The 57,671-nt window shown below is 73.0% G+C and carries 46 protein-coding genes, 3 tRNA genes and 1 riboswitch (2 of these 50 only partly in view); of the genes, 43 read left to right on the top strand and 6 right to left on the bottom strand.

Annotation, left to right across the window (positions count from 1 at the left end; all coding sequences use genetic code 11):
• The 9 genes from UQW22_RS01335 to UQW22_RS01295 all read left to right on the top strand — a co-directional run.
• Positions 1-540 carry the 3' portion of an NADH-quinone oxidoreductase subunit G gene (locus UQW22_RS01335; protein WP_407319039.1) on the top strand. The gene continues 2,055 nt to the left of window position 1, outside the view, so the window shows 540 of its 2,595 coding nt (coding positions 2,056-2,595); the start codon falls outside the window, past its left edge; the stop codon is at positions 538-540.
• A complete protein-coding gene (nuoH, locus tag UQW22_RS01330; protein WP_407319038.1) occupies positions 537-1,865 on the top strand; it encodes an NADH-quinone oxidoreductase subunit NuoH in 1,329 nt (442 codons plus the stop codon). The genes UQW22_RS01335 and nuoH overlap by 4 nt, the downstream gene beginning before the upstream one ends.
• Positions 1,862-2,653, top strand: coding sequence for an NADH-quinone oxidoreductase subunit NuoI (gene nuoI, locus UQW22_RS01325; protein WP_407319037.1), 792 nt, complete (start codon positions 1,862-1,864; stop codon positions 2,651-2,653). Before nuoH ends, nuoI begins: the two co-directional genes overlap by 4 nt.
• A 41-nt stretch (positions 2,654-2,694) precedes the next feature.
• The gene (locus UQW22_RS01320; RefSeq protein ID WP_407320694.1) at positions 2,695-3,444 is read left to right on the top strand and encodes an NADH-quinone oxidoreductase subunit J; all 750 of its coding nucleotides are present in this window, start codon (positions 2,695-2,697) and stop codon (positions 3,442-3,444) included.
• Positions 3,444-3,743 (top strand): NADH-quinone oxidoreductase subunit NuoK, encoded by a 300-nt coding sequence (gene nuoK / locus UQW22_RS01315; protein WP_277208319.1) that lies wholly within the window; start codon positions 3,444-3,446, stop codon positions 3,741-3,743. Before UQW22_RS01320 ends, nuoK begins: the two co-directional genes overlap by 1 nt.
• A gap of 20 nt (positions 3,744-3,763) precedes the next feature.
• Positions 3,764-5,713 carry an NADH-quinone oxidoreductase subunit L gene (nuoL, locus tag UQW22_RS01310; RefSeq protein WP_407320693.1) on the top strand — a complete coding sequence of 650 codons (1,950 nt, stop codon included), beginning with the start codon at positions 3,764-3,766 and terminating at the stop codon, positions 5,711-5,713.
• Positions 5,714-5,725: 12 nt separating this feature from the next.
• Positions 5,726-7,339: an NADH-quinone oxidoreductase subunit M gene (locus UQW22_RS01305; protein WP_407320692.1), complete on the top strand. Its 1,614-nt coding sequence runs from the start codon at positions 5,726-5,728 to the stop codon at positions 7,337-7,339.
• The gene (nuoN, locus tag UQW22_RS01300; protein ID WP_407319036.1) at positions 7,336-9,069 is read left to right on the top strand and encodes an NADH-quinone oxidoreductase subunit NuoN; all 1,734 of its coding nucleotides are present in this window, start codon (positions 7,336-7,338) and stop codon (positions 9,067-9,069) included. Before UQW22_RS01305 ends, nuoN begins: the two co-directional genes overlap by 4 nt.
• A gap of 104 nt (positions 9,070-9,173) precedes the next feature.
• A complete protein-coding gene (locus tag UQW22_RS01295; protein ID WP_407319035.1) occupies positions 9,174-10,157 on the top strand; it encodes a polyprenyl synthetase family protein in 984 nt (327 codons plus the stop codon).
• A 71-nt stretch (positions 10,158-10,228) separates the two neighbouring features.
• Here UQW22_RS01295 and UQW22_RS01290 read toward each other — a convergent pair whose 3' ends face one another.
• The gene (locus UQW22_RS01290) at positions 10,229-11,725 is read right to left on the bottom strand and encodes a S1 family peptidase (RefSeq protein ID WP_407319034.1); all 1,497 of its coding nucleotides are present in this window, start codon (positions 11,723-11,725) and stop codon (positions 10,229-10,231) included.
• A gap of 192 nt (positions 11,726-11,917) precedes the next feature.
• The gene (locus UQW22_RS01285; protein WP_407319033.1) at positions 11,918-12,496 is read right to left on the bottom strand and encodes a prepilin peptidase; all 579 of its coding nucleotides are present in this window, start codon (positions 12,494-12,496) and stop codon (positions 11,918-11,920) included.
• A 119-nt stretch (positions 12,497-12,615) separates the two neighbouring features.
• On the opposite strand from UQW22_RS01285, the gene UQW22_RS01280 reads away from it, so the two are divergent.
• Positions 12,616-13,215, top strand: a complete 600-nt coding sequence (locus UQW22_RS01280) for a hypothetical protein (RefSeq protein WP_407319032.1) — start codon at positions 12,616-12,618, stop codon at positions 13,213-13,215.
• A gap of 11 nt (positions 13,216-13,226) precedes the next feature.
• Here the strand turns inward: UQW22_RS01280 and UQW22_RS01275 are convergent, their stop codons facing one another.
• A complete protein-coding gene (locus UQW22_RS01275) occupies positions 13,227-14,069 on the bottom strand; it encodes a UbiA family prenyltransferase (protein ID WP_407319031.1) in 843 nt (280 codons plus the stop codon).
• Positions 14,070-14,123: 54 nt separating this feature from the next.
• Here UQW22_RS01275 and UQW22_RS01270 point away from each other — a divergent pair, with 54 nt between their 5' ends.
• The 6 genes from UQW22_RS01270 (at position 14,124) to UQW22_RS01245 (ending at position 20,250) form a co-directional block, all read left to right on the top strand.
• Positions 14,124-15,230, top strand: coding sequence for a type III polyketide synthase (locus tag UQW22_RS01270; protein ID WP_407319030.1), 1,107 nt, complete (start codon positions 14,124-14,126; stop codon positions 15,228-15,230).
• Complete coding sequence (locus UQW22_RS01265) at positions 15,227-15,772, top strand: isoprenylcysteine carboxyl methyltransferase family protein (protein ID WP_407319029.1); 546 nt, start codon at positions 15,227-15,229, stop codon at positions 15,770-15,772. Before UQW22_RS01270 ends, UQW22_RS01265 begins: the two co-directional genes overlap by 4 nt.
• Positions 15,769-16,818, top strand: coding sequence for an NAD(P)/FAD-dependent oxidoreductase (locus UQW22_RS01260; protein ID WP_407319028.1), 1,050 nt, complete (start codon positions 15,769-15,771; stop codon positions 16,816-16,818). Before UQW22_RS01265 ends, UQW22_RS01260 begins: the two co-directional genes overlap by 4 nt.
• 169 nt (positions 16,819-16,987) lie before the next feature.
• Positions 16,988-18,355: an FAD-dependent oxidoreductase gene (locus tag UQW22_RS01255; RefSeq protein ID WP_407319027.1), complete on the top strand. Its 1,368-nt coding sequence runs from the start codon at positions 16,988-16,990 to the stop codon at positions 18,353-18,355.
• An 87-nt stretch (positions 18,356-18,442) separates the two neighbouring features.
• The gene (gene htpX / locus UQW22_RS01250; RefSeq protein WP_407319026.1) at positions 18,443-19,336 is read left to right on the top strand and encodes a zinc metalloprotease HtpX; all 894 of its coding nucleotides are present in this window, start codon (positions 18,443-18,445) and stop codon (positions 19,334-19,336) included.
• 50 nt (positions 19,337-19,386) lie between these two features.
• A complete protein-coding gene (locus tag UQW22_RS01245) occupies positions 19,387-20,250 on the top strand; it encodes a potassium channel family protein (protein WP_407319025.1) in 864 nt (287 codons plus the stop codon).
• Between the two features lies 1 nt (position 20,251).
• Here UQW22_RS01245 and UQW22_RS01240 read toward each other — a convergent pair whose 3' ends face one another.
• Entirely contained in the window at positions 20,252-21,160 is a 909-nt protein-coding gene (locus tag UQW22_RS01240; protein WP_407319024.1) for an HAD family hydrolase, read from the bottom strand.
• A gap of 94 nt (positions 21,161-21,254) precedes the next feature.
• Between UQW22_RS01240 and UQW22_RS01235 the strand changes: the two genes are divergently transcribed.
• A complete protein-coding gene (locus UQW22_RS01235) occupies positions 21,255-21,797 on the top strand; it encodes a hypothetical protein (RefSeq protein ID WP_407319023.1) in 543 nt (180 codons plus the stop codon).
• Positions 21,794-22,624 (top strand): nucleotidyl transferase AbiEii/AbiGii toxin family protein, encoded by an 831-nt coding sequence (locus tag UQW22_RS01230; RefSeq protein ID WP_407319022.1) that lies wholly within the window; start codon positions 21,794-21,796, stop codon positions 22,622-22,624. Before UQW22_RS01235 ends, UQW22_RS01230 begins: the two co-directional genes overlap by 4 nt.
• Here UQW22_RS01230 and UQW22_RS01225 read toward each other — a convergent pair whose 3' ends face one another.
• Positions 22,625-23,119 carry a YajQ family cyclic di-GMP-binding protein gene (locus UQW22_RS01225; RefSeq protein WP_171782394.1) on the bottom strand — a complete coding sequence of 165 codons (495 nt, stop codon included), beginning with the start codon at positions 23,117-23,119 and terminating at the stop codon, positions 22,625-22,627.
• A gap of 330 nt (positions 23,120-23,449) precedes the next feature.
• Here UQW22_RS01225 and UQW22_RS01220 point away from each other — a divergent pair, with 330 nt between their 5' ends.
• The 15 genes from UQW22_RS01220 to UQW22_RS01150 all read left to right on the top strand — a co-directional run bounded on the left by UQW22_RS01220 (position 23,450) and on the right by UQW22_RS01150 (position 48,952).
• The gene (locus UQW22_RS01220; protein WP_407319021.1) at positions 23,450-29,506 is read left to right on the top strand and encodes an Ig-like domain-containing protein; all 6,057 of its coding nucleotides are present in this window, start codon (positions 23,450-23,452) and stop codon (positions 29,504-29,506) included.
• Positions 29,507-29,531: 25 nt separating this feature from the next.
• On the top strand, positions 29,532-30,503 hold the full coding sequence (locus UQW22_RS01215) for an AAA family ATPase (protein ID WP_407319020.1): 972 nt from the start codon (positions 29,532-29,534) through the stop codon (positions 30,501-30,503).
• Positions 30,500-31,783 carry a DUF58 domain-containing protein gene (locus UQW22_RS01210; RefSeq protein ID WP_407319019.1) on the top strand — a complete coding sequence of 428 codons (1,284 nt, stop codon included), beginning with the start codon at positions 30,500-30,502 and terminating at the stop codon, positions 31,781-31,783. Before UQW22_RS01215 ends, UQW22_RS01210 begins: the two co-directional genes overlap by 4 nt.
• Complete coding sequence (locus UQW22_RS01205) at positions 31,780-34,098, top strand: transglutaminaseTgpA domain-containing protein (protein WP_407319018.1); 2,319 nt, start codon at positions 31,780-31,782, stop codon at positions 34,096-34,098. The genes UQW22_RS01210 and UQW22_RS01205 overlap by 4 nt, the downstream gene beginning before the upstream one ends.
• A complete protein-coding gene (locus tag UQW22_RS01200) occupies positions 34,095-35,663 on the top strand; it encodes an RDD family protein (RefSeq protein ID WP_407319017.1) in 1,569 nt (522 codons plus the stop codon). Before UQW22_RS01205 ends, UQW22_RS01200 begins: the two co-directional genes overlap by 4 nt.
• Complete coding sequence (locus UQW22_RS01195) at positions 35,660-36,514, top strand: PP2C family protein-serine/threonine phosphatase (protein WP_407319016.1); 855 nt, start codon at positions 35,660-35,662, stop codon at positions 36,512-36,514. The genes UQW22_RS01200 and UQW22_RS01195 overlap by 4 nt, the downstream gene beginning before the upstream one ends.
• Positions 36,511-38,289 (top strand): FHA domain-containing protein, encoded by a 1,779-nt coding sequence (locus UQW22_RS01190; protein ID WP_407319015.1) that lies wholly within the window; start codon positions 36,511-36,513, stop codon positions 38,287-38,289. The genes UQW22_RS01195 and UQW22_RS01190 overlap by 4 nt, the downstream gene beginning before the upstream one ends.
• Before the next feature lie 7 nt (positions 38,290-38,296).
• Entirely contained in the window at positions 38,297-39,994 is a 1,698-nt protein-coding gene (locus UQW22_RS01185) for a serine/threonine-protein kinase (protein ID WP_407319014.1), read from the top strand.
• A gap of 19 nt (positions 39,995-40,013) precedes the next feature.
• The gene (locus UQW22_RS01180; protein ID WP_407319013.1) at positions 40,014-40,709 is read left to right on the top strand and encodes a hypothetical protein; all 696 of its coding nucleotides are present in this window, start codon (positions 40,014-40,016) and stop codon (positions 40,707-40,709) included.
• A gap of 1 nt (position 40,710) precedes the next feature.
• Positions 40,711-45,189 carry an FtsK/SpoIIIE domain-containing protein gene (locus UQW22_RS01175; protein ID WP_407319012.1) on the top strand — a complete coding sequence of 1,493 codons (4,479 nt, stop codon included), beginning with the start codon at positions 40,711-40,713 and terminating at the stop codon, positions 45,187-45,189.
• A gap of 114 nt (positions 45,190-45,303) precedes the next feature.
• On the top strand, positions 45,304-45,588 hold the full coding sequence (locus UQW22_RS01170) for a hypothetical protein (protein WP_407319011.1): 285 nt from the start codon (positions 45,304-45,306) through the stop codon (positions 45,586-45,588).
• 156 nt (positions 45,589-45,744) lie between these two features.
• Positions 45,745-46,956, top strand: coding sequence for a hypothetical protein (locus UQW22_RS01165; protein WP_407319010.1), 1,212 nt, complete (start codon positions 45,745-45,747; stop codon positions 46,954-46,956).
• Positions 46,957-46,988: 32 nt separating this feature from the next.
• The gene (locus UQW22_RS01160; RefSeq protein WP_407319009.1) at positions 46,989-47,465 is read left to right on the top strand and encodes an LpqN/LpqT family lipoprotein; all 477 of its coding nucleotides are present in this window, start codon (positions 46,989-46,991) and stop codon (positions 47,463-47,465) included.
• Positions 47,462-48,238, top strand: coding sequence for a hypothetical protein (locus UQW22_RS01155; RefSeq protein ID WP_407319008.1), 777 nt, complete (start codon positions 47,462-47,464; stop codon positions 48,236-48,238). The genes UQW22_RS01160 and UQW22_RS01155 overlap by 4 nt, the downstream gene beginning before the upstream one ends.
• Positions 48,239-48,262: 24 nt before the next feature.
• On the top strand, positions 48,263-48,952 hold the full coding sequence (locus UQW22_RS01150) for a hypothetical protein (protein WP_407319007.1): 690 nt from the start codon (positions 48,263-48,265) through the stop codon (positions 48,950-48,952).
• Positions 48,953-48,971: 19 nt separating this feature from the next.
• Here UQW22_RS01150 and rarD read toward each other — a convergent pair whose 3' ends face one another.
• On the bottom strand, positions 48,972-49,916 hold the full coding sequence (rarD, locus tag UQW22_RS01145; RefSeq protein ID WP_407319006.1) for an EamA family transporter RarD: 945 nt from the start codon (positions 49,914-49,916) through the stop codon (positions 48,972-48,974).
• A gap of 106 nt (positions 49,917-50,022) precedes the next feature.
• Here rarD and UQW22_RS01140 point away from each other — a divergent pair.
• The 10 genes from UQW22_RS01140 to UQW22_RS01095 all read left to right on the top strand — a co-directional run.
• Positions 50,023-50,104 (top strand) — tRNA-Tyr (locus UQW22_RS01140).
• 117 nt (positions 50,105-50,221) lie between these two features.
• Positions 50,222-50,294 (top strand) — tRNA-Thr (locus UQW22_RS01135).
• A 64-nt stretch (positions 50,295-50,358) separates the two neighbouring features.
• Positions 50,359-50,435, top strand: a tRNA-Met gene (locus UQW22_RS01130).
• 94 nt (positions 50,436-50,529) lie between these two features.
• Positions 50,530-50,700: a 50S ribosomal protein L33 gene (gene rpmG, locus UQW22_RS01125; RefSeq protein WP_171247884.1), complete on the top strand. Its 171-nt coding sequence runs from the start codon at positions 50,530-50,532 to the stop codon at positions 50,698-50,700.
• A gap of 23 nt (positions 50,701-50,723) precedes the next feature.
• Positions 50,724-51,203, top strand: coding sequence for a MaoC family dehydratase N-terminal domain-containing protein (locus UQW22_RS01120; RefSeq protein ID WP_407319005.1), 480 nt, complete (start codon positions 50,724-50,726; stop codon positions 51,201-51,203).
• Positions 51,203-51,634 (top strand): MaoC family dehydratase, encoded by a 432-nt coding sequence (locus tag UQW22_RS01115; RefSeq protein ID WP_407319004.1) that lies wholly within the window; start codon positions 51,203-51,205, stop codon positions 51,632-51,634. Before UQW22_RS01120 ends, UQW22_RS01115 begins: the two co-directional genes overlap by 1 nt.
• A gap of 121 nt (positions 51,635-51,755) precedes the next feature.
• The gene (locus tag UQW22_RS01110) at positions 51,756-53,219 is read left to right on the top strand and encodes a Tat pathway signal sequence domain protein (protein ID WP_407319003.1); all 1,464 of its coding nucleotides are present in this window, start codon (positions 51,756-51,758) and stop codon (positions 53,217-53,219) included.
• 98 nt (positions 53,220-53,317) lie between these two features.
• Positions 53,318-53,423: riboswitch (TPP riboswitch) on the top strand.
• A complete protein-coding gene (gene thiC, locus UQW22_RS01105; protein WP_407319002.1) occupies positions 53,419-55,161 on the top strand; it encodes a phosphomethylpyrimidine synthase ThiC in 1,743 nt (580 codons plus the stop codon). It overlaps the preceding riboswitch by 5 nt.
• A 218-nt stretch (positions 55,162-55,379) precedes the next feature.
• Positions 55,380-56,921 (top strand): pyridoxal phosphate-dependent decarboxylase family protein, encoded by a 1,542-nt coding sequence (locus UQW22_RS01100; RefSeq protein ID WP_407320691.1) that lies wholly within the window; start codon positions 55,380-55,382, stop codon positions 56,919-56,921.
• Positions 56,918-57,671, top strand: the 5' portion of a protein-coding gene (locus tag UQW22_RS01095) for a lysine N(6)-hydroxylase/L-ornithine N(5)-oxygenase family protein (protein WP_407319001.1). 632 nt of this gene lie beyond the right edge of the window; the window shows 754 of its 1,386 coding nt (coding positions 1-754); its start codon is at positions 56,918-56,920; its stop codon lies off the right edge, out of view. Before UQW22_RS01100 ends, UQW22_RS01095 begins: the two co-directional genes overlap by 4 nt.

Here is a 57,671-nt window from a genome sequence, read left to right as displayed (position 1 = left end):
GAGGGTCGCGTGCGGTCGTTCGGACAGGCCCTCGACTCGTCGGCGCTGCCGGACCACCGGGTGCTCGACGCGCTCGCCGCGCAGCTCGACGTGGACCTCGGGGCGGCCGAGCCCCTGGCCGCGCACCGGGCCGTCGCGGTGTTCGGCGCCTGGACCGGTCCGCGGACGGACGCCCCCCGGGCACGGGCGGCCGAGCCGGCCGCCGTCGCCGCCGGCACGGCCGTGCTGGCGAGCTGGCACCTGATGCTCGACGACGGGGCCCTGCAGGACGGCGAGGAGCACCTGGCGGGGACGGCGAAGCGGCCGGTGGCACGGATCAGCGCGGTCACCGCCGCCGGGTTCGACGTCTTCGACGGGGACCTGGTGACGGTCTCCACGGACCGCGGCGCGATCACCGTGCCCGTGGCCATCACCGAGATGGTGGACCACGTGGTGTGGCTGCCGACGGCGTCGCGGGGCTGCCGGATCCACGACGACCTGGGCGCCAGGCCCGGCGACCCGGTCCGGATCGCCCCCGCCGAGAAGGGAGCGGACGCATGATCCCCGGAGTCGCCGCGGACTTCAGCGCGGACACCCTCGTCACGAGCATCGTCAAGGCCGTGCTCGTCGTGGTGTTCCTGCTGACCAGCGTGCTCTTCGCGATCTGGTTCGAGCGCAAGGTCGTCGCCCGCATGCAGGTGCGTCCCGGCCCGAACTGGCACGGCCCCAAGGGTCTGCTGCAGTCGTTGGCCGACGCCATGAAGCTGCTGCTCAAGGAGGACCTGTCGGTCACGCGCGCCGACCGGGTGACCTACCTCCTGGCACCGATGATCTCGGTGTTCTGCGCCCTGCTCGTCTTCGCCGTCATCCCGTTCGGTCCCAGCGTGACGATCCCGTTCACCGACTACTCGACGCCGGCCCAGCTGACGGACTTCCCCGTGGCGACGCTCTACGTCCTGGCGTGCGCGTCCATCGGCGTCTACGGCATCGTGCTCGGCGGCTGGTCGTCGGGCTCGACCTACCCTCTGCTCGGGGCGGTGCGGTCGACCGCGCAGGTCATCAGCTACGAGCTCGCGATGGGGCTGTCCCTGGTCAGCGTGTTCGTCATGGCCGGGTCGATGTCGACGTCCTCGATCGTGGAGTCGCAGACGCAGCTGTGGTGGTTCCTCCCGCTGGCGCCGGCCTTCGTGGTCTACGTCATCTCGATGGTGGGCGAGACGAACCGGCTGCCGTTCGACCTTCCGGAGGCGGAGGGCGAGCTCGTCTCGGGCTACATGACCGAGTACTCCTCGATGAAGTTCGCCTGGTTCTTCCTCGCGGAGTACATCGCGATGATCAACGTCTCGGCCGTGGCCACCACGCTGTTCCTCGGCGGGTGGCGCGCCCCGTGGCCGCTGTCGATGATCGGCGACGGCGTGCTCAACACCGGCTGGTGGCCGGTGCTGTGGTTCCTCGCCAAGGTGTGGCTGCTGATGTTCTTCTTCGTGTGGGTGCGCGGCACCCTGCTGCGGCTGCGCTACGACCAGTTCATGGTGTTCGGCTGGAAGGTGCTCATCCCGTTCGCGCTGGTGTGGCTGGTGGCGCTCGCCACCTTCCAGTGGCTGGGGCTCGCGGGCATCACGCGGACGCAGATGATCGTCGCGATCGTCGCGGTGGCCGTCCTGGTGATGCTGCTCCTGTGGCTGTGGCCCGACCGGAAGGCGCCCGACAGACCGGCGGACGAGGACGGCGACGGCGAACGTTTCGACGCCTTCGCCGACGGCTACCCGGTGCCCCCGCTGCCCGGGCAGCGCCTGCCCGTCTCGCCGCGGGCGCGCCGCACGGTGCCCCCGGCGGCGCAGGGCGAAACATCTCCGGCAGACGTCGACGCGGAGGAGACGCGATGACCGACAAGCCCTACGAGCCGCTGCGCCCGACCAAGGGTCCGGTGGGGGAGTTCTTCGCCCCGGTCGCCGGGTTCGGCGTGACGTTCTCGTCGATGTTCAAGCCGACCGTCACCGAGGAGTACCCCCGGAAGAAGACCCCGCCGCAGACGCGGTACCACGGCCGCCACCAGCTCAACCGGTACGCCGACGGTCTGGAGAAGTGCATCGGCTGCGAGCTGTGCGCCTGGGCGTGCCCGGCCGACGCGATCTACGTCGAAGGTGCGGACAACGCGGACCTGGCGGAGAACGACGGCTCGGCCGAGCCGGTGCACATGTCGCCCGGGGAGCGGTACGGCCGCGTCTACCAGATCAACTACCTGCGGTGCATCTTCTGCGCGCTCTGCATCGAGGCGTGCCCGACGCGGGCGCTCACGATGAGCAACGACTACGAGATCGCGGGACCCAGCCGCGAGGGGATGATCTACGAGAAGCAGGACATCCTCGCGCCGCTGTCCGAGGGGATGCTCGCGGGGCCGCACCCCATGGTCGAGGGCACCACGGACACCGAGTACTACCGCGGCGAGGTGACGGCACCCACGGCTGCCCAGGTCGACTGGGTGCGTGAGCACCGCCCGGACGAGCCCACGCTCGACGCCGCGGCCGCCGTCGTCGCCGGGGACGCCCCGCCACCCACGCCCGACCAGCACCGGCTGCGCCCCGACCAGGACCGGGCCGCGGCCACGCGCGCCGCGGCGCAGGAGTCGAACCTCGACGGCCGGACCGCGCTGGGGACGGAGGCGCACCCGTGACCGGCGGCGAGGAGGTCCTCTTCTGGGTGCTGGCCCCGCTGATGGTGATCGCGGCTGCCGGGCTCCTGGTGGTACGGCGGGCGGTGCACGCCGCGGTCTGCGTCGTCTTCGTGATGATCGGCCTCGCGGTGCTCTACGTGGCGCAGGAGGCGCCGTTCCTCGGGATCGTGCAGGTGGTCGTGTACACCGGCGCCGTCATGATGCTGTTCCTCTTCGTGCTGATGCTCGTCGGGGTGGACGCGGCCGACTCGCTCACCGAGACCATCCGCGGCCAGCGCTGGATCGGGGTGCTGCTCGGTGCGGGGCTCGCCGCGGTGCTGCTCGGCGTCGTCGCCCAGGCGACGTTCCCGCCGTCGGCGGGGCTGGCCGAGGCCAACGCGGTCACGAACCCGGTGGCGCTGGCCCGGGTGCTGCTGCAGCACTACGTGGTGGCGATGGAGGTCGTGGGCATCCTGCTCGTCACGGCGGCGCTCGCCGGGCTGGTGCTCACGCACCGGCGCCGGCTCGGGAAGAAGCCGACGCAGCGGGCGCTGGCCGATGCGAAGGTCGCGCTGCTGCCGACCGGTCGCCACCTCACCCCTCTGCCGGCACCGGGGGTCTACGCGCAGAACAACGCGATGGACACCCCGGCGCTCGGGCCGGACGGCCGCCCGCTGGAGCACTCGGTGCCGCGGGTGCTGCGCATCCGGGGTCAGCAGCGCTCGGCCACGGAGCTGCTCACCGCCGAGGAGACGCTCGTGCAGCGGATCGAGCCGGGTTCCCGGCCGGACGAGAACGGGGAGGACCGCTGATGGACCTCGTGAACTACCTCTACCTCGCGTCGATCCTGTTCGCGCTCGGTGCGACCACGGTGCTGCTGCGGCGCAACGCGATCGTCGTGTTCATGGGGGTCGAGCTGATGCTCAACGCCACCAACCTGGCGCTCGTGACGTTCGCCCGCATGCACGGTGACATCACGGGCCAGGTCCTCGCCTTCTTCGTCATGGTGGTGGCCGCCGCGGAAGTCGTCGTGGGCCTGGCGATCATCGTGACGATCTTCCGCGCCCGCCGGTCGGCCTCGGTCGACGACGTCAACCTGCTCAAGAGCTAGAGGGGCCGACGACTTCGATGATGCAGACTCTTTCCCTCGCGCCCTGGCTGGTCGCCACGCCGCTGATCGGTGCGGCGCTGCTGCTCCTGGTGGGCCGGCGCAGCGACCGGTGGGGGCACTGGCTCGGCCTGCTCGCCTCCACCGCGACGTTCGTCCTCGGCCTGGTGATCCTCCTCGACATGCTGGGCGTGGCCGCCGAGGACCGGGTGGGCGTCCACACCACGGCCAGCTGGATCGACGTCGGTCCGCTGCAGGTGGACCTCGGGTTCCAGGTGGATCCGCTGTCGATGACGTTCGTCATGCTGATCACCTTCGTCGGCTCGCTGATCCACCTGTACTCGGTGGCGTACATGTCGCACGACCGTGACCGTCGCCGGTTCTTCGCCTACCTCAACCTGTTCGTCGCGGCGATGCTCTTGCTGGTCCTCGCGGACTCCTACCTGCTGCTGTTCGTCGGCTGGGAGGGCGTGGGCCTCGCCTCGTTCCTGCTCATCGGGTTCTGGGACCACCACCTGCCCAACGCGGTGGCGGGCAAGAAGGCGTTCGTCATGAACCGGGTGGGGGACATGGGGCTCATCGCGGCGATGATGCTCATGCTCGCCACCTTCGGCGGGGTGGACTTCGCCACCGTGCTCGGCTCGGCCGAGGCGGCTGACCAGGGCACGGCGACGGCGATCGGCCTGCTGCTCCTGCTCGCCGCGTGCGGCAAGTCGGCCCAGCTCCCGCTGCAGGCGTGGCTCGGCGACGCGATGGCGGGTCCGACGCCCGTCTCCGCGCTCATCCACGCCGCCACGATGGTCACGGCCGGCGTGTACCTGCTGGTCCGCTCCGGCCCGGTCCTCGAGGCGGCGCCGGACGCCCAGCTCGTCGTCGCGATCGTCGGCGCGCTGACCCTGCTGTTCGGGGCGGTCGTCGGCTGTGCCAAGGACGACATCAAGAAGGCGCTGGCCGCCTCGACGATGTCCCAGATCGGCTACATGATGCTCGCGGCGGGCCTCGGCCCGGTCGGGTACGCGTTCGCCATCTTCCACCTGCTCACGCACGGGTTCTTCAAGGCGGGGCTGTTCCTCGGGGCCGGGTCCGTGATGCATGCGATGGACGACGACGTGAACATGCGCCGCTTCGGCGGCCTGTCCCGGCTGCTGCCGGTCACGGCGATCACCATGGGGCTGGGCTGGCTCGCGATCCTCGGCGTCCCACCGTTCTCGGGCTTCTACTCCAAGGACAAGATCATCGAGACGGCGTTCGTGGGCGAGGGCTGGCGGCCGTGGGTCTTCGGGATCGTCGCCCTCGTGGGCGCGGGCATCACCGCCTACTACATGTCGCGGCTGTTCTTCATGACGTTCATGGGCCGCCGGCGCTGGGCCACCGAGCTCGCGGGCGGTGCGGGCCGTGACGGTGCGGGCGGCGACGGGACCCCCGTGCGGCACCCGCACGAGTCGCCGTGGCTCATGACGCTGCCGATGATCGTGCTTGCGATCGGGTCGGTGGGCCTCGGCTTCGTGCTCAACGCGGGGGACCGGTTCGTGCACTGGCTGGAGCCCGTGACGGGTCACGCCGAGCATCACGACCCGGTCCTGCCGATCTGGCTGATCATGACGCTCACGCTGCTCCTCGTGGCCGTCGGCCTGGCGCTCGCCTTCTGGCAGTTCGCGACGCGCCCCGTGCCGACGACGCCGCCACCCGCCCCGGCGCTGGTGCGTGCGGCCCGGGTGGACCTGCACCAGGACGACGTCAACGAGGCGGTCGTCATGCTCCCCGGCAAGGTCGTGACCCGCTCGTTGGTCTACGCCGACCGCACCGCGGTCGACGCCGGGTGGCTGGGGCTGGCCGGAGGTGTGGGACGGCTCGGTACGGCCCTGCGCGGTCTGCAGTCCGGGTACGTCCGGCAGTACGCCGCGATGACCCTGGGTGGTCTGGGCGTGATCGTGCTCGTGATCTGGCTGTTCTCCGGCCAGGGGGCGAGCTGAGACATGGAAGGGATGACGATGTCCAGCTTTCCCTGGCTGACCGCCCTGGTGGTGTGGCCGTTGGTCGCCGCGCTGGCCACGGTGCTGACGGGCGCGGGGCGCGGACGCCCGGCCTCGGGCGCCGCGACCGGCGGTGGAGCGTTCGGTGCCGGCTCGGCCCGCACGGTGGCCCTCGTCGGCGCGCTCGTGGAGGTGGCCATGCTGGTCGGCGCCTTCGCGGCGTTCGACACCGCGGCGGCGGGCACCCACCAGCTCACCGAGACGTACGCGTGGATCCCGGCGCTCGGGGCGAGCTACGCCGTCGGCGTCGACGGGGTCTCGCTCCTGCTCGTGGCGCTGAGCGTGGGGCTCGTGCCGCTGGTGATCCTCGCGGCCTGGCACGAGCAGGGTGGCGACCACGTCCGCCTGCGGCGCTACCTCGCCACGGTGCTCGTGCTGCTCTCCTTCATGGTCGTGGTCTTCACGGCGCGGGACGTGTTCCTGTTCTACGTGGTCTTCGAGGCCATGCTGATCCCCGCCTACTTCCTCATCGGCGGCTTCGGGCAGGGCGCGCAGCGCCGGTACGCGGCCGTGAAGTTCCTGCTGTTCTCCCTGGCCGGCGGCCTGGTGATGCTGGCCGCCGTCGTCGCGCTGTACCTGCAGGTCCCGGTCGACGCCGCGACGGGTCTGCGTCCGGACGACGCGTTCCTGACGGACAACGTCACGGGGCTCGCGCTCGACCCCACCGCCGAGCGCCTGATGTTCTGCGCCTTCTTCCTGGCGTTCGCGATCAAGGCGCCCATGTTCCCGGTGCACACCTGGCTGCCGGACGTCACCCAGAACGCGACGCCGGGCACGTCCACGCTGCTCATCTGCGTGCTGGACAAGGTGGGCACCTTCGGGATGCTGACGCTGTGCCTGCCGCTGTTCCCGGAGGCGAGCCGCTGGGCCGCCCCGGCGATCATCGTGCTCGCCGTGATCTCCATCCTGTACGGCGCGATCCTGGCGATCGGCCAGACGGACGTCCTGCGGCTCATCGGCTACACGTCGGTCTCCCACTTCGGGTTCATCATCCTCGGCATCTTCACCTTCACGTCGCTGGGGATCTCGGGCGCGAGCTTCATGATGCTCAACCACGGCATCTCGACCGGTGCGCTGTTCCTCGTCGCCGGGTTCGCGATCGCCCGGCACCCGCGGCGCAGCCAGCAGATCGCCGACTACGGCGGGATGCGCAAGGTCGCGCCGGTGCTCGGAGGAACCTTCCTCGTCGCCGGCCTCTCGGCCCTCGCGCTGCCGGGCCTGGCCACGTTCGTCTCGGAGATCATGGTCTTCCTCGGCGCCTACGCGCGCTGGCCCGCCGCCGTGCTCGTCGCGGTGCCCGCCGTCGTGCTGGCCGCGGTCTACGTGCTGCTGACCTACCAGCGCATGTTCACCGGGGAGGTCGCGCCGGACCTGAGCGGCGCGAAGGACCTGGACGCCCGCGAGAAGACGGTCGCGGGCGTGCTCGTGGCGGCCCTGGTGGTGCTCGGGCTGGTGCCCGGTCCGGCGCTGGACTACGTCCGCGACCCGGCGGGCGTCTCTGTCGAGCACGTGGGTGAGACCGATCCGGAGCCCGTGTTCGGGGCTCTCGAGGGGAGCGAGCAGTGAACGCGTTCGAGGCACCTGAGATCGACTGGGCCGTCCTGTCGCCCGTCCTCGTCGTGCTGGCCGCCGGGGTGATCGGGGTGCTCATCGAGGCCTTCGTCCCGGACCGGGTGCGGCGCACCACGCAGGTCGTGCTCACGCTGGCGGCGCTGGCGGGGTCGCTGACGGCGGTCGTCCTCCTGTGGGACACCGTCGCGACCGACGGCTACGCGTTCGTCGTCGACGGGACGTTCCTGCTCACCCCGTTCACCCTGGGTATCCAGGCCGTGGTGGCGATCCTCGCGATCCTCGGCGTGCTGGTGATCGCCGACCGCACCCGCACGGGGGAGGACTCCTTCGCACCCACGGCGGCCGCCGTGCCGGGCACCACGTACGAGGACGCCGCCCGGGAGGCAGGGCTGCAGCAGACGGAGATCTACCCGCTGGTGCTGTTCGCGACCGGTGGCATGCTCCTGTTCCCGGCGACCGACAACCTCATCGTGCTGTTCATCGCGCTCGAGGTGCTGTCGCTCCCGCTGTACGTGCTGTGCGCGACGGCCCGCCGTCGTCGGCTGCTGAGCCAGGAGGCCGCGTTCAAGTACTTCCTGCTCGGGTCCTTCGCGAGCGCGATCATGCTGTTCGGCATCGCGCTGGTCTACGGGTTCGCCGGCACGGTGAGCCTCGAGGGCGCCCTGCTGGCGCTGGCCCACCCGGAGAGCCCGGTGCTGGAGCTCATGCCTGCCCTGGCGATCGCCGGCGTGCTGCTCATCACCGTGGGCCTGCTGTTCAAGATCGGCGCCGCGCCGTTCCACACGTGGACACCGGACGTCTACCAGGGAGCACCGACGCCGATCACCGGGTTCATGGCGGCCTGCGTCAAGGCGGCCGCCGTCGGGGCGCTGGTCCGCGTGGTCTTCACCCTCGCGCTGGGCCTCGACGAGCCGTTGCGCCGTGACCTGGAGGTGGGCTTCTGGGCGGTGGCGATCCTGACGATGCTGGTCGGCACGGTCGCCGGTGCGGTGCAGACGGACGTCAAGCGCATGCTGGCGTACTCCTCGATCGCGCACGCAGGTTTCCTCACGGTGGCGTTCGTCGGCTTCTCCGAGACCGGGGCGCAGGCGGTCCTCTTCTACGTCCTGGCCTACGGGCTGGCGACGCTCGGCGCGTTCGCGGTCGTGACGCTCGTGCGCGAGCAGGACGCCGACGGCGTGGTGCTCGGCGAGGCGACGCACCTGTCGCAGTGGGCGGGCCTGGCGCGCCGGTCACCGTGGCTCGCGGCGGCGTTCTCGCTGTTCCTGCTGTCGATGGCGGGGATCCCGCTCACGGCGGGCTTCATCGCCAAGTTCGAGGTCTTCTCCGCCGCCGTGGCGGCGGGCGCCTGGCCCCTGGCGGTGCTCGGCGTGCTCGCCTCGGCGGTCGCGGTGTTCTTCTACGTGCGCCTGATCGTGCTCATGGTGCTGACACCTCCCACCGAGGAGACCGAGGACGTCACGGAGGCTGCCGGCCCGGAGCCATCGCCCGCCGGGGCATCGCCCACCGGCGCGTCGGCCGACGGCGCCGCACCGGCGACCGGCACCCTCACCGCTGCCGAGGCCACCCGGGCCCGGGCGGCCGTGGTCGTGGTGCGCTCCCGCGGTCTCGCCACGACGGCGATCGTCGCCTGCGCCGTCGGGGTGGTGCTGCTCGGCATCCTGCCGCAGGTCGCGCTGGACTGGGCCTCGCAGGCGGCCACGTTCCGGCCGCTGCAGCCGTGACGTCCGGTTCGCCGCCCCCGGGCCCGGGCAGATAGGTTCGGACCGTGACCCGTGCTTCTGACGCCTCGGCTGGTGCTCCTGCCGCGCTGCCGACCGCGATTCCCGTGAGCGACCACGCGCTGGCCGACCGTCTCGCGGGACGGCTGGCGCAGGTCGACGCCACGCTCGACGCCGCCGTGGCGTCGACCGACGCACTCGCCGACGACGCGTCGCGCCACCTCATCGCGGCCGGCGGCAAGCGGTTCCGGCCCCTGCTCACGCTGCTCGCCGGCGAGCTCGGCGACGGCGCCGACCCCCGGCTCGTCGACGCGGCGGTCGTGGTCGAGCTCACCCAGGTCGCGTCGCTCTACCACGACGACGTCATGGACTCCGCGCCCGTGCGCCGCGGGGCACCGTCGGTGCACTCGGTGTGGGGCAACACCGTCGCGATCCTCGTCGGGGACCTGCTGTTCGCCCGGGCGTCGGCCCTGGTGGCGGGTCTCGGGCCGGAGGCGGTCGTGCTGCAGTCGCGCACCTTCGAGCGGATGTGCCTGGGACAGCTCCACGAGACCACCGGCCCCGCCGCCGGGGCGGACGCCGTCGAGCACTACCTGCAGGTGCTCAGCGACAAGACCGCGTCGCTGCTGGCCACCTCCGCCCGGCTCGGCGCCATGTTCGGCGGGTGCGCCGACGACGTGATCGACGCGGTGACGGGCTACGGCGAGAAGGTGGGCGTCGCCTTCCAGCTCGCCGACGACGTGCTCGACGTCGCGTCGTCGGGCGACGAGTCGGGCAAGACCCCCGGCACGGACCTGCGCGAGCACGTGCCGACCATGCCGGTGCTGCTGCTGCGCCGGCGCGTCGAGCGCGGCGAGGCCACGCCGTCGGACATCGACCTGCTGGCCCGCCTGGACGGCGACCTGTCCGACGACGCCGCGCTGTCCGCCGTCGTGGCGGACCTGCGGGGGCACGGCGTGCTGGCCGAGACGCGCGAGCTCGCCGTGCGCTGGGCCCGCGAGGCGGCCGCCGAGCTGGCGCCGCTGCCCGACGGGCCGGTCAAGCAGGCGTTCGACGACCTGGCCACGGCGCTGGCCGACCGGGCCGTCTGAGGCCGTCCGCCTGACGCCACCGGCTGACCGGCGGCGGTGCCGGTCAGCCGGTGCGCGTCACGACGCCTGTGTCATGACACGGTGATGCCGGTCGTGTACGCCCCCGAGCCCGCGTAGGCGTGGACCACGACGCGGTAGTAGCCCGACGACGCCGAGTACGTCAGCGAGTCGAGGTGCGAGGTCGTCGTGCCCTGGGCGACGCTCGACCAGCCGCTGCCGTTCCATCGCTGCAGGTAGACGTCGTAGTCGGCGGTCGAGGGGCCCTCGACGCAGGCGGTGATCGTCGCCGCGCTGCTCTGGTTCCAGTAGCTGCCGTCGGGGTGCACGGCCTGCCCGCCCTGGTTCAGGGATCCGTCGCCCGTGGAGGACGAGCCGGTGCAGGCCGGGTCCTCACCGCCGCCGCCCCCGCCGCCGCTGGTGACGAGCGTGAGGTCGTAGCGGTTCAGGATCGGGTTCACCGGCTGGAAGAAGGTGGTACCGCCGGTGCTGCAGCTGCCGGACCCGCCGGAGGTCACGCCCTGCGCCTGGTCGCCGGCCAGCAGCGAGCCGCCGGAGTCGCCGGGCTCGGCGCAGACCGTGGTCCGGATCAGGCCGCTCACGCTGCCCTGCGGGTAGGTGACGGTGGCGTTGTAGGCCTGGATGGTGCCGCAGTGCCAACCGGTGGTCGAGCCGGAGCGGCACACCTGCGAGCCGACCGGCGCCTGCGTGGAGCCGCCGACCTCGACGACGCCACCGGAGTAGTCGTTGACCGCGCCGACGGGGGTGTTCCCCGCCGCGGTGCGCACCCAGGCCATGTCGCTGCCCGGGAAGACCGAGCCGGCGAAGGTGCCGCTCGGCTGGGACGTCGTCGCGCCGGTGGCCCCGCAGTGACCGGCGGTGACGAACCCGGTGGTCACGGCGAAGCCGACGGAGCAGCGTGACCCGCCGCCGGTGTAGTAGGCGTTGCCGCCGACCACGTCCTGGTAGGTCCGCGGCTCCTCGGTGGTGACCTCGAAGGTCACAGCGCGCTGGGGGACCCCGGCCGCTCGGGCGGCCTGGCGGGCCTCGCCGCGGGACCCGCGGTGGACCTGCACGACGAGGGTGTTCTCGGCGAGGTCGACGTAGGTGCCGGGGACGCCGTCGACCCCGGACAGGGACGCGGTGAGGGAGGCCTGCCACGCCTCGAGGTCCTCGAGCGCGTAGCGGGCGGTGACGGCCTTCGCCCCGGCCTGGCGGACGGTCGAGACCTGGGCCTGGTCGGTGACGGCGGCGTAGACGACGTCGTCGTCGGTGTCGAGCCACAGCCCCGCGAAGTCGTCGCCGAGCGCGTCGTCGAGCTCGTCGAGGGTCACGGAGGCCTCGGCCTGGAAGTCCAGGCGCTCGACGGCGCGGTCCTCGGTCACGTCGAGGTCGTCCTGCATGGCCTCGAGCAGCTCGTCGGGGTACTTCTCCGCGAGGTCCGCGCCGCCGATCGGCTCGTCGGCGTCGGCGTCGGGGGTGGGGGGCGCGGCGTGGGCGGTGAACGCCGAGGCCGTGAGCGTGAGCGTCGCCGTCGTGGTGGCGAGCCTCCTGAAGGTCGTACGTCTCATGGAGCTTCCTTCCGTCAGGTGCCGGGCCGGTTGCCCGGCTCCTTCACGGTAGGCTCCATCTTCAGTTTCTGCTCAGATAACACTCAGGTCATACCGAGGCGGTATGCAGACACAGCCAGTAGCCTCGAGCATCGATCGGAGATCCGGGACCAGCCTCGCCGGTGCGATCGGATCTCGCCCGTCGAACGGCTCTCAGACGGAGGCGAGCCGAGCGGCCGTGAGGGCGAGCGCCGTGCTGACGAGCATCGCCGGGCCGAACGCGATCGCCGTCTTGCGGGTGGCCCGCCGCGCGACGACGAGGACGAGCGCCACGAGACCGCCGACCAGGAACGGCAGCACCGCGGCGGCCCACAGCACGGACCAGCCGTACCAGGCGCTGACCACGCCGAGGAGGACCGCCAGCTTGACGTCGCCGAGCCCGAGGCCGGACGGGCTGACGAGGTGCAGCAGCAGGTATCCCGCGCCGAGGGCGCCGGCGCCGAGCAGCGCGCGCAGGGCGGCGTCCCAGGATCCGTCGGCGAGCGCGGCTACCGCCAGGAGTGCGCCGACGACGGCGGTCGCCGGGTAGGTGAGCGCGTCGGGCAGGCGGTGCGTCGCCGCGTCGACCACGCCGAGCGCGACGCCCGCGGCCGCTGCCACCGCGAGCGCCGGCGTCGACCACCCCGGACCGCTCGCCCAGATCGCCCACACCACGGCGAGCGCGCCACCGACGGCGATGCGGCGCCGGTACGGCGTCACCTCGAGGCGGGCTCGTGCGAGGAGGGTGGGCACGCGAGGATCGTAGGCGAGATGCCACGGCCGCAGGTCGGTCGTCCACAGGCCAGGCGGCGGGCCCGTCGCCTGCGGTAGTCTCCGTGCCCGTCCTGCCGTCGACGGAGAGGCCCGATCTCGTGAACGCCCGGAACAAGCGCGTCCTCTACGTCACGGCGCTGGTGGTGATCGCCGTGGTCTCCCTCCTGCGGCTCGCACTCGACCTGCGGGACGGCGCCACCGACGCCGCGGCGATCTGGGTCGCGCTGCTCGTCGTCCTGGTGATCGTCGGTGCTGTGCTCGGGACGTTGCGGCACCGGGTCGCGGGGTGCGCCGCCCACGCCGCCCGGCGGCGCCCGGGGATGGTGGTGGTGCCGGGCTTCACGACGGCGGAGATGCCGGACGTCGCACGCCACCAGGGGGCGTCGGCGCGGGGCTGGCTCGCGATGGGTGGCAGCCCGGTGGCCGTCGTCGTCACGCCGACCGAGCTCGAGGTGTGGGCCCGGCGCGAGGAGGGCCCGCGGTGGGTGGTGCAGCGCACGCCCGACGGCGTCACCGACGGCCCTGCGGTGTTCGGTGGACGCGAGGTGCCCGCCGTGTGGGCGCACGACGGGCTCACGGCCGTGGTCCTCGTCCCCGCCTACCGCCCGCTGCGCGCCGCGGCCGGCACGGTCGGCGCCGACGTCGCCCGGGCCGTGGCCGAGCTGAGGGGCGCGGTGCCCGTGGCCGGTGCGCGCTGAACCAGTGCTAACTACCCGATGAGGTGGTCCCCGGCCGCGACGATCTGCACCACGCACAGGCCCGCGACCGCCATGGAGAGCAGGAACGGCGCCCGGCTGCGGGGCCGTGTCACGCCGAGGATGCCGGCCCCGACGGCCAGGGCGAGGGCGACGACGGTCAGCACGGCCCTCGTCGCCGTCGGCTGACCCGGCGGGCCCAGGAGGGTCACGAGGCTCCCCGCGGCCAGGACCGCGGGGGCGAGCACGGCGGACACCCGCCGGCCGAGCCGGTGCGGCAGCCCGCGCACCGCGGTGGCGGCGTCGTCGTCCAGGTCGGGCAGCACGTTGGCGACGTGGGCGCCGACACCGAGCAGCGCTCCGGCGAGCACGGCCCACCCGGCCACGCCGCGTCCGCCTCCGCTCGCGGCGACGACGAACGCGGGCAGCAGCCCGAACGCCACGGCGTAGGGCAGCCACGACCAGACCGTCCGCTTGAGCCAGAGGTTGTAGGTCCAGCCGCCGGCGACGACGCCGAGGTTGGCGAGGCCGGCGGTCAGGCCCGTCGAGAAGCCGAGCACCGTGCTGAGGACCAGGGCGCCGAACGCCGCCGTGCGCAGCGTCCCGGGGTCGACCAGGCCGGAGACGGTCGGCTTGTCGACCCGCCCCACCTGGCGGTCACGGGCGGCGTCGAGCCAGTCGTTGCTCCACCCGATGGCGAGCTGGCCCGTGCCGACGGCCGCGGTGATCAGGACGGCGCGACCCAGGCTCGTCGCGACCTCGAGCGCCAGGGCGGCGGCGAACAGCGTGACGGTCAGGGCCGGTGCCGGGTGGGTGGCAGCCACCATCGCGCGGGTGCGTGTACCGAGTCCGGTCATGCCTGTGAACGTAGTGCCCGCGCGTCGCGGCCGCCGAGGTGCCACGATGCCAGCATGCCCCGTGTGCTGGCCGTCGCCCCCGCACTACCCCCGGACGTCTACCCGCAGCAGCAGATCTCGGACGCCATCGTGCCGCTGCTCGCTCCCGACGGTCCGCGCCGTCGGCTGGCCCACCGGGTGCACGCCGCGTCGGGGGTCGACACCCGCCACCTGGCGCTGCCGATCGACGAGTACGCGGGCCTGACGTCGTTCGGCGACGCGAACGGCCACTTCGTCCGCGTCGGCACCGACCTGGCGGAGCAGGCGTGCCGGGCGGCGCTCGCGGACGCGGGCACCGCGCCCGAGGAGGTCGACCTGGTGCTCTTCACGTCGGTGACGGGCATCGCCGCCCCTTCGCTGGACGCCGCCCTGGTGCACCGGCTCGGCCTGCGTCCCGACGTGCGGCGCCTGCCGTCCTTCGGGCTCGGCTGCGCCGGGGGCGCGGCCGGCCTGGCGCACCTGCACGAGTACCTCGTCGGCCGTCCGCGCCAGGTCGCCCTGCTCGTCTCGGTGGAGCTGTGCTCGCTGACGTTCCAGCGCGACGACACCTCGACGGCCAACCTCGTCTCGTCGGGGCTGTTCGGCGACGGGGCGAGCGCCGTCGTCGTGGGCGGTGACCGGGCCCGCGCCGTCCGCGACCCGGGGCCGGCAACGGCGTCGAGGCCGGCGCCCCACGTGGTCGGCACCCGCAGCCACCTGTACCCGGGCACGGGGGACGCGCTCGGTTGGGACGTGCGGGACACCGGGTTCGGCATCGTGCTGTCGCCCGAGCTGCCCCGGCTGCTCGGCGCGCACCTGGCGGGGGACGTCAAGGATCTCCTGGCGCCCCACGGGCTGACGCCGGACGACGTCGCGACGTGGGTGGTGCACGCCGGCGGCCCCAAGGTGGTGGACGCGGTGCGCGACGCGCTCGACCTGCCCGAGGCTGCCGTGGCACGCACGCGGGCCACGCTCGCGGCCGAGGGCAACCTGTCGTCGTCGTCGGTGCTGCACGTGCTGGCGGCGACGCTGGCCGACGGCGAGCCGGGACCGGGGGAGTGGGCCGTGCTCATGGCGTTCGGGCCGGGGGTCGCCGCGGAGCTCGTGCTGCTGCGCGGCGACCGGGAGGCGGTGGGCCCATGAGCGTCGCGCTGTACGTCGCCCTCGTCGTGGCGACCGGCCTCGAACGGCTGGCGGAGCTCGTCGTCTCCGCGCGGCACGCCCGCTGGTCGTTCGAGCGTGGCGGCGTGGAGTCCGGGCGGGGGCACTTCGGTCCGATGGTCGTCCTGCACTCGGCGCTGCTGGTGGCCTGCGTGGTGGAGGTGGTCGCGCTGGACCGGCCGTTCCTGCCGTGGCTGGGCTGGCCGATGCTGGCCGTCGTGGTCGCGAGCCAGGGTCTGCGCTGGTGGTGCATCGCCACGCTCGGGCCGCAGTGGAACACCCGCGTGATCGTCGTGCCCGGCCTGTCGATGGTCCGGCGCGGGCCGTACCGGTGGATACCGCACCCCAACTACGTCGCCGTCGCGCTGGAGGGCATCGCGCTGCCGCTCGTGCACTCGGCGTGGATCACCGCCGTCGCGTTCACCGTGCTGAACGCCTGGTTGCTGCTCGGCTTCCGGATCCCGGCGGAGGAGCGCGCGCTGCGCGGGGCGCTGGGACCGGGGCCGGACCCCGGGCGTCGGTGAGCGCCGACACCGACGTCCTGGTGGTCGGGGGCGGGCCGGTCGGGCTCGCCGCAGCGGTCGAGGCGCGCCGGGCCGGGTTCGACGTCGTCGTCCTCGAACCGCGCGCCGCCCCCGTCGACAAGGCGTGCGGCGAGGGTCTGCTGCCCGGCACGCTCGCCGCCGTGCGACGCCTCGGGGTGGACCCGGCGGGCTGGGACCTGCGGGGGATCTCCTACCGGCAGGACGGCACGGTCGCCGACCACCGGTTCCGCGACGGCCCAGGCCGCGGGGTGCGGCGCACGGTGCTGCACACCGCGCTGCACGAGGCGGCGCTCGCGGCGGGCGCGACCGTCGTGCCCGGCCGCGTCGGCACGGTGGGGCAGGACGACGACGGCGTCACGGCGGGCGGCGTGCGGGCCCGCTGGCTGCTGGCGTGCGACGGGCTGCACTCGCGCGTGCGCCGGGAGGTGGGGCTCGAGGTGGCGCCGGGGCGCCGGGCGCCGAGGCCCAGGTCGTCCGGCGGCGGCCGGCGCTTCGGCCTGCGGCGGCACTACCGGTTGGCCGCGTGGTCGGACCGGGTGGAGGTGCACTGGGGCCCCCGCGTCGAGGCGTACGTGACCCCCGTGGCGGCGGATCTCGTGGGGGTGGCTCTCCTCGGGCCGCCCGGCATCGTGTTCGACGACGAGCTCGCGACGCTCCCCGAGCTCGGGGACCGGCTGGCGGACGCCGGGCCGGCCGGGCCGGTGCGCGGGGCCGGGCCGTTGCGGGTGCGGTCGTCGGCCCGCACGCGGGGCCGGGTGCGGCTGGTCGGCGACGCCTCCGGGTACGTGGACGCCTTGACGGGCGAGGGCCTGAGGGTCGGGTTCGCGCAGGCACGTGCCGCCGTCGTGCACCTCGACGACGCCGGGTCGTACGAGCGGGCGTGGCGGCGGGTCACGCGGGACTACCGACTGCTGACGGGCGGGCTGGTCGCCGCCGCGACGTCGCCGGTCCGGCGCGGCGTGGTGCCGGCCGCGGCGCACCTGCCGGGGATCTTCGGTGCGGTGGTGGAACGGCTCGCACGGTGAGTGGTCAGAAACTGCTCGTCATGTGAGACGACCTGTTCACCTCTCGGGACGAATGTGAGAACCTGGCGTCGTGCCAGCAACGGACGTGAGGTAATCCTCACCTCGGTGCCTGGAGTTCCTCGTAGAATCGAAACCCACGCAAGCCCCGATCCGGAAGGCGTACCTCGCAGTGAGCAGCTCCCGACCCCTGCGCGTCGCGATCGTCGGTGCAGGACCCGCGGGCATCTACGCCGCGGACATCCTGTCCAAGACGGACCTCGACGTCAGCATCGACCTCTTCGAGCGTCTGCCCGCCCCGTTCGGTCTCGTGCGTTACGGCGTCGCCCCCGACCACCCGCGCATCAAGGGCATCATCGGCGCCCTGCACAAGGTGCTGAGCAAGGGTGACGTGCGGCTGCTGGCGAACGTCAACTACGGCGTCGACCTCAAGCTCGAGGACCTGCGTCAGTACTACGACGCGGTGATCTTCTCGACGGGTGCGATCCGGGACGCCGACCTGACGATCCCCGGCATCGACCTCGACGGCTCCTACGGCGCCGCGGACTTCGTGTCCTGGTTCGACGGGCACCCGGACGTGCCGCGCACGTGGCCGCTGGAGGCGAAGGAGGTTGCCGTGCTCGGGGCCGGGAATGTCGCCCTCGACGTCGCGCGCATCCTGGCCAAGCACCCGAAGGACCTGCTGTCCACGGAGATCCCGGCCAACGTGCAGGCCGGTCTCGAGGCCTCCCCGGTCACCGACGTGCACGTGTTCGCCCGCCGCGGCCCCGCCCAGGTGAAGTTCTCCCCGCTGGAGCTGCGCGAGCTCGGGCACGTGCCCGACGTCGACATCGTCGTCTACCCGGAGGACTACGACTTCGACGAGGGCTCGATGGCCGCCATCGAGGCGACCAACCAGACCAAGCAGGTCGTCAAGACCCTCACGGACTGGACGCTCGTCGAGCCGTCGCAGCAGACGGCGTCACGACGCATCCACCTGCACTTCCTGCAGGCGCCCGCCGAGGTGCTCGGCGAGGACGGGAAGGTCGTCGGCCTGCGTACCGAGCGCACCGCGCTGCAGGGCGACGGCACGGTCAAGGGCACCGGCGAGCTCCACGAGTGGCCCGTCCAGGCCGTCTACCGCGCGGTCGGCTACTTCGGCTCCCCGCTGCCGGAGATCCCCTTCGACGACCTCAAGGGCGTCATCTCCAACCGGGAGGGCCGGGTCGTCGACCTCGACGGCGAGCACCTGCCCGGCGTCTATACCACCGGCTGGATCAAGCGCGGCCCGGTCGGCCTGATCGGGCACACCAAGTCGGACGCCTCGGAGACGGTGCGCCACCTGGTGGAGGACGCCGCCGACGACGGTCGGACGGCACCGCACGGCGAGCCGCAGCAGATCATCGACTTCCTCGCCGAGCGCGGCGTCGACGTCGTCACGTGGGACGAGTTCTCCGTCCTCGACGCGCACGAGCTGTCGCTGGGCGAGCCGCACGGGCGCGAGCGCATCAAGGTCGTCCCCCGCGAGGAGATGATCGACATCGCGAAGGGTCGTTCCTGACCTGACCGACGCACGAGGCCCGACGGCGGTGGGAACCGCCGTCGGGCCTCGTGCGTTGCACGGGTGTCGCCTGGAAGGAGAACGCACGTGGGTCATCGGCACTTCAACGGTCTCAAGACCGTGCTGCTGTTCGGGGTGCTGTGGGCAGTGCTTCTGGGCCTCTGGGCGGTGTTCTTCCGCGGCAGCCAGGGGATGCTCTTCCTGTTCACCGCCCTCGGCCTCATCGGCACGTTCGTGGGGTACTGGAACTCGGACAAGATCGCCATCAAGGCGATGCACGCCTACCCCGTCACGGAGCTCGAGGCGCCGGAGATGTACCGGATCGTGCGCGAGCTGTCCACGATCGCCCGCCAGCCCATGCCCCGGCTGTACATCTCGCCGACCCAGGCCCCGAACGCCTTCGCCACCGGCCGCAACCCGAAGAACGCCGCGGTGTGCTGCACCGAGGGCATCCTGCGCATCCTGGACGAGCGCGAGCTGCGCGGGGTGCTGGGCCACGAGCTCATGCACGTCTACAACCGGGACATCCTCACGTCGTCCGTCGCCTCGGCCCTGGCCGGCGTCATCACGTCGCTCGCCCAGTTCCTGCTGATCTTCGGTGGCGGCGACCGCCGCGAGGGCGGCAACCCGCTGGCCGCGCTCGCGCTCGCCATCCTCGCCCCGTTCGCCGCGATGCTCATCCAGATGGCGATCTCCCGCACGCGCGAGTACGACGCCGACGAGGACGGTGCCCAGCTCACCGGTGACCCGCTGGCCCTCGCCTCGGCACTGCGCAAGCTCGAGCAGGGCACCGCCGCGGCGCCGCTGCCGCAGACCCGCGACCTCGAGAACGTCTCGCACCTGATGCTCGCCAACCCGTTCCGTGGCGGCGGCCTGGCCAAGATGTTCGCCACCCACCCGCCGATGGACGAGCGCATCGCGCGCCTCGAGAAGATGGCCGGCGGCACCGGGTTCGGGCCTGGCGGCATCACCCGGTACTGATCTCGAAGGTCGGTCCGACGGTGGTCCGGGCTTCGTTACCCTGAGGCGCGATGACCGACCACACCCCGCCGTCCCGCCCCCTGTCACCGCCCCTCGCCGAGGATCCCCGCGTCGCCGACTGGGAACGCCGCATGGAGTGGCCGCTGATCGCGGTCGCGGGCGTCTTCCTCGTCGCGTACGCCGTCCCCATCGTGTGGCCGCAGGCGTCCGCCACCGTGCAGTCGGTGTGCTCGGCGGTGGTCTTCGGGTCCTGGCTCGTGTTCGTCGTCGACTACGTCGCCCGGCTGCTGCTGTCCCAGCAGCGCTGGCGGTTCGTGCGCGGGAACCTGCTCGACCTGGCCATCGTCGCCGTGCCGCTGCTGCGACCCCTGCGGCTGCTGCTGCTCGTCAAGGCGATCAGGCGGCTCAACCGCGCCGGTGCCACCGCGATGCGCGGGCGCGTCGTGCTCTACGCCGTGGCCGGGTCGGCGCTCCTGGTGCTCGCCGGGGCGCTGGCCGTCACCGACGCCGAGCGCGGCGCCGCCGACAGCACCATCCAGAACGTCGGGGACGGGTTCTGGTGGGCGCTGGTGACGATGGCGACCGTCGGGTACGGCGACACCTACCCGGTGACGATCACCGGCCGGTTCGTGGCGGTCGGCATGATGCTGGGCGGCATCGCCGTGCTCGGCGTGGTGACGGCGACGCTGTCGTCCTGGCTGGTGCAGAACGTCGAGGAGCGCAGCGACGAGCAGCGCGCCGAGCGCCGGGACAGCACCGACGACCTGTGGGCCCGCCGTGGGGACGTCGAGGGTCTCGTCGCCGAGGTCCGCGCGCTGCGCGAGGAGGTCTCGCGGTTGCGGTCCAACGACGGCGTCGGTGCGACGAGCGGCGCCTCGAGCGGCTCGACACGGGGCCACGCCCCGCCCGGCTGACTCAGGCGCGCGTCAGCAACGCCTCGAGCGCCCCGGCGACGCCGTCGTCGGCGTGGTGCCCGACGACGGCGTCCGCCTCCGCGAGCACGTCCGGGTGGGCGTTCGCGACGGCGTGCCCCCGGCCGGCCCACCGCAGCATCGGGACGTCGTTCGGCATGTCGCCGAACGCCCAGACGTCGGCGGCCGCCACGCCCCGGCGGGCGCACCACCGGGCGAGCGCGGCGTCCTTCGTGACGTGCGGCGCGAGCAGCTCGGCCAGCCCCGCGGCGCCCGAGAAGGCCAGGTGCGCACGGCCCCCGACGGCGGAACGCACCGCGGCGAAGAAGGCCTCCTGGGCGTCCTCGCGGGCCGAGCCGCCGCGCTGCACGTCGCCGCCCTGCTGCACGTCGCCGGGGCGGGTGGAGCCCGCCACCCGCGGTCGCACCGCGAGCAGCTTGCCGACCGGGGTGCCGAGCGTGGCCGCGGTACCGCCGTCGGGCAGCGTCTCCTCCACCGGGACGGCGTGGACCGTCTCCGGCAGGCCCTTCTCGTCACGCGGGAACCACGGGTCGAACGCCGGGCCCTCGGTCCGCTCGAACGCGAGGGCGACGTCCGGGACCGCCGCGCGCAGGTCCGCGACCAGCCCGCGCAGCTCCTGGTCGGCGAAGCCGTCGACCTCGAGCGCTGCGCCGGTCGCGAGGTCCCACACGGCGGCGCCGCCGAGGCAGACCACGCGGCCGTGACCGCCCACGCAGTGGGCCAGGCCAGGCAGCCAGCGCGGCGGGCGGGCGGTGACGAACACGATCTCGATCCCGGACTCCTCGACGGCCCGCAGCGTCGCGCGGGTGCGCTCGGACACCGTGCCGTCGGGGCCGAGCAGCGTGCCGTCCAGGTCCGTGGCGACGAGGCGGGGGGTGCTGGCGCCGGTCATGTGCCGACCCTAGCGGGTCTGTCCTTGACGGCAGCCGTTGCCTCGGTTCACCGGTCCTCTGTCACAACTCTACTGATTTCAGTAGAGTTGTGACATGGCTCGAGGACCGAAGTACCGGGAGATCGTGCGTGAGATCGCGCTCGATCACTACGGGTATGTCACCACCAAGGCCGCCGCAGCCGCTGGTGTGCCGGCGGTCGAGCTCCCCAAGCTCGCAGCACGTGGTGGCCTGGAGAGCATCGCGTACGGGCTGTATCGCGTGCCGGACCTCCCTCCCCACGACCTCGACCAGTTCGCCGAGGCGCTCTTGCGCGCGGGCGACGGTGCGTTCCTGCACGGTGAGTCGGTGCTTGCCCTGTTCGGGCTCGCTGACGTCAATCCGGGGCGGATCAAGGTCGCGGTCCGCAAGCGTGCGCGTCCCCGGCTTCCCTCGTCCATCGAGCTGACCCGTGTGGATGCCGACCGCCGCACGACTCGCTACGAGGGGTTGGAGTCGCAGACCGTCGCGGAGGCGATTCTTGAGTGCCGGGGGCGCATCGAGACGGAGCGACTGATGGATGCGGCGAAAGAGGCGCGCGCGAGCGGGCTGCTGACCACGACCGAGTGGCAGCGCGTCAAGAAGGAGCTGCAGCCATGACCTATACCGATGCCCCACCGAATGTTCGCTCCCTTGAGCAGCGTCTCCGGAACCTCGAAGGGGACGAGGGTCTGGCTCTGCGTCGGCGCGTGGGGATGGCGTTGGTCGTCGTCGGTCAGATGCTGCCCGAGGGTGCCATCAAGGGTGGCAGCGCGATGGCTCTGCGCTACGGACGGGGGACACGGTTCACCCAGGACCTTGACGCCGCAAGGGTCCAGCCGTTGGCGCGGTTTCGCCGAGACCTCGAGGACTCTTTGGCTGCCGGATGGGCCGGGTTCACGGGGCGGTTGGTCGAGAAGGCGGCGCCTCGGCCACCGTCGGTGCCCTCGGCGTATGTGATGCAGCCGTTCGACATCAAGCTCGCCTACCGAGGCCGCTCGTGGTGCTCGGTGAAGTTCGAGCTCGGGCACAACGAGATCGGCGACGCGGAAGAACCGGAACTCCACCTTGCGGACGATCTGAGGCGTCTCCTGACCGAGGTCGGGCTCGAGCCTCCCCGGCCGGTGCGGGTGATGCGCATCGACCACCAGATCGCGCAGAAGCTCCATGCCGTCTCCGAGCCCGGCAGCGAACGGGCGCGCGACCTTGTCGACCTCCAGCTCCTGGAAAAGGACGAAGAGCTCGACTTGCTTCAGGTCAGGGCCACATGCCTGCGGCTCTTCGAGTATCGCCGCCGACAGGTGTGGCCCCCGACCATCGCTGTCAACGAAGGCTGGGACACCCTGTACGAGGCTGCGACCGAGGACGTCGACGTCCTCCGCCATGTCGACGGGGCCGTCGCGTGGGCCGAGTCGTCCGTGCAGCGCATCGCGGACGCGGGGGCATGACTACCGGTAGTTGACGAACTGCAGCGCCACGTCGAGGTCCGCGCCCTTGAGCAGGGCGATGACGGCCTGCAGGTCGTCCCGCTTCTTGGAGCTGACACGCACCTCGTCGCCGGTGATCTGGGTCTTGACGCCCTTCGGGCCCTCGTCGCGGATCAGCTTGGTGATCTTCTTGGCGTCCTCGCTGCTCAGACCCTCCTTGAGGGTGGCGGGCAGGCGGTACTCCTTGCCGGAGGCCTGCGGCTCGCCCTCCCCGGTGTCGATCGCCTTGAGCGAGACGCCGCGTCGGATCAGCTTCGTCTGGAAGACGTCGAGGACGGCGTTGACGCGCTCCGCGGAGTTGGCGACGAGGACGATCGCGTCCCCGCTCCAGGAGATGGAGGCACCGACACCGCGGAAGTCGTAGCGCTGGTTGATCTCCTTGGCGGCCTGGTTCAGGGCGTTGTCGACCTCCTGGCGGTCGACCTTGGAGACGATGTCGAACGACGAGTCGGCCATGGCGGGTGCTCCTTCGGCTGGTGCGGGGGACGTGTGGACACGGTAGTCGGCGCGCCGCGGATCGTGCTGCCTCGGTGGGGGAGCGCGGCGCTCCGACCTGCCGATTCCATGATAATTCGGGCGGGCCGGATGGGGAGCGCTCCCCATGAGACCCCCTGTCCGATCTGCCTGGGCAACGGTAAGGTTCCGTCCGGAGTCGTCGCGCCTCGTGCCCGTCGGCACCCGGCAGGGGGGCCTTCCGGAAGGTGTCGCGCAGTGCGCGAGGACGCGCTCCTGCGCGCGCTCGGCCACGTGCCGCACCTGTGTTGGCAACTACTGAAGGGTCCTCGCATGAGCCTGGTCTCACGCGTCTTCGAGCACCGCCGGTCCGTCGCGTCCGGGGGCGTCGTCGCCCTCTTCGGCGCCGGCCTGGCGGGGTTCGCCCTCTGGTACGACGGCGAGGCCACGGCCGACATCGACCTCAACGACTCCGGCGTGTGGGTCACGCAGACCTCCACGGGCACGCTCGGACGCTTCAACCACGAGGCGCAGGCTCTCGACGGCACGCTGCTCGCCAACTCCGTCAGCTTCGACGTCCAGCAGAACGCTCAGCGGGTGCTGCTGGAGAGCGCGGGCGACGCCACGGCCAGCCCGGTGGACCCGGCCCAGCTCGCCCTGCTCGGCACGATGAAGTTCCCCGCGGGCTCCGAGGTGACGACCGGCGCCTCGACGACGGCCGTCCACGACGTCGAGGAGGGGCGGGTCTGGGTCCTGCCCTTCGACGGCACGGCGGCGTTCGACGAGGAGGAGATCGACCCCGACCTCGAGGCCGGTGCCGGGGGGTCGACGGTCGTGGCCGAGGACGGCACCGTGTTCGTCGCCGTCCCCTCCGACGGGGCGCTCTACACGATCGAGACCGGTGCGCAGGGCACGGCGGTCGAGCAGACCGAGGACTCGCTCCCCGTCGCGGCCGACGCCGAGGTCCAGACCACGACGGTGGGCGACGAGGTCGTCGTCCTCGACCGCTCCACCGGCCGGCTCGTGTTCCCGGGGGGTGACACCGTCGAGATCGACGGCGGCGCCGAGGCGCAGCTCCAGCAGCCCTCCGCGGCGTCCGACGTCGTCGTCCTGGCCTCCTCCCGCGGCCTGATCTACCAGCCGCTCGACGGCGGCACCGCGACGACGCGCTCGGCGAACGGCACGCCCGCGCGGCCCGTGCAGCTCGGCGGCTGCACGTACGGGGCGTGGTCGATCTCCGGGCAGGTGATCCGCGACTGCCCCGGCGTCGACCTGGACGAGGACCTCGTCCTGGAGGGCATCGACGACACCACGTCGCTCGCCTACCGCGTGAACCGCGACGTCATCGTCCTCAACGACATGGTCAACGGCACGCTGTGGATGGCCGCGGAGGACTTCCAGAAGGTCGACGACTGGGAGCTCACCATCCCCGAGGACGCCGAGGGCGAGGAGGCCGAGTCCGAGGAGACGATCCCGGAGCAGGTCGACCAGTTCGTCGCGGAGCGCGACAAGGAGAACCGTCCGCCCATCGCGTCCGACGACTCGTTCGGCGTCCGGCCCGGCCGCACCACGGTGCTCGACGTGCTGGGCAACGACGTCGACCCCGACGGGGACGTGATGACGGCGTCCGTCGAGTCCGACCCGGAGGGCGACCTCTCCGTGGACCGTGTCCTGGACGGCGCCGCGCTGCAGGTCGACGTGCCGCGGGACGCGGAGGGCAGCGTGACCTTCACGTACCAGGTGGACGACGGTCGCCCCGGCGGGACCGACACCGCCTCGGTGAAGGTGCGCGTGGTGCCGCTCTCCGAGAACGAGGCGCCGGTGCAGTCGGGCGAACCGGTGCTCCAGGTCGGCCAGGACGGTTCCGGGACCATCAAGATCCTGCCGTACTTCCAGGACCCCGACGGGGACGACCTCTTCCTGTCCCACGCCGGTACCACCGACCCGAACGACGAGGTCCGGTTCCGGCCGGACGGCACCGTCGAGTTCCGGGACGGGGGCTCGGCCACCGGGCGCAAGATCGTCGACGTCACCGTCTCGGACTCGCACGGCCGCCCGTTCGAGGGCCGGCTGCTGGTCGACGTCGTGGCCACGAACGTCCCTCCGATCGCCGTGCAGGACCACGTCAGCGTGCTCGCCGGGCAGCCGGTCACGGTGTCGCCGCTGACGAACGACCGCGACCCCAACGGCGACACCCTGCGCCTGGTGCACGTGGCCGAGCGCGACGACATCACGATCACGAAGAACCTCGCGGCCGGCACGTTCGCGGTGCAGGGCGAGGAGCCCGGCTCCTACGACATCACCTACCAGATCAGCGACGGGCCGAACTCGACCATCGGGCTGGTGCGGGTGGACGTCATCGCCCCGCCGGACTCGGACGCGGCCCCCGTGGCCGTGTCCGACCAGGTGCTGCTGCCCACCAACGGCACGGCGCTGCTGGACGTGCTGGCGAACGACAGCGACCCGGCGGGCGGCGTGCTCGTCGTGCCGTCCGTGGACGTTCCGGAGGACGCCCCGGTCGACGTCTCCGTGCTCAACCACCACGTCCTGAAGATCTCGGAGACCAAGCGGCTCGACGAGCCGATCACCTTCGAGTACACCGTGGCGAACGCCTCGGGCTCCACCACGGGGCAGGTGCGCGTGGTCCCGATCCCCGCTCCGGACGTGCTGCGCCCGCCGGAGGCCGGGCCGGACGAGGCGGTCGTCCACACCGGCGACGTCGTGACCGTGCCCGTCCTCGACAACGACAGCCACCCGGACGGGCTGCAGATCACGCTCAACGACGAGCTCCAGGAGGAGCCCGACGCGGCGCTCGGTGACGCGTTCGTCTCCGAGGACACGGTGCGGTTCCGTGCCGGGTCCGAGGCCGGGACGGCCCACCTGGTCTACGAGGTCGTGGACAGCAACGGCCAGAAGGACTCCGCCCAGGTGACGGTGACGATCCTGGACGGCGAGGAGAACGCGGCGCCCCAGGTGCCCGACACCGAGGCGCGGGTGCTCAGCGGCCGCACGGTCCGCATCGCGCTCCCGCTGGACGGCGTGGATCCGGACGGGGACGCCGTCGTGCTCTCCTCGATCGCCTCCGCGCCGGGCCAGGGCCGCGCCGTGATCACCGACGGCTTCATCGACTACACGGCGGACAAGGACGCGGCCGGCTTCGACACCTTCACCTACGAGGTGACGGACACCCGGGGCGCCGTCGGGCGCGGCACCGTGCGGGTCGGGGTCTCCGCCCCGCCGGCGAGCAACCAGGCGCCGCAGGTCGTGGACGACGAGAGCGTGGTGCGCCCGGGCCGGACCGTCGCGGTGCGCGCCCTGGAGAACGACTCCGACCCGGACGGTGACGAGATCGGCCTGGTCACCGACGGCTTCAGCGGGATGCCCGAGGGCATCGAGCCGGAGGTCGTGGACGACGACGTCGTCCTCGCCGCCCCCGAGACGGAGGGCACCTCCGCCTTCTACTACACGGTCCAGGACTCGTTCAAGGCCCGCTCCACGGGCGCGATCACCCTCGAGGTCGACGACGAGGCGCCGCTGCTGCGCCCGGTCGCGGCCGACGACGTCGTCTCCGCCGACCAGGTGGAGGGTGCCACGCAGGTCACGGTGGACGTGCTGGCCAACGACGTCGACCCGGACGGGGTCGCGGCCGATCTCACGGTGAGCGTGGAGGAGGGCCTCGACGGCGTCGAGGTCACGCAGGACGGGCAGGTCGCGGTGACGCTCGCCGCGCAGGCTCGCGTCGTCACGTACACGGTGACGGACGTCGACGGGCTGGAGGCCCAGGCGTTCGTCCGCGTGCCGGGCGACCAGTCCCGCCCGTACCTCGAGCCGGGGCTGGAGCCCCTGGAGGCCACGAGCGGCGAGCCGCTGACGATCGACCTCGCGGAGTACGTGGTGGTGCGCGAGGAGCGGGAGCCGCGCATCACGGAGGAGAGCACGGTCCAGGCCACCGAGGGCTCCACGACGGTCGAGGACCACGACACCCTGGTGTACACCTCCATTGAGGACTACGCCGGTGGCGCGTCGGTGAGCTTCGAGGTGACCGACGGTGACGGCCCGGACGACGCGGACGGGCTGACGGCGGTGCTGACCCTGCCGATCGACGTCGTGCCGGCGGAGAACCTGCCCCCGGAGATCCTCGGCTCGCCCGCGTTCGAGGTGGCGGCCGGCGAGGAGGGTGCCGTCGACCTGTCCCGCTACGTCGAGGACCCGGACGGTGACCCCGTGACGTTCGAGGTCGAGGGCGCCGACGGCGTCTCGACCTCCGTGACCGGCGGGACCGTCACGGCGCAGGTCGACCCGTCGGTGCCCAAGGGCACCGTGACGAGCCTCGCCTTCACGGTGTCCGACGGCGAGAACTCGCCGGTGGACGGCAGCCTGAGCCTCACGGTGGTCGGCTCCACGCGACCGCTCGTGCAGACGGCACCGGACGAGGTGCCGGACGCCCACCAGGGCCAGGAGATCCGCGTCCCGGTGCTGGAGAACGACACCAACCCGTTCCCCGAGGACCCGCTGACGATCGTCGGCGCCTACGGCGAGACCGGGCAGGGCGAGGTGACCTTCGACGACTCGGAGGTGATCGTCACCCCGGGCGCCGACTTCCACGGCGTGCTCACGGTGCGGTACACCGTGCAGGACGCCACGGAGGACCCGGACCGGCACGTCGACGGCGTGCTCACGGTGACGGTCCTCGGCCGGCCGGAGCCGCCGCGCGCCCCGGTGGTCGAGGAGGTGCGCTCCGAGACGGTGGTGCTGAGCTGGGAGCAGCCGAACGACAACGGCGCGGAGATCACCGGGTACACGCTGCGCACGAACGACGGCGAGTCCACGGAGTGCACCACGACGACGTGCACCTTCGACGGGCTGACCAACAACGTCACGTACACGTTCACCGTGGCGGCCATCAACGACGTCGGCGAGTCCGAGGAGTCGCCGCCGTCCGACGAGGCCCGCCCGGACGAGAAGCCGGACCCGCCGGAGCCGCCGACCCTGGAGTTCGGCGACGAGTCGCTGACCGTCTCGTGGGAGAACCGCACGTACACCGACCGGTCGCCGATCGAGTGCGTCAACCTGGAGATCAGCCCGGCACCCGCCGACGGCCGGATCCAGCAGACGTGCCTCACCTCCACCTCGGTCGAGTGGGAAGGTCTGACGAACGGCACGGCCTACACGGTGCGGGTCCAGGCGGTCAACGCCGCCCCGGACCCCTCGGAGTGGTCCGAGCCGTCCGCCGAGGAGATCCCGGCCGGCCCGCCGTTCCAGCCCGCAGCGCCGACCGCCACCCGCGTCGACACCGCCGTGGGCGGTCAGACGACGGTGACCTGGGACCAGCCGAACACCAACGGTGACGCGATCAAGACGTACTACCTGGACGTCATCGAGAACGGGTCGGTGGTGCGGACGGTCGAGGTGCCCGGCACGAGCACGTCGCAGACCCTCCAGGACCTGACGACCACCTCGACCTACACGTTCACCGTCTCGGCGGAGAACAAGGCGGGGACGTCGGAGACCAGCGCGGCCTCCAACACGGTGATCCCGTACGGCACGCCCGAGGTGCCCACCGGCGTCTCGGCGAGCCTCGGCTCCAACACCAGCGGGCGCGCGGACGTGAGCTGGTCGGCCTCGGCGGACTTCCGCGGGCCGGGGCCGTACTACCAGGTGCGTGCCAACGGGTCCGGGGCCAAGAACGCCGGGAACGAGACCAGCTACCGGTACACCGGCCTGAGCAACGGCACCTCGTACACGTTCCAGGTGCGGGCCTGCAACGAGTTCGACTGCTCGGCCTGGTCCGGGCAGTCGAACGCGGTCAAGCCGTACGGCCCCGTCCCCAAGCCGAGCCTCTCGGTGTCCGGAGGCAACCAGAAGATCACCTACTCGTGGAGCACCTCGACCAACGGCCGTCCGGTGACGGTGAAGGTCACCTCCGGTGGCGAGACGCTGTCCACCCAGCGGAGCGGCAGCGGCACCATCTCGGTGGGCCACAGCAAGACGCGGAAGGTCTGTGTCACGGCGTCGGACAACGAGGGTCAGTCGAACCAGAACTGCAAGTCCGCGACGTCCGACCCGCCACCGGACCCGCGTGCCGTGGTGTCGCGAGGCAACGGCTACGTCGACACCGAACAGTGCAACGACGGCACATGCGCGACGCTCAGGGTGACGACGCACGACTTCCAGGACACGGGCAGGCAGAGCATCGCCTGCTGGACCGACGCCGACGGCAACGCCCATCAGTTCTACGGCACCTCGGCCTACACGGAGAACATCCCCGCGAACGGGACGATCGATCTGCGGTGCTTCATCGGCAGCGCCGCGCCGACCTATGGCGGGCACAACGTGTGGGTCGTGATCAACGGCAAGCACTACGAGAAGACGTTCTGGCGGACCAACTAGGCATGGCACGGAAGAGGAACACGAGATGACGATGACCCCCGAGCAGGCGGCCTGGTTCGCCCAGACGTTCGACCGCCTCAGCGGCAACGTCGGCCTGGCAGTGCTGGGCAAGGCGCCCGTGGTGCGGCTGGCCCTGACGTGCATGCTGGCCGAGGGCCACCTGCTGCTGGAGGACGCCCCGGGCACGGGCAAGACGGCGATGGCCCGCGCCATCGCGGCCTCCGTGCAGGGCACGCAGAACCGCGTGCAGTTCACCCCGGACCTGCTGCCCTCCGACGTCACCGGCGTGATGATCTACGACCAGAAGACGGGCACGTTCGACTTCCGGCCGGGCCCGATCTTCGCGTCCATCGTGCTCGCGGACGAGATCAACCGCGCCTCGCCCAAGACGCAGTCGGCGCTGCTCGAGGTGATGGAGGAGGGACGCGTCACCGTCGACGGCACGGCGCACGAGGTCGGCCGTCCGTTCATGGTGATCGCCACGCAGAACCCCATCGAGCAGGCGGGCACCTACCGGCTGCCCGAGGCCCAGCTCGACCGGTTCCTCATGAAGACGTCGGTGGGCTACCCGGACCACGCGTCCACGGTGGAGATCCTCTCCGGCGCGGCGACCCGCGACCGCAGCGCGGCGCTGAGCCCGATCATCACCACCAAGGCGGTCGCCGACATGGCCGACCTGGCCGCCACGGTCCACACGGACCAGGCCGTGCTCGAGTACGTGAGCCGACTCGCCGAGGAGACCCGCAACGCGCCCGAGGCGCGGATCGGCGTCTCGGTCCGTGGTGCGCTGGCGCTGGTGCGCTGCTGCAAGGTGTGGGCGGCGGCGCACGGCCGCAACTACGTGCTGCCCGACGACGTCAAGCAGCTCGCCCAGCCGGTGTGGGCCCACCGGTTCGTGCTCGACCCGGAGGCCGAGTTCACCGGCGCCCGGGCCGAGGTCGTGCTGGCCCGCATCCTGTCCGACGTGGCGGCACCGCAGGAGCGCGCCGGCGTATGACGACCTCAGCACCCGGGCGGCCGACCTCGCGCGTCGCGGCCTCCCGACTGCGGACCGGACGGTGGTGGACCAGCGCCGTCGCCGCCCTGCGCGACGCCTGGGCGACCGTGGTGCGCGTGTGCGCCCCGGTGACCCGGGCGTTCAGCACGTTCGGCGTCGCCGTCATGGTCGTGGCCGTGGGCGCGTGGGGCGCCGGGCTCGTGCTCGGCTGGCTCGAGGTCCTGGTCGCCGCCATCGTGCTGACCGTGGCGCTCGTCGCCGCGATCGTGTTCGTGCTGGGCCGGCTGCGGTACGACGTCTCCCTGGCCCTGACCCAGTCGCGGGTCACGGTCGGGGACCCGGCCGTGGGCCGCCTCGACGTGCGCAACGCCGCGGCACGTCCCCTGCTGCCGTCGGTCATGGAGCTGCCGGTCGGCCGCGGCGTGGCCGCGTTCCCGGTCCCGCGCCTGCGGGGCGGCGGCACGCACGAGGAGATCTTCCGGATCCCGACGCGGCGCCGCAGCGTCATCACGGTCGGGCCGGTGAAGTCGGTGCGGGCCGACCCGCTCGGGCTGCTGCGCCGCGAGGTGACGTGGACCGACGAGCAGGAGCTGTACGTCCACCCCGCCGTGAAGAACCTGGCGAGCTCCTCGACGGGTCTGCTCCGCGACCTCGAGGGCCGCGCCACCACCGACCTGACGGACTCGGACGTCTCGTTCCACGCGCTGCGCGAGTACGTGCCGGGCGACGACCTGCGCCACGTGCACTGGAAGACGACGGCGCGCACCGGCACGCTCATGGTGCGCCAGTTCGAGGAGACCCGGCGTTCGCACCTGGCCGTGCTGCTGTCCACCCGCGCGCAGGACTACGCGGACGACGAGGAGTTCGAGCTCGCGGTCTCGGTGTGCGGGTCGCTCGGCCTGCAGGCGATCAAGGAGGACCGCGGCGTGACGGTCCTGGTCCACAGCGGGAGCCTCCGCGGCGACCACCACACCCGGCTCCTCGACGACCTCTCGCGGATCGAGCCGGTCGCGTCCCGCAGCAAGCTGGTGGACCTGGCCCGCGGCGTCGGGTCCAGCGCGGCGAGCGCGTCGGTGATCGCGTTCGTCGTGGGCAGCAAGGTCACCCCGACCGAGCTGCGGGCGGCGTCCGCCCGGCTCCCCGCCGGGGTGACGGTCATGGCGATCCAGTGCCTCCCGGAGGCCAACCTGGCACGGCACACGATCGCCGAGGTCGGGGTGCTCACCCTCGGCAGGCTCGGCGACCTGCCGCTCGCGCTGAAGAAGATGAGCGACGCATGAACGACGAGACCACCCGGGGCGGAGGGTTCGCCCCCCTGGACACGAGCGCGCTGGTCGACCTCGCGGCGCTGCTGGTGCTGCTCGGGGTCGTGGCCGTGGGATTCGGCCCCGTGTGGGGCACCGCGGGCTACCTGCTGCCCGCGCTCGGCGGGGTCGGCGTGGGTCTCGGCGTCGCCTGGATCGGTGCGTGGCGACGGTTGTCCGCCGTCACGGTGACGGGCCTGGCGGTGCTCGGCTACCTGCTCCTCGGCGGGCTCCTGGCGCTGCCGCACACCACGGTCGCCGGTGCCCTGCCCACGCTGGACACCCTGCGGGGCCTGCTGCTCGGCGCGGTGGAGGGCTGGAAGGAGTTCATCACGACGGCGCCGCCGCTCAGCTCCTTCCCGGACCTGGCGGTCGTGCCCTTCGCCCTGATGCTCGTCGTCTCCCTGGCCGCCGGCACGATCGCCTGGCGGGCCCGGCACGCGGTGTGGGCGCTGGCCCCGGTCACGGCGGGGTTCGTCGGGGTCATCCTGCTCGGCACGCTCGACGAGGCGTGGCCCGTCGTCCAGGGCGGCGTCATCGCGCTGGTGGGCCTGCTGTGGGGCGGTGTGCGGGCCATGGACGCCCGCGTCGGCTCCCACTCGATCGCCACGGAGTCCAGCAGCGCCGCGATCCGCCGTCTGCGCTGGTACCGGGTCCGCACCGGCGCCGCCATCCTGGGCGTGGCAGCGCTCACCGCGGCGTTCGTCGCACCGGCCGTCATGCCGGATCAGCCGCGCACCGTGCTGCGCGAGACGATCGTGCCGCCGTTGGACCTGCACCGGTACGTCAGCCCGCTCGTCGCGTTCCGCCAGTACGCCAAGGAGCGGCGCACCGACGAGCTGTTCACGATCAGCAACCTGCCCGACGACGGCCGGGTCCGGCTCGCCACGCTCGACGAGTACGACGGCGTGGTCTTCGACGCGTCCGGCGAGGGCGGCGACACGGGGGTGTACAGCCGGGTGGGCGAGGACATCGCCACCGCCGCGACCGGAGAGCCTCTCGAGGTGGAGGTGAGCGTCACCGGGTACGACGGCGTCTGGGTGCCCGAGGTGGGCGCGCTCACCGGCATCACCTGGACCGGTCCGCGCGCGGCCGCGCAGGACGACTCGACGTACTACAACTCGGCCACCCGCACCGCCGTCGCCACGGCCGGCCTGCAGCCGGGGGACACGTACACCCTCAGCACCCTCGTGCCCGAGGTGCCCGACGAGGAGGAGCTCGCGCAGGGCACCGTCCTGAAGGCCGACCTGCCGGACGTGCCGGACACGGCCGTCCCGCGCGGGCTGCCCGCCAAGACGGCGCAGTTCACGGGAGAGGAGATCGACCCGGCCACCAAGCTGTTCCTGCTGCGCGACGCCCTGGCCGCGTCCGGCGTGCTGTCCAGCGGTCTCGAGGGGGAGCCGCCTTCGCGTCCCGGTCACTCCGCCGAGCGGATCGACACGCTCGTCCAGGAGGAGAAGATGGTGGGCGACGACGAGCAGTTCGCCGTCGCCCTGGCGCTCATGGCACGGCAGTCGGGCATCCCGGCGCGGGTCGTGATGGGCTTCGCGCCCGACGAGGACAGCGGCTACACGCCGGGCGAGCCCTGGACGGTGCTGGGCAGCGACGTGCGGGCCTGGGTCGAGGTCCCGTTCGAGGGGCACGGCTGGGTCCCGGTCGAGGCGATCCCCGAGGAGAAGCCGCAGATCCAGCCCGAGCCGCAGTCCGAGGAGGTCCCCAAGCCCCCGGTGCTGCAGGACCCGGAGCCGCCGGAGGAGCCCGACCAGGCGAAGGCCGGCAGCGTCGAGGACGACGAGGAGGAGGAGGTCGAGAACGAGGCCTTCGACTGGGGCCGGCTCGCGCTGATCGTGCTGGCCGCCGGCATCCCGCTGCTGCTCGTCGTCGGACCGGTCGTCGCGATCCTGGCGTACAAGGCACGCCGGCGGACCCGCCGACGGCTGGCCGAGGAACCTGCCGCACGCTTCAGCGGCGGGTGGCACGAGGTCGTCGACGTCGCCACCGACCTCGGCAGCACCGTGCCCGTCTCCGCGACGCGGCGCGAGAGCGCGGACCTCATCGCCGCCGCGCACCAGGCACCCGGTACGCTCGCTGTCGCCCACCGCGCGGACGCGACCGTCTTCGGGGCGGGCGCGTCCAGCGCCGCGGACGCCGAGGGGTACTGGCAGGACATCGACCGGCTCGTCGGCGGGATGGGTGCCGGGGTGCCGCGGGGCCGCCGGCTCCGGGCGGCGCTCTCCCTGCGCTCGATCCGCGCGCGCAGCCGCTGGAGCAGGAGCGAGGAGAAGCGATGAATGACGTGGTCTGTGCGGGCTGCGGGTCGACCCAGCGGGTGGGCGCGCCGTTCTGCGCGGTGTGCGGGCGCGAGTTCCCGCGCACGGGCCGGCCGGTGGAGATCTCGCCGGACGGTCCCCGCGGGGCCGTCCAGGAGTCGTACGGCCCGACCGGGCACCCGTACGGCGGGGACCCGGGCGACCCGGCCTCGATGCTGCACACCGGGACCACGGAGCCGGAGCACCTGACCGCGACCCAGGTGCCGTCCTCCTACCGCCAGGCACCGGCGGCGCCGCCGGCGAACCCGTCGTTCGCGCACGTGGGGCGGCGGTTCGTCGCCCACCTGATCGACGGCGCCTGCGCCGGCCTGCTCTTCGGGGTGGTGTATGGCGTCGGTCTCGCGTTCGTCGACCTCCCCACGGGCGTCTTCACGCCCGCGGACCCGGAGTTCGCCGCGATCCTCGGCCCGATCCTCACCGTCCTGGTCGTGGCGCTCGCCGTCCTGCTCGCCTTCGGCGTGCTCCAGCTCGTCTGGGAGGGACGTGCCGGCCGGACGGTCGGGCACGCCCTCCTCGGGATGCGGGTCCAGGGCGCCGACGGCGGGATGCCGATCGGCGTGGGCCGGGCGTTCCTGCGCTACCTGGTGGTCGCGGCCGGGTCCCTGGTGCTCGGCATCGGCCAGCTCGTCGTGCTGCTCAGCCCCCTGTGGGACGCGGGCGGCCGTCGGCAGGGCTGGCACGACAAGGCTGCCAAGGCCGTCGTCGTCGACGCCCGCGCGACGGCGCCCCGGCAGACCGCGCAGCCGTCGCCCCCGACCGTCACGCCGGCTCCGGCGGCGCACCGGGCCGCCGCGTCGTACCCGACGCCGACGGCGGCCCCTGCGCCCGGCGTGGCGCCGTCGCTGGCGGGTCCGGTGCCGCCGTCGGCCGGCGTCAGCACCCCTGCCCCCTCCCACGCCCCCGCGGGGACGGGCCACCCGGTCGCACCCACGAGCGGCGAGGACAGCCTCATCACCGGGGTCCCCGGCGTGGCCGAGAGCCCCGAGCCGGCACCCGTGGCGCCGCCGACCCCCGCGCCGGCACCCACCCCGACCTCCGCGCCGGCACCGCCCCCGACCTCCGAGGCCGCGGCCCCGTCTGCCGAGCCGGCGTCGCCCGCCGAGCCGGACCTCCCCGCGGAGCACACCTCGTTCGGCGAGACCCGGATGCAGGCGCCGGCACAGCGCCAGGCCCTGTCGCCCGCCGCGGTGGCCACCGTCGAGCTCGAGCTCGAGTCGGGTGTCCGGCAGCCCGTGGACGGCCTCGCCCGCATCGGCCGCAACCCGGAGGCCGGGGCCGGCGAGCAGGTGCTGCTGATCCGCGTCGACGACCCGAGCCGATCGGTCTCCAAGAACCACGCCGACCTGGGAGTGGACTCCGCGGGCCTCTGGCTCACCGACCGGGGCTCCACCAACGGCACCGTCATCTCGGCGGCGGGCCTGCCGCCCCGGGTGGCGGAGCCGGGCACCAAGGTGCGGGTGCCGATGGGGTCGACGATCCACGTGGGCGACCGCCGGGTCGTGGTCCACCCGGGACGCCGCGCATGACCGCCGGCGAGCTCGTGCTGAGCTGGGGTGCCGTGACGCACGAGGGCCGCCGGCGGCGGGTCAACGAGGACTGCTACCTCGCGGGCGACGGGGTCTTCCTCGTCGCCGACGGCATGGGGGGCCACGACGCCGGGGAGGTCGCCAGCGCGCTGGCCCTCGAGGCGCTCAGCCCGCTGCGGGGCGTCACGCAGGTCGACCCCGACGTCGTCGTCGGCCTGGTCGCGACGGCGCAGGCCCGGGTGCGCGGCATCGACACCGGCCCCGGGGGCCGGGGCGCCGGGACCACCCTCACCGGCGCCGTCGTCGCGTACCAGGACGAGGTGCCGTACTGGCTGTTCGTCAACGTCGGTGACTCACGCACCTACCTGATGTCCGGCGGGACGCTGGACCAGGTGAGCGTCGACCACTCCGAGGTCCAGCAGCTCGTCGACGCGGGGCTGCTCACGGAGCAGGAGGCGCGGCGGCACCCGCGCCGCAACGTCGTCACCCGGGCGCTCGGTGCCGACGACACGCCCGCCCCCGACTTCCGCTACGTCCCGGTGGTGCTCGACGACCGGCTCCTCGTCTGCTCCGACGGGCTCACCGTCGAGCTGACCGACGAACGGATCGCCCAGGTCCTGCTCGACCACCCCGACCCGCAGCAGGCGGCCGGCCGGCTCGTCGACGAGGCGATCGCCGCCGGCGGACGGGACAACATCACGGTGGTCGTCGTCGACGTGACCGGCGCCGGGGACGCCCGCGACCGATCGGCCACCAGCCCCCGCGAGGCCTGGGGCGAGCCCGACGAGGACACGGTGCCGAGCGGTGCCCCGGCGTGGGGCGCCTCGACCTCAGGACAGGAGGACGCATGACGACCGTCGAGTACACCGAGGGTGCCGCCCGGGCGATCGTGCGCGGCGACACCGTGGTGCTGCTGCCCGACCCGGTCGACGCCGAGCTCGTCGACCGGGTCTGGGCGGTGCTCCCGGACGCGAGGGCCGAGGGCCGGCACGCGGGGACCGGCCCCTCGGACGGCGTCGTGGCCGTCGTCGGGGTGCTCGCCCAGGTGTCGGGCACGCTGACGGACATCCCCCCGTTCGCCGTCGCCACCTGGGACCCGGTGCACCGCACGGCCCGGGTCGCGGTGCGGGGCACCACGGCGTCCGTCGTCGTCGCGACGACGGCGGGCGAGGTGGAGGTGACGGGCGCCGACGTCCTGATGTGGGCGGAACGGGTGGTCGACGACGCGACGTCCGTGGACGTGCGCACCGCGGCCGCGGACCGGGCCGCGCCGTCCTGGCCCCTCGTCGGTGGCGTGGTCCGGGCCGCCGGTGTGCGTCGCGGCGAGGTCCGGGCCGCGACCGGGGCGGACGCCGGCCGCAGCCGGCCGGACGCTCCGGACGCTCCGGCTGCTCCCGGGGCGGCCGACCCCTTCGCCGACCCCGGCGCGTGGCCGGTGCCGGGCCAGCGGACCGTCGCACCGGCCGCGGCCCCGCCCAGCCAGGAGACCATCGTCGGCACCGTCGAGGCGCCGTCGGCACCGGAACCGGCGGGCGGCGCGGGTACCGGACCCGGCACCGAGCCCGACGGTGCGCTCTCCGAGGACACCGTGCTCGGCGACGACGGCGACGGCTACGAGCACCTCTTCGGCGACACCGTGTTCCGCCGGGTCGAGGATGCCGCCGTCCGGACCGTCGACGAGGACGAGGAGGGTGACGCCGGGCCGGCGACGGGCGCCGCACCACCGAGCGCGGCCCCGAGCCCCGCCCCCTCGGACGCTGCGCCGTCGGACCCTGCACCGTCGGCCGCTGCACCGTCGGCCGCTGCACCGTCGGCCGCTGCACCGCAGAGCCCTGCACCGGCCGGTGCGCCCGGCCTCATCGCCGAGGTGCCCGGGGCCGGGGCGCCGGCACCGTCCCCGCTCGCCGGAACGCCCGCTGCCGCCTCGCGGGCCGCCGCCGTCGGCGCGGGGTCCCCGGCGGGCCTGCCGTCCACCGACGAACCGGTCGACGAGCCCGGCGCCCCCGACGGGTTCGCGGACCCCGACGGGTTCGACGACCACGACGGGCACACCATCATGTCCGGGGAGCTCGCCGCACTGCGGGAGGCCGCCGGCGGCGTCCCGCAGTTCAGCGTGCCGGCACCGCCGGGCGCCCAGGACGTGCTGGCGCTCACCTGCCCGCAGGGCCACCCGAACCCGCCGACGCGCGAGCACTGCCGCACGTGCCGCACACCGCTGCAGGGTGACCCGCACCTGGTGCCGCGCCCGCTGCTGGGACGCATCCTCGTCTCGTCCGGGACGGCGACGGGTGGCACGGTCGACGTGGAGGGCGGCCAGGCGGTGGAGCTGGACCGGGACGTCGTCGTGGGGCGCCGTCCGCGCACGTCGACCACGTCCGCGGACCGGATCCCCCGCCTGGTGACCGTGACCAGCCCGCAGCACGACATCTCCCGCTCGCACGTCGAGGTCACCCTCGAGGAGTGGCACGTCCTGGTCGAGGACCTCGCGACCACCAACGGCACGATGCTGCTGCGGCCCGGCCAGGAACCGCGGCGGCTGCACCCGAACCAGAAGGAGATCGTCGCGGACGGGGACGTGGTCGAGCTCGGCGACGGGGTCGCCCTGACCTTCGAGGGGATCTGGTGAGGAGCCGATGAGCAGCAAGCGCGCGCCGTCCGCGCCCCCGGAGATCCCCGGCTACGAGTTCCGCCAGCTCATCGGCTCCGGCGGGTTCTCCGACGTCTTCCTGTACGAGCAGCGCCGCCCGCGCCGGCAGGTCGCCGTGAAGGTCCTGCTCAAGGAGTGGTCGAGCGACACGCAGCGGGCTGCCTTCGACGCCGAGGCCGACCTCATGGCCACGCTCGGCAACCACCCCTCGATCGTCACGATGTTCGAGGCCGGGGTGACTCCGGACAACCGGCCGTACCTCGCGATGGAGCACTGCTCGCGGCCGAACCTCGGGTCGCGCTACCGCCGCGAACGGTTCTCCGTGGCCGAGGCCATGCGGACGACGATCCAGATCGCCGGCGCGGTCGAGACCGCGCACCGGCTCGGGATCCTGCACCGGGACATCAAGCCCGCGAACATCCTGGTCACGCAGTTCGGCCACCCCGTGCTGACCGACTTCGGCATCTCGTCCACCGTGGACTCGGACTCGGTCGCCGAGGGGATGTCCGTCCCGTGGTCGCCGCCCGAGTCGTTCGGCGACCCGCCGGTCAGCGGCATCGCGACCGACGTCTGGGCGCTCGGCGCCACCTGCTACACCCTGCTCGCCGGACGGACGCCCTTCGAGGTGCCCGGCGGGTCGAACGCCTCGGCGGACCTCATGAGCCGGATCGCCACGGCGCCGCTGCCCGGCACCGGCCGTGGCGACGTGCCCGACTCCTTGGAGCGCGTGCTCCGGATCGCGATGGCCAAGCAGCCCGCGTCGCGGTACCCGACGGCGCTCGCCTTCGCCCGTGCGGTGCAGCAGGTGCAGGTGGAGCTGGCCCGCGACATGACGCCGATCGACATCCTCGACGAGTCCGGCGGGGTGCACGCCGAGGACGACGACGCCGCGGACGGCACGCGCATGAACCGGATCACCGCGATCGACCCCGGCCAGGCGCCGTCGGCCGGCTCGTCGGGATCCGCGGGGAGCGCCGCCTCGGCCGGGTCGGCGGCCGGACCCGAGGCGCCCCTCGTCGGCGGTCCGCCCGTGCCGCACGTCGGCGGACCGGCGCCCCATCGGCCCGAGGCGCGACCCGTGCCCGTCGCCTCCGGCCGCGCCGACGTCGTCCCCGGCGTCCCGGGCGCCGGGCCGGGCGGGGTGCCCACCGTGCACGGCTCCGCGCAGTGGGCCGGGCCCCCGGTGGACGAGACGGTGCACCGGGCCCCCGCGCCGTCGTCGGGCGCGCCGGACGAGGGAGACGACGCCGGGGCCGCACCCCGGTCGTGGTGGCCCCTGGCCGGCGGGGCGGTCGGGCTGCTGGCCGTCGGCGTCCTCGCCTGGTGGCTCGTCGGCGGGGCGGGCGGCGCGCAGGAGGCCGACCCCAGCGCCGAGCCGACCGACGTGAACCCGGTCGAGGCCGTCGGTGGGTACGTCCCGCCGGTCCAGGCCCTGGACGCGCAGGTCAGCGGCGACGAGGTCGTGGTCACCTGGGAGCCGCCGCGCGAGACGGCGGAGGGTGACGTCTACGGGTGGCGGCAGCTCTCCCTGACCTCGGAGTCGAGGTTCGAGGAGACGGACGAGACGACCGTGCAGGTCCCCGCCGACCCGTCGCAGGACGTCTGCGTGGAGGTCGTCGTCGTCCGGGACGGCCAGCGGTCCGCACAGGCCGAGCAGGTGTGCGTCGAATCCGACGAGGCGTGAGGGCGAGGACGGGGGAGAGATGAGCGAGCTGGCGATCGAGTTCTGCGGCGAGTGGTTCCACCCTCAGCCCGGCGAGCCCTTCGACGTGGGGCGGGAGGGCGACCTCGCGATCGACGACAACCTGTACCTGCACCGCCGCTTCCTCCGGTTCGCCCGGGAGGACGGCATCTGGTGGCTGAGCAACATCGGGTCCGCCGTCGCGGCGACCGTCTGCGACCAGCGTGGCGGCGTGCAGTCCTGGCTGCCTCCGGGGAACCGGCTGCCGGTCGTGTTCCCCACGACGTCCGTCGTCTTCACCGCCGGGCCCACCACCTACGAGCTGACCGCCACCCTCACCGACGCCCCCTACGCCGAGGTCAGTACCGAGGAGCCCGCCACCGGGGACACCACGATCGGGGCGGTCCAGTTCACCACCAGCCAGAAGCAGCTCATCGTGGCGCTCTCCGAGCCGATGCTGCGCCGCGAGGGGACCGGGCTCAGCGAGATCCCGTCGAGCGCCGACGCGGCACGGCGGCTGGGGTGGGCGACCACCCGGTTCAACCGCAAGCTCGACAACGTCTGCGACAAGCTCGACCGCCTCGGCGTCAAGGGTCTGCGCGGCGGTCCCGGCGGGGCGGCGACCAACCGCCGGGCGCGGCTCGTGGAGCACGCGGTCACCTCGCGCCTCGTGACCCAGGACGACCTGCCCCTCCTCGACCTGAAGGACTCCGTCTGACGTGCGCATCAAGCTGACCCTGAGCCGGCCCGACGAGTCCGCCGTGAACGTCGCCGTCACCGCCGACGCCACGGCGACCGTCCGCGACGTCGCCGAGGTGCTGTACTCCGCCGACCCGACGCGCCACGGTGCTGCCGCGCCGGACAACCTCACCCTGCAGGTCCTGGGCGACAGCTCCGCCCAGCGCAGCGTCACCGCCGGACGCGTCCTGACCCCCACCAGCGACCTCGTGCAGGCCGGGCTGCGGTCCGGCTCGGCGGTGTCGATCGTGCGGGTCTCGGAACAGTTCGTCCACCCGGGCCAGGAGCGCGGAGCGGCCGTCGCCGTCCTGCGGGTGCTGGAGGGGCCCGACGCGGGGCGGGAGTTCCACCTGCCGGTCGGCACGTCCTACCTCGGGCGCGACCGTGACATGGACGTTCGCCTGCAGGACCCGCAGGTCTCGAAGCGGCACGCGCGGATCATCGTGGGCGAGCAGGTCGAGATCCACGACCTGGACTCGGCGAACGGGCTCGTGATGGGCGGGCAGCGGATGACCCGGTCCGCACTGACGTCGTCGGACACCGTCACCGTGGGTGGCAGCGTCGTGTCCGTGGTGAGCCTGCACCGGTCGTCGAGCCTGGCGCCGACCAGCCCGGTCGTCGAGTTCAACCGGTCGCCGCGCGTGGTGGCACGCTTCGGCGACGTCAAGATCGCGGCTCCCAAGCCGCCGCGCCCGAAGACGCCGCGCGGGCTCCCCTGGCTGCCGATGATGGTCCCGGCCCTCATGGGGCTGGCGCTGTGGGCCATCTTCCAGAACCCGCGGATGCTCGTCTTCATGTTCATGAGCCCGATGATCATGGTCGCGATGTACCTCGACCGCAAGCACAACGCGAAGAAGGAGTTCGCCGAGGCCTCGCGGCAGTTCGAGGAGTCCGTCGCCGCCACCCGCGAACGGATCACCAAGACGCACGCCGTGGAGCGGGCCGTCCGGCGGGCCGAGGCGCCCGCGCTGGGCGAGGCGATCGACGCGGTGCGCCGGCTCGGCGGGCTGATGTGGACGCACCGACCGGAGCACCGGGGCTTCCTGACCCTGCGGCTGGGGACCGGCAGCGCCCCGGCGCGCACGGAGTTCGCCGAGCCCCGGGAGAACGAGGCGATCCCCGAGCACTGGGACATGGTCCTGGACCTGCAGGAGCGCTGCTCGGTCATCGACGACGTCCCCACCGTCGCCGCCCTGCGGTACGGCGGGAGCCTCGGTCTGGCCGGACCCAGCGGTGTGGTCGAGTCCGTCGCCCGCGCGGCCCTCCTGCAGCTCGTCGCCCTGCACTCGCCCTCCGAGATGGTCGTCGGGGCGCTCACCTCGCACCGCTCGTGCGAGGACTGGGAGTGGTTGCAGTGGGTGCCCCACACGGGTTCGCCGCACAGCCCGCTCGGTGCCTCGGACCACCTCGCGGGCGACCCCGGGCGAGGAGCGTCGCTGCTCGCCCGGCTCGAGGGGCTGATCGAGTCGCGGGGCGTCGTGCTCGACGGCCCGCCCCCGATCGAGGGGGAGCGCGACGCCCAGAGGGACCGCGAGGAGCGTCCCCCGAAGCCCGTGCTGCCCGCCGTCGTCGTCCTGGTGGAGGACGACGCCCCGCTGGACCGTTCGCGCCTCGTCCGGCTCGCCGAGCGGGGCCCGGCGGCGAACGTGCACGTCGTGTGGGTCGCGCCGACGGTCGAGCAGCTCCCGGCGGCGTGCCGCACCTTCGTGCTGCTCGACCCGCAGTCGCGCGACGAGAACGGGATGACCGGCGAGGTGCACTACGGCCGCCTCACCTACCCGGTGACCTGCGAGACGGCGGACCTGGCGACCGCTGCGGAGGTCGCCCGCATCCTGTCCCCGGTGGTGGACGTCGGCGCCCCGGTGGACGACGAGTCCGACCTGCCGCGCGCCGTGTCCTACCTGGCGCTCGTCGGCACCGACCTGGGGTCGGACGCTGCCGGGGTGGTCGACCGGTGGCGGGAGAACCTGTCGCTGACACCGCGGGACGGGTCGCCGCCGGTGCGCCGCAAGAGCCCGACCGACCTGCGCGCGCTGGTCGGGCACAACGGGGTGGAGGAGTTCTACCTGGACCTGCGCACGCAGGGCCCCCACGCGCTGGTGGGCGGGACCACCGGTGCGGGCAAGTCGGAGTTCCTGCAGTCGTGGGTCCTCGGCATGGCCGCCGCGCACAGCCCGGACCGCGTGACCTTCCTGTTCGTCGACTACAAGGGCGGCGCGGCCTTCGCGGACTGCGTGGACCTGCCCCACACGGTCGGCCTGGTCACCGACCTCTCGCCGCACCTGGTGCGGCGTGCGCTGTCCTCGCTGCGCGCCGAGCTGCACTACCGCGAGCACCTGCTCAACCGCAAGAAGGCCAAGGACCTCGCGTCCCTGGAACGGACCGGTGACCCGGAGGCGCCCCCGAGCCTGATCATCGTCGTCGACGAGTTCGCGGCGCTCGTGGGCGAGGTCCCGGAGTTCGTCGACGGCGTCGTCGACGTCGCCCAGCGCGGGCGGTCGCTGGGTCTGCACCTGATCCTCGCGACCCAGCGCCCCGCCGGCGTCATCAAGGACAACCTGCGGGCGAACACGAACCTGCGGATCGCGCTGCGCATGGCCGACGAGTCGGACTCCAAGGACGTGCTCGGCGACGAGATGGCCGCCCACTTCTCGCCGTCGATCCCGGGGCGCGGGGCGGCGAAGACCGGTCCCGGCCGGATCACGACGTTCCAGACCGGGTACGCCGGCGGCTGGACGAGCGACGAGCCGGAGCCCACCCAGGTCGAGGTCGAGGAGATGGACTTCGGGACCGGCCGCCGGTGGGAGATGCCGGCCCCCGAGCGCCCCGAGGCCGGCGACCCGGGGCCGAACGACATCGCGCGGATGGTCGCCACGATCCGGCAGGCGGCCTCGAGCACCGGGGTCCCGGCGCCGCGCAAGCCGTGGCTGGAGGAGCTGGCGGCGACCTACGACCTCGCCCTGCTGCCCAACCCCCGCACCGACTCCCGGCTCCTGCTGGGCGTCCTGGACGATCCGCACGCCCAGGCCCAGCCGACCGTGCACTACGAGCCGGACGCCGACGGCAACCTCGCGGTCTACGGCGCGGGCGGCACCGGCAAGAGCACGACGCTGCGCACGATCGCCGTCTCGGCGGGGCTGACGGCGCGGGGCGGTCCCACGCAGGTCTACGGCATCGACTGCGGCTCCGGCGGTCTGTCGATGCTCGAGAACCTGCCGCACGTGGGTGCGATCATCTCCGGCGACGACGAGGAGCGGATCACCCGGCTCCTGCGGCGGCTGACCGGGCTGCTCGACGAGCGCTCCGCGCGCTACGCGGAGGTGCGCGCGAGCACGATCGACGAGTACCGGCGCATCGCGGACCGTCCGGACGAGCCGCGCATCATCGTGATGGTGGACGGCATCGGGAGCTTCCGGGACTCCTACGAGGTGTCCTCGGCGCGCGGGTTCTCCGTCTTCGGGGCGTTCACGCAGCTCGCCACCGACGGGCGTCCGGTGGGCATCCACCTCGTCATGACGGGCGACCGGGCCGTGGCGGTCCCGCCGTCGTTGACCTCGACGGTGCAGAAGCGCATCGTGCACCGGCTCGCCCGCGAGGACGACTACCTCATGCTCAACGTCCCCCGGGACGTGCTGTCGCCCGCCTCGCCGCCGGGTCGCGCGATCATGTACGGCCAGGAGGCGCAGATCGCCGTCCTGGGCGGGGAGGCGAACGGGGCCGTGCAGTCCCGCGAGCTCGCCCGGCTCGAGCAGACGATGCGGCGGATGGGCACGCCGCAGGCGCCCGGGGTGGCGCGGCTGCCCGACAGCTTCACGCTCGACACGCTGCCGCCGTTCGTCGGCGAGCACGCCACCATCGGTCTGCGCGACATCGACCTCGCACCCGTCGGCCTGCCGCTGCGCTCGCCGTTCATGCTCGCGGGTCCTCCGGGCTCCGGGCGCACGACGGCGTTCGTCACCCTCGCCACGACGCTGCGGCGCGCGGGCCGCACCCGGCTCGTGTACCTGTCCTCACGGCGTTCGAGCCTCAGCGCTCTGGACCTGTGGGACCAGCAGGCCACCGACCCGGAGGACGTGGTGGAGCTGCTCAAGGAGCTCACGACGGCCCTGCAGGAGGACCGGTTCGCGCCGGGCGGGCTGACCGTCATGGTCGAGAACTACACCGAGATGACGGGCACGCCGGCGGAGAAGCCCCTGGAGGCGTTCGTCAAGCTCGCCGTCCGCCGCGAGCAGCTCGTCGTCGGGGAGGCCGAGACCTCGACGTGGGCGAAGGCCTTCACCCTCGCGGGGCCGTTCAAGTCCGGCCGCAACGGCATCCTGCTCACGCCGGGCGACACGGACGGCGACGTCCTGATGAACACCGGGCTCGGCCGCATGCGGCGCAAGGACTTCCCGCCCGGGCGCGGGTTCCTCCTCACGGCCGGCCGGGCCGCCAAGATCCACGTCGCCCTGCCGGGGTGACGCCGGGATGGGGAGTGCTCCCCATTCCTTGCCGCCGCGGGCTCTGGTTGAGTGCGTGGTGTCGAAGCGAAGAGCTGGTTGCCCGTGGGGCAGCCCTGAACGAAGGAGCATGGCATGGTCGCAGAGGGTGGCAACGTCTTCGGTCTTGATGTCGAGGCGGTCCGGAGCCTGGCCGGGGTCCTGCGGGACCAGGCGGAGGTCGTGCGCACGACGGTGACGACGGTGACGAACCAGATGTCGCAGACGGAGTGGAACGGTCCGGACGCGGTGCAGTTCCAGGAGGAGTGGGACGGCACGCACGCGGCGAAGCTGAACGAGATCGCGGCGGCGCTGGACGGGTACGCCACGACGGCGGACACGAATGCCTCGCAGCAGGAGGACACCTCGAACGCGTACTGAGCGTGAGGTGTGCCCCGCAGGGGGCGCAGGCCGTCCTCCGCAGGGGGCGGGCGAGGGGTGCGGTGCCGGCGGTGCCGCACCCCTCGTCGGTGGCGACAGCACAAGACAGCGGACGGTCCCGGGCGCGGTGCGTGGCGGGCGGCAGGAGGAGGAGCTGTGAGCGGAGGGATGTACGGCGCCGACATCGAGGCGCTGCGCCTGCTCGCTGACAAGATCGCGGAGGGCGGTGACACCCTGGACACCGTCGTGCTGACGGTAGAGGGGGCGATCCCCGGGCCCGACGGCTGGGAGGGCCCGGACGGCGACGGCTTCCGCGCCGAGTGGGGCGACACCCACGTCGTCCAGCTCCGGTCCACGGCCGACCTGCTGCGCGACGTCGCGTCGAAGGTGCGGGAGAACGCCGACGACCAGCAGGGTACGTCCGACGACTACACGGGCACGGCTGGTGGGCCCGGAGGGCCCGGTGGCTCTGCCGGAGGCGGCGGAGGGGGTGGAGGTGGTGGCGGCGCGGGCGACGCGGCCGGCGACGACGGCGGGAACCCGCTGCCGACGCCCGGTGCGGACCCGACGCACCAGCCCGACCCGAACGACCCGCTCGACCAGAGCGTGCACCGGGACGCTGCTCCCGGGACCCTGCCGGCCCATCACAGCGAGGCGCACGGCACGTTCGACGACCAGGGCAACTTCACACCGTCCCAGAACGGGCAGGACGCCGCGACGCCCGTCGAGCGCGGCGACGTCCACCACACGTTCGCCGAAGGCGAGACCGGTGGCTTCGCGGGCTACGAGCAAGGCGTCGACGGGGACTTCGGCTCGGACGACGGCGTCCACGGTTCCGGTGAGGCCGGGGTGTCGGCCGGTGCCGGGTACGACGCCTCCGGATCGGTCACCGCCTCCGAGAACGGGGTCGTGGCCGAGGGGGCGGTCGGCGTGAACGCCGGAGCGGGTGCGAGCACGAGCGGCGAGGTCGGCTACGGCGACCATCTGGGGGCCCAGGGGTCGGCGGAGGCCTTCGTCGGGGCCCGGGCCGAGGCGACGGGCGGCGTGTCCGTCGGCCCGCACGGCCTCGGTGTCGGCGCAGGCTTCGACGCCTTCGCCGGCGCGGAAGCCTCCGCGGAGGGCTCGGTCACTGCCGCCGGTGTCACGGCCGAGGCGGGGGTGACGGGCTACGCGGGTGTCGGCGTGACGGCGAACGCCGACGTCAACGTCGGGCTCGACAGCGTCGCCGTCGACCTCGAGCTCGGCGCGGCGCTGGGCATCGGCGCCGGCTTCGACGTCTCGTTCGACTGGTCGCCGGCCGACACGGTGGACGCGATCACCGATGTCGGAGGGGACTTCGTCGACGGCATCACCGGCGGATGGTGGTGACCGTCCGTGGCACCGACTGATTGGATGGAACCATGAGCACCGTCTCCTATCCCAGCGAGGACTTCCCCGCCTTCCCCCACGTGACGATGGACTGCCCGGAGGGCTGGTCCGCGCAGGCGGTCCCCCCGGCGCAGATGGCGATCACGCAGGAGCGCCCGGCCGGCGAGTTCCGGCCGAACGTGATCGTCGTCATGCAGCGCCTGCAGCCGCAGCAGACGTTCGAGGAGGTCGTCCAGCAGGCCGTGGACAAGCTCGCTGCCAGCCCCGGCTACGAGGAGGTCGGCCGGGCGAGGACGACTCTCGCGGGACTCCCGGCCGCCAGGGTCGAGGGCGCCTGGACCACGGAGCAGACCGGCACGATCGCGCAGGCCCTGCGGATCGCGGTGGTCGAGCACGACGGCGTCCGCGACGTCGTGGAGATCACCGGGACCTGCGCGGGCCAGCAGGCGACCGAGGTGTGGCCGACGATCCGTGCCATCCAGGACAGCTTCGCGCTGGTGGGCCGATGACGGGCGCGCCGGCTCCTGACCGGACCGCCCGGATCGCGGTCCTCAGCCGCAAGGTCGTCTTCGTCGTCGGGCTCGCGCTCATCGCGCTCGGTGTGCTGGCTCTCCTGAACGACCAGCTCGTCCTGGGGATCGTCCTCGTCGTCGTGGCCGGTGTCATCGTCTTCGCGCGGGGCATGTGGACTCTGCGCCGCGGTCTGCGGAGCGTGGCCGAGCGTGAGCGCGCCGACGTGCCCGAGGCCCCGGTCGTCGCGCCGGGGGCGGCGTCGGCCGTGGACCGTGTGGTCGCGGATCTCGTCGGGATGAACTCCGACGGCCTGCCCTACCTGATCGACGCCCGCCGGACCGACGACGGTGTGCGCGTCGAGGTGCGGTGGAAGGTCGAGGAGGTCCGCTGGCAGACCCTCTTCGTCGCCGGGAAGGTGGCGCACCACTGGCGCATGGAGATCGACCTGGATCCTGCCCGGACCACGTACAAGTTCATCGAGTACTCGGGGAAGGCCGACGCGCGTGCCGCCATCGGGCCGGGTGGCGTCGCCGCCGACGCGAGCTGGACGTGGCACCGCGGCAAGACGTCGGGTCAGCGGAACCTGACCATCGTCGAGGGCGCGGACGGTCAGGTCACCGTCGCGGGTGCCGGCGGCCCCCGCACCTCGTGGGAGGGTGTGGCGTCGATCCGGCCGTCCGACGCGAAGGTGCCGGTCTTCACCGTGCTGCGCAACCACGGCTGGCGGCCGCGGTTCGACTGGTTCGGTGCCCGGATGGTCGAGAAGTAGCTTCACCCACGACAGAGGAAACCTATGAATCGCATCAGGAACCGCCGCCGACTGACCGCCGCGCTCACCGCGTTGGTCGTGGCCCCCTCGTTCGCCGCCTGCTCGTTCGAGGTCGGCGAGATCGAGCCCGTGGGCGAGGACGCCGAGGCGTCGGCGACCGCCGAGGCGGAACCCGACGCCGGGGCCGCCGCCGAGGGCGAGGACCCGGCCGCGGAGTCCGGGGCGGCCGACGAGCCGGCAGCCACCACCGAGCTGGCGACCGTCCACGCCGAGCACGTCGCCGCGCGCATCCCCTCGACCTGGGTGGAGGTCGGCGCGGACAGTGGGTGGGCGTCCGTCTACCGCCTCGAGACTTCGAACGGAGGATCTGCCGGAGACATTCGTTTCATGCCTGCGATCGACGATGCCCCAGCGATGACGGCTCAGGAAGGTGTGGACTGGTTCATCAGTATGGTCGAGGGCCAGGGCGTCACGGACGAGGACTACGCGCCGGTGACGACGCTGCGTGACGAGGACGGGCGTGCGAACACGTCGTACACCTACACCACCGACGGCCAGCAGTACGTCGCGGTGGTCTGGGCGCTCGTCGACGGCAACGGGGTCCCGTCCCTCGTCCAGCTCTCCGGCGCGCCCGACGTCGTCACGCAGGATCTCGTGGCGACCGTCGACCAGAACCTCAACCTCAACGGTGACTGGGAGGGGACGGCAGGCTGAAGACCCGCCACCCGGACTGTCAGCTCCGCCGTCCGGCCGTCGCTCCCGCGGCGGCGGCCAGACGTGTGGCTCGGGCCGCCTGCGTACCGTCCACGGTGAGCACGACCAGGGCGACCCACACGAGCCCGAACCCGACCCAACGGGTGGGGGACATGTGCTCGCCGAACACGAGCAGCCCGACGAGGAACTGCAGGGTCGGGGTGAGGTACTGCAGCATCCCGACCACCGACAGCGGCAGGCGCCGGGCGGCGGCGCCGAACAGCAGCAGCGGCACACCGGTGACGATGCCGGCGGACATCAGCAGCAGGGCGTGGCCGGCGCCCTCCTGGCCGAACGTGGAGGCCCCGGTGGCCGTGAGCCAGCCGAGGTAGGCGAGGGCGAGGGGGGTCGCGACCGTGGTCTCGACGGCGAGGCCGGGCAGGGCGTCCACCGTGCGCCCGGCGCGGTTCTTCATCAGCGAGTAGGAGCCGAACGAGAACGCCAGCACCAGGGAGATCCAGGGCAGCCCGCCCACTCCCGTGGAGATGACCACGACGGCGGCGGCGCCGAAGCCGAGCGCGACCCACTGGGCGGGCCGCAGGCGCTCGCGCAGCGCGACGACACCGAGCAGCACCGTCACCAGCGGGTTGATGTAGTAGCCCAGCGCGGCGTCCAGGACGTGGTCGCTCAGGACGGCGTAGACGTACGTGACCCAGTTGGCCACGATGAGGACGGACGCGACGGCGAGGACGCCGAGCGTGCGGGGCTGCCGGAACACGGCCGTGTACCGGGTCAGCGTGCGGGTCCCGGCGAGCAGCGCGAGGCAGAAGACGAGGGACCACACGACCCGGTGGGCGATGATCTCCAGCGAGCCGGCGGGTTCGAGGAGCGGGAAGTACAGGGGCATGGCGCCCCACAGGAGGTACGCCCCCAGCCCGAGAGGGAGGCCCCCGCGGGCCGGTGTCGGGGTGGGGGTGTGCGTCACCAGCGCAGGATATGCCGTGAGGTGACCAGGGCCACGGCGGACGGATTTCCGCCGTGGGCGTCGGGCCGCTATGGTTGTCTCCGCAAGGTCGTCCGCGGCCTTGCTCGGCAGGTTGCCCGAGCGGCCAAAGGGAGCTGACTGTAAATCAGCCGTCATCGACTTCGGGGGTTCGAATCCCTCACCTGCCACCGCACGGAGCGGTTCTCATCTCGGTGAGGTCGCTCCGGCACCCGGGGAGGGTGCAGGTGCGGCATCGGGGTCCGGATTTCGTCGGGACCGTGGTGGCCGTGTAATGTTCTCTCCGCGCCCCGATAGCTCAGTCGGTAGAGCATCTCCATGGTAAGGAGAAGGTCAAGGGTTCGATTCCCTTTCGGGGCTCTGTGACACGACGCGGGTCCACCACCCGGACAACGGGTGGATGGTCTCGCGCTGAGTCACGCGCGGCGGGGTAGCTCAGCTGGTCAGAGCGCACGACTCATAATCGTGAGGTCGCGGGTTCGAGCCCCGCCCTCGCTACCATCCACACGGCAACACACGGTTCGACGGCCGGCGTCGGACCACCCAGTTCCTTGACGCACGTTGCGCCTTCCGGGGGCGCGAGAGGTGACACACCATGGCTGCCAAGAGCGCGGACGTCCGCCCGAAGATCACGCTGGCCTGCGTGGACTGCAAGGAGCGGAACTACATCACGAAGAAGAACCGCCGGAACAACCCGGACCGCCTGGAGATGGCGAAGTTCTGCCCGCGTTGCGGCAAGCACACCGCGCACCGCGAGACCCGCTGAACCAGCGGTAGGACCGAACCGACGTGGCGAGCGAGCTTCCCGATCCTGCCTACGCCGGTCGCGAGTACCCGGCCACCGCCCCGTACTCCGTCGGCCGCGAGAAGGTCCGTGAGTTCGCCGCCGCCGTCGGTTCCCAGCACCCCGCGCACCACGATCTCGTGGCAGCGCGGGGTCTTGGCTATCCGGACCTGGTCGCGTCGCCGACCTTCGCCGTCGTGGTCGCCCAGCAGGCCGAGTCCCAGTACGTCGCGGACCCTGCGGCCGGGATCGACTTCTCCCGGGTGGTGCACGCGGACGAGAAGTTCGAGCACCACCGCCCGATCGTGGCGGGGGACGAGCTCGTGACCGTCCTGCACGTCGACGCCGTCACCCAGCGCTCCAGCATCTCGATGGTCACCACGCGCTGCGAGATCTACGCCGCCTCCGGTCCCGACGACGCCACCCCGGGCGAGCACGTCGCGACGGTGACGTCGAGCCTCGTCGTCCGTGGGGAGGAGTCCTGATGGCCACGCAGCGACCAGAGCTGGCAGCGCTGTCGGTGGGAGACGTCGTCGCCACCCGCTCGATCGAGCTCGACCGCGCCACGCTCGTGCGATACGCCGGTGCCAGCGGCGACTTCAACCCCATCCACTGGGACGAGGCTTTCGCCACCGAGGTCGGGCTGCCCGGGGTCATCGCCCACGGCATGTGCACGATGGGCTCCGTGATCGGCGTCGTCGAGGACTGGGTCGGCGACCCGGGTGCGATCGTCCGGTACGGCACCCGGTTCACCAAGCCGGTGCCCGTGCCCGCACGGGGTGCCACCGTGGTGGAGGTGACCGTCACCGTGGGAGCCCTGGACGCCGAGGCCGGTACCGCCCGCGTCGATCTCGCCGTCGTGCACGACGGCACCAAGGTGCTGGGCCGCGCCCAGGCCGTCGTCCGCCTCTCCTGAGCGGACCCCTCTCCCGCGGCGTTCCCGTCGCGACGCGGTGTCTTCACAGAGGTAAGTGACACGAGTAACCTGCGAAGCGCGTCCCCAACGGTGGGGGCGCTGACCATCGAAGGAGATGCTCGTGCCCAGACGCGTCCTCACCCCTGCCGCCGAGATCGCCCCCGACCAGCCCGCCCAACCGGGGGGCGTCTCGCGCCGCGGCGTGCTCGTCGCGGGCGCCGCCGGGGCGCTCACGCTCGCCACCGGCGCCGAGGCGTGGGCCGCCGCCAGCGCCGGCAGCCGGGGCCGGCCGTGGCCCGGCCGTGCCGGTGGGTCCGCCGGGTCCGTGCGGCGCGCCCACGAGTTCCTCGGCGTGATGACCGACGCCTACCCCGAAGCCGACGGCGGGCCCCGCCTGGCCCAGTCCTACGCCGACCAGCTCGGGCTGTTCTCGACCGCCTTCGTCTACGACGTCGCCCTGATGATCTGCGCGTCGCTGGCCGGGGGCCACGAGGACCGGGCCGCCACCCTGGCCGACGGCCTCGTCTTCGCCCAGGAGCACGACCCGGCCCACGACGACGGTCGCCTCCGTCAGGGCTACAACGCCGGCCCGTACACGTTCTACGACGGCTCCGGGCAGGCGTACGGGCTCGAGCTGCCCGACGGCACCGCGAACATCGGCTGGCAGTTCGGGTTCCTCGGGACCGCGGTCGGTGACATGGCCTGGCCCGGGATCGCCCTGCTGCACACCTACGAGGCGACCGGCGACCGGCGCTACCGGGACGCCGCGGTGCGGATCGGCGAGTGGATCCTCGACAACACCTGGTCGGAGCGCACGCTCGGCGGGTTCTCCTTCGGCGTCGACGGCGGCGACGCCCCCATCTCCAACGGATCGACCGAGCACAACGTCGACTGCGTGGCGTTCTTCCGCCAGCTCGACGCGCTGGCCGGTGGCCGGCGGTGGCGCCGGGCGGAGCGTCACGCCCGCGAGTTCGTCGACCGCATGTGGGACCGGCGTGGCGGCTACTTCTACACCGGGACGAACGACGGCGAGGAGATCAACACCGACCCGCTGCCCCTGGACCCGGCGACCTGGGGCTGGCTCGCGCTGCGGGCGAACCGGTACGGCCGCGCCGTCGACTGGGCAGCCTTGGACCTCGCCGCCCGCGACGTCGCGAGTGCCGGGAGCTCGCAGCTCCCCGAGGGGACCGCGATCTCCGGCGTGACGTTCTCCAGCGCGAGCCTGATGACGACCGCCTCGTACGAGGGCGTCCCGGCGCACCCGGACGCCGTCTGGCTGGAAGGCACGGCCCAGCTCGCCTGCGCGCTGGCCGACCGCGGGCGCGGACGTCGTGACGCCGCCCGGGCCGAACGGCTGCTGGCCGAGGTCCGCCGGACGCAGGACCTGCTCGGTGGCGGGCAGACGGTGGGAGGGGACGCGCTGCCGGAGCGCTCCGGCGTCGTGGCCGCCACGAGCCTCGTCGACACGGGGTTCGGGTTCGGCTACTTCCAGGTGCAGCACACGGGGGCCACGTCCTGGTACCTCCTGGCCGCCGCCGGCGCGAACCCGTTGCAGGTCGGCGGGCTCCGCCGTCGTCGTCCCTGACCCCGACGCTGTGGGTAGGAGATCTACGGGTCCGCACCCCTTGAGTCCGTAGATTTCATACCCACAGCGAGGTGGGCGTCGTGCGTGCTACGTTGCGGGTGATCCCACGGGAGCCTCACGCAGGGGCTGAGATCGGGCTGACGCGGCCCGGACCGTCGAACCTGACCGGGTCATGCCGGCGTAGGAAGATGGAGTACACATGTCGCACGACGCACCGTCGCGCGCGCTCGCCTTCGAGCGCGACACCGAGACCGGGATCGTGGTCCCGGTCACCGAGATCACCCTGGCCGACGCCCCTGACGGGTCGGCCAACCCTCCGGTGCGGATCTACCGCACCGACGGCCCGGGGGGTGACCCCACCGAGGGGATCCCGGGCCTGCGCACGGCGTGGATCGCCGCGCGGGAGGACACCGAGGAGTACACGGGCCGCGAGCGGTCCCTGGCCGACGACGGCCGGGGGGCCGCCCGGCGCGGAGCCGCCTCGGCCGAGTGGCGGGGCGAGCGTCGCCGCCCGCGTCGCGGCCTCGACGGCCGCACCATCACGCAGATGCACTACGCCCGCCGGGGCGAGGTCACCCCGGAGATGCGCTTCGTCGCGATCCGCGAGGGGGTCGACGTCGAGCTGGTGCGCTCCGAGGTCGCGGCCGGCCGCGCGATCATCCCGAACAACGTCAACCACCCCGAGTCGGAGCCGATGGTCATCGGGCGGGCGTTCACGGTGAAGGTCAACGCGAACATCGGCAATTCGGCCGTCCACTCCTCGATCGCGGAGGAGGTGGAGAAGCTGCAGTGGGCCACGAAGTGGGGCGCGGACACGGTCATGGACCTGTCCACCGGGGACGACATCCACACCACGCGCGAGTGGCTGTTGCGCAACGCGCCCGTGCCGATCGGGACGGTGCCGATCTACCAGGCTCTCGAGAAGGTCGACGGGGACGCCTCGCGCCTCACCTGGGAGATCTACCGCGACACGGTGATCGAGCAGTGCGAGCAGGGCGTCGACTACATGACGGTGCACGCCGGGGTGCTGCTGCGCTACGTGCCGCTCACCGCGAACCGGGTGACCGGCATCGTCTCGCGCGGCGGGTCGATCATGGCCGGCTGGTGCCTGGCCCACCACCAGGAGAACTTCCTGTACACGCACTACGACGAGCTGTGCGAGATCTTCGCTCGCTACGACGTCGCGTTCTCCCTCGGGGACGGCCTGCGGCCCGGTTCGATCGCGGACGCGAACGACGAGGCCCAGTTCGCCGAGCTCGACACGCTGGCCGAGCTGACCAAGCGGGCGTGGCAGCACGACGTGCAGGTCATGGTCGAGGGTCCCGGGCACGTGCCGCTGCACCTGGTGCGCGAGAACGTCGAGCGTCAGCAGGAGCTGTGCGACGGCGCCCCGTTCTACACGCTGGGGCCGCTGGTGACGGACATCGCGCCGGGCTACGACCACATCACCTCCGCCATCGGTGCCACGGAGATCGCCCGGTACGGCACGGCGATGCTCTGCTACGTCACGCCCAAGGAGCACCTGGGGCTGCCGAACCGGGACGACGTGCGCACCGGTGTGGTGACCTACAAGATCGCGGCGCACGCCGCGGACGTCGCCAAGGGGCACCCCGGCGCGACCGAGCGTGACGACGCGCTGAGCAAGGCCCGGTTCGAGTTCCGGTGGCGTGACCAGTTCAACCTGTCGCTGGACCCGGAGCTGGCCGGGTCGTACCACGACGAGACGCTCCCGGCGGAGGCGGCCAAGACGGCGCACTTCTGCTCCATGTGCGGGCCGAAGTTCTGCTCGATGCGCATCTCGCAGGACATCCGCGACGAGTTCGGCGACGCGGGCGCCCAGCAGCGGGTGGTGGCCGAGGCCGAGGCCGGCATGGCGGAGAAGTCCGCCGAGTTCCTCGCCGCCGGGGGCGAGGTCTACCTGCCCACCCCGACGGTGAGATAGCCCCACGCCCCTGTGGGTGCACGACACGCCGCGACCAGGTCGCGCCCGACAGCGTGTCGTGCACCCGCAGGGGCGTCGTCGGTCTCGGATGCTGACCCGTCTGGACCTCAGGCTTAGGTGAGGCTAAGTTAGGCAAGCCTGCCCATCTTACCCACTCCCGCGAGGAGCACACGGACGTGACCACCACTCCGCCCGAGACCACGCTGACCAGCACGGACATGCTGCTGCACGGTGCCTCGGCGCACGCCTACGCCCGCGCCACCCACCGCGTCGTCGACGACGTCGCCGCCCGCCTCGCCACCGTCGAGCAGCCCTGGAGCGGGACCAGCCGTCCCGAGCTCGCCGCGCTCGTCGACGCCGTCGACCTGGACGGTCCCGGGACCGGGACCGACGAGGCGCTGCGGGAGACCGCCGAGCTCTACGCCACGCACGCCGTCTGGTTCCACGACCCAGCCTACGCGGCCCACCTCAACTGCCCGGTGGCGATCCCCGCCGTCGCGGCCGAGGCGATGCTGGCAGCGATCAACACCTCCGTCGACACCTACGACCAGTCGACCGTCGCGACCCTCATGGAACGCCGGCTGGTCGAGTGGACCAACGCGCGGATCGGGTTCGGCGGGGGAGACGGCGTCTTCACCTCCGGCGGCACGCAGTCGAACCTGCACGCCCTCCTGGCCGCCCGCGAGCGTGCCCTCGCCGCCCCGGACGGTTCCCGGCTGCACGGGGTCGCTCGCCACGGGCTCCAGGACCGGCTGCGCATCCTGACCACGGGCAGCAGCCACTTCTCCGTGGCGAAGTCCGCGATGATCCTCGGGCTGTCCGACGACGCCGTCGTGACGGTGGGCACCGACGACGACGGCCGGATGGATCCGGGCGCCCTGGCCGCCGCGCTCGCCACCACGGAGCGGGCCGGCGACGTCGTCATGGCGGTGGTCGCCACGGCCGGCACGACGGACCGCGGCCTCGTCGACCCCCTCGGCGCGATCGCCGACCTCGCCGACGCCACCGGCGCCTGGCTGCACGTCGACGCCGCCTACGGGGGTGGGCTGCTCCTCTCGCGGACACGCCGGCACCTGCTCGACGGGATCGAGCGCGCCCGCAGCGTCACCGTCGACTTCCACAAGACGTTCTTCCAGCCCGTCTCGGCGAGCGCGGTCCTCGTGCGCGAACCCGCCGACCTGGCCCGCACCGCCTGGTACGCGGACTACCTCAACCCGGCCTCGGAGGCCGACGGTGCGGAGGAGATCAACCAGGTCGACCGGTCGTTGCAGACCACCCGCCGCTTCGACGCCCTCAAGCTGTGGGCGACGCTGCGCGCGGTCGGCGCCGACGGCATCGGCGAGATGGTCGACGCGGTGTGCGACCTCGCCGCGGCCGTCCACCGCGACCTGGCCGGCGACCCCGAGCTGCACGTCGTCTCCCCGACGGACCTGTCGACCGTGCTGTTCCGCTACCAGCCCGACGGCGTCACGGCCGCGCGGTCCGACGCGCTCGTGGCCCGGGTGCGCCGCGTGCTGTTCGACTCCGGTCGGGCGAGCGTCGCGCGCACGGTCGTCGACGGGCGCCCGTGCCTCAAGCTCACCCTGCTGAACCCGACCGTGACCCTGGCCGACGTCCGCCGGGTCCTGGGCCTCGTGCGGGACGCCGCGCACGGGATCCTCGCCGGCCAGGCGCTGATGGACGACGCGCCGCCGTGCCGGGACGTGCACCCCCGGTTGGACCGCGCGGGCGGCCACCTCGCGACTGGCGACCAGCGATGAGGACCTACGACGTCGTCGGCATCGGCATCGGACCGTTCAACCTGGGGCTGGCCGCGCTCGCGGACCCGCTGGCGGACGTGGACGCGGTGTTCCTGGACCAGGCCGCCGAGTTCCGCTGGCACCCCGGCATGATGATCGAGGGCGCGACCATCCAGGTGCCGTTCCTCGCGGACCTGGTGACGATGGCGGACCCCACCTCGCCGTTCTCGTTCCTGGCCTTCCTCAAGGACGCGGGGCGGCTCTACCCGTTCTACGTGCGCGAGTCGTTCTACCCGCTGCGCGCGGAGTACGACGAGTACTGCCGGTGGGTCGCGGCCCGCCTGGACACGCTGCGCTGGGGGCGGCGCGTCGTCGCGGTGGAGCACGACGCCGCCACCGACGACTACGTCGTGACGGCCGAGCGTGCCGACGACGCCGGTACGCAACGTGAGCAGTACCGCGCCCGGCACGTGGTGCTCGGCGTGGGCACCACGCCGCGCCTGCCCGGTCCGCTCGCCGCCCTGGCGCAGGACGCCCCGGCCGGCGCGGGCCCGGTGGTGCACACCGCCGACTACCTGACGCACCGCGAGGCCCTGCGGGCGAGCGGGGCGGTCACGGTGGTGGGCTCCGGCCAGTCGGCCGCCGAGGTGTACCGCGACCTGCTGGAGGACGCCGGCGACTACCGGCTGGACTGGGTGACGCGCTCGCCGCGGTTCTTCCCCATGGAGTACACCAAGCTCACCCTGGAGATGACCTCCCCGGAGTACACCG

The organism is Isoptericola halotolerans, assembly GCF_045689585.1.
In the GTDB taxonomy this organism is placed as follows: domain Bacteria; phylum Actinomycetota; class Actinomycetes; order Actinomycetales; family Cellulomonadaceae; genus Isoptericola; species Isoptericola halotolerans_B.
The sequence above is the reverse complement of the archived record's forward strand: the minus strand, read 5'-3'. Positions and strand labels throughout refer to the sequence as shown.

Excerpts from the sequence above, each read along its gene's own strand:
- nuoH (WP_407319038.1), top strand. The coding sequence starts at position 537 with ATGATCCCCGGAGTCGCCGCGGACTTCAGCGCGGACACCCTCGTCACG.
- nuoI (WP_407319037.1), top strand. The coding sequence starts at position 1,862 with ATGACCGACAAGCCCTACGAGCCGCTGCGCCCGACCAAGGGTCCGGTG.
- UQW22_RS01320 (WP_407320694.1), top strand. The coding sequence starts at position 2,695 with ATGGTGATCGCGGCTGCCGGGCTCCTGGTGGTACGGCGGGCGGTGCAC.
- nuoK (WP_277208319.1), top strand. The coding sequence starts at position 3,444 with ATGGACCTCGTGAACTACCTCTACCTCGCGTCGATCCTGTTCGCGCTC.
- nuoL (WP_407320693.1), top strand. The coding sequence starts at position 3,764 with ATGCAGACTCTTTCCCTCGCGCCCTGGCTGGTCGCCACGCCGCTGATC.
- UQW22_RS01305 (WP_407320692.1), top strand. The coding sequence starts at position 5,726 with ATGACGATGTCCAGCTTTCCCTGGCTGACCGCCCTGGTGGTGTGGCCG.
- UQW22_RS01290 (WP_407319034.1), bottom strand. The coding sequence starts at position 11,725 with ATGAGACGTACGACCTTCAGGAGGCTCGCCACCACGACGGCGACGCTC.
- UQW22_RS01275 (WP_407319031.1), bottom strand. The coding sequence starts at position 14,069 with ATGACCGGACTCGGTACACGCACCCGCGCGATGGTGGCTGCCACCCAC.
- UQW22_RS01270 (WP_407319030.1), top strand. The coding sequence starts at position 14,124 with ATGCCCCGTGTGCTGGCCGTCGCCCCCGCACTACCCCCGGACGTCTAC.
- UQW22_RS01265 (WP_407319029.1), top strand. The coding sequence starts at position 15,227 with ATGAGCGTCGCGCTGTACGTCGCCCTCGTCGTGGCGACCGGCCTCGAA.
- UQW22_RS01245 (WP_407319025.1), top strand. The coding sequence starts at position 19,387 with ATGACCGACCACACCCCGCCGTCCCGCCCCCTGTCACCGCCCCTCGCC.
- UQW22_RS01240 (WP_407319024.1), bottom strand. The coding sequence starts at position 21,160 with ATGACCGGCGCCAGCACCCCCCGCCTCGTCGCCACGGACCTGGACGGC.
- UQW22_RS01235 (WP_407319023.1), top strand. The coding sequence starts at position 21,255 with ATGGCTCGAGGACCGAAGTACCGGGAGATCGTGCGTGAGATCGCGCTC.
- UQW22_RS01230 (WP_407319022.1), top strand. The coding sequence starts at position 21,794 with ATGACCTATACCGATGCCCCACCGAATGTTCGCTCCCTTGAGCAGCGT.
- UQW22_RS01225 (WP_171782394.1), bottom strand. The coding sequence starts at position 23,119 with ATGGCCGACTCGTCGTTCGACATCGTCTCCAAGGTCGACCGCCAGGAG.
- UQW22_RS01220 (WP_407319021.1), top strand. The coding sequence starts at position 23,450 with ATGAGCCTGGTCTCACGCGTCTTCGAGCACCGCCGGTCCGTCGCGTCC.
- UQW22_RS01215 (WP_407319020.1), top strand. The coding sequence starts at position 29,532 with ATGACGATGACCCCCGAGCAGGCGGCCTGGTTCGCCCAGACGTTCGAC.
- UQW22_RS01210 (WP_407319019.1), top strand. The coding sequence starts at position 30,500 with ATGACGACCTCAGCACCCGGGCGGCCGACCTCGCGCGTCGCGGCCTCC.
- UQW22_RS01205 (WP_407319018.1), top strand. The coding sequence starts at position 31,780 with ATGAACGACGAGACCACCCGGGGCGGAGGGTTCGCCCCCCTGGACACG.
- UQW22_RS01200 (WP_407319017.1), top strand. The coding sequence starts at position 34,095 with ATGAATGACGTGGTCTGTGCGGGCTGCGGGTCGACCCAGCGGGTGGGC.
- UQW22_RS01195 (WP_407319016.1), top strand. The coding sequence starts at position 35,660 with ATGACCGCCGGCGAGCTCGTGCTGAGCTGGGGTGCCGTGACGCACGAG.
- UQW22_RS01190 (WP_407319015.1), top strand. The coding sequence starts at position 36,511 with ATGACGACCGTCGAGTACACCGAGGGTGCCGCCCGGGCGATCGTGCGC.
- UQW22_RS01185 (WP_407319014.1), top strand. The coding sequence starts at position 38,297 with ATGAGCAGCAAGCGCGCGCCGTCCGCGCCCCCGGAGATCCCCGGCTAC.
- UQW22_RS01180 (WP_407319013.1), top strand. The coding sequence starts at position 40,014 with ATGAGCGAGCTGGCGATCGAGTTCTGCGGCGAGTGGTTCCACCCTCAG.
- UQW22_RS01170 (WP_407319011.1), top strand. The coding sequence starts at position 45,304 with ATGGTCGCAGAGGGTGGCAACGTCTTCGGTCTTGATGTCGAGGCGGTC.
- UQW22_RS01160 (WP_407319009.1), top strand. The coding sequence starts at position 46,989 with ATGAGCACCGTCTCCTATCCCAGCGAGGACTTCCCCGCCTTCCCCCAC.
- UQW22_RS01155 (WP_407319008.1), top strand. The coding sequence starts at position 47,462 with ATGACGGGCGCGCCGGCTCCTGACCGGACCGCCCGGATCGCGGTCCTC.
- UQW22_RS01150 (WP_407319007.1), top strand. The coding sequence starts at position 48,263 with ATGAATCGCATCAGGAACCGCCGCCGACTGACCGCCGCGCTCACCGCG.
- rpmG (WP_171247884.1), top strand. The coding sequence starts at position 50,530 with ATGGCTGCCAAGAGCGCGGACGTCCGCCCGAAGATCACGCTGGCCTGC.
- UQW22_RS01115 (WP_407319004.1), top strand. The coding sequence starts at position 51,203 with ATGGCCACGCAGCGACCAGAGCTGGCAGCGCTGTCGGTGGGAGACGTC.
- thiC (WP_407319002.1), top strand. The coding sequence starts at position 53,419 with ATGTCGCACGACGCACCGTCGCGCGCGCTCGCCTTCGAGCGCGACACC.
- UQW22_RS01100 (WP_407320691.1), top strand. The coding sequence starts at position 55,380 with ATGCTGCTGCACGGTGCCTCGGCGCACGCCTACGCCCGCGCCACCCAC.